The sequence below is a fragment of the Qipengyuania aestuarii genome (genome assembly GCF_019711535.1).
Classification (GTDB): domain Bacteria; phylum Pseudomonadota; class Alphaproteobacteria; order Sphingomonadales; family Sphingomonadaceae; genus Qipengyuania; species Qipengyuania aestuarii.
In genome coordinates, this window is sequence record NZ_JAIGNP010000002.1 from 345,462 (window position 1) to 403,132 (window position 57,671).

Here is a 57,671-nt window from a genome sequence, read left to right on the forward strand (position 1 = left end):
ATCGTCACCAGTAATCTTGCCCGGATCAAGGGCGACACCATCAATATCCGCTGAACAGAGGGATTATCTTCGTGATCAAGCTCGAGAATATCGAACGCCGTTATATCTCCGACGAAGTCGAGACCACTGCTCTCCTCGACGTCAATCTGGCCGTGGCAAGCGGCGAATTTCTGGCCATAATGGGCCCATCGGGTTGCGGCAAATCGACCCTGCTCAACACATTGGGAACGATAGACCGGCCGACCTCGGGCCAATACTGGTTCGGCGATACGGATCTGGCCGCCATGGGCGAAAAAGATCTGGCGAAATTTCGCGCAGCCGAGCTGGGCTTCGTGTTCCAGAGCTTCAACCTGATCGACGAACTGACGATCCAGGAAAACGTCGCGCTCGGTCTTGCCTATCGCAAGGATGTGGCGGGAAACAAAGCGGAGCGGGTGGCGGCGGCGATGGACACCGTCGGCATCGCCCACCGCGCACGCCATTTTCCGCACCAGCTTTCGGGTGGTCAGCAGCAGCGCGCCGCGATCGCCCGCGCCATCGTCGGCCAGCCCAAGCTGATTCTCGCCGACGAGCCGACCGGCAATCTCGACACCGCCAATGGCGAGCAGGTGATGAACATCCTGACCGCGCTCAACGACGATGGCGCGACCATTGTGATGGTCACCCACTCGCCGAGCCATGCCGATATGGCCAAGCGCCGGATCGACATGCTCGACGGCCGCATCGTCGCCAGCGCCATGCGTGCGATCTGAGGGAGGGGACGCCATGAACCGCTTCGCGCTCCTGTCGCTCTATCGCTCGCTCACCCGGCACAAACTGTACGCCGCGCTCAATATCGGCGGGCTGGCAGTGGGGATCGCCGTGTTCCTCGTGCTGGGCCTCTATGTCCGCTTCGAGACCAGCTACGAGACCTGGCTGCCGCACTATGACGAGGTCTATTTGGTGCAGACGGACAGCCGTGTTCCCGATCAGCCGTTCAGTGGCCGACACCATTGGACGATGGGGGGACTCCTCGAACAGCTGCGCGAGGACTTTCCCGGCATCGTGGGCACCCGCATCGAACCGATGGGCGCATCGATTATCCAGGACGGCGTTGCGGTAAACGAAGATCTGAAACGTGCCGATGACACGTTTTTCGATGTGTTCGACTTGCCCATGGCCGCGGGCGAGGGACGTCGGGCGCTGGCTGATCCGGGCAATGTGCTTATCTCGCAAAGCGTAGCCGAACGCTTCTTCGGCAGCAGTGATACGGCCATCGGACAAACCATGACCGCGACGATTGATCACGAAACACGCTCGGTGCGCGTCGCAGGGGTATTCGTGGATCTGCCGCCAAACAGCGAGCTGGAATTCACTATGCTCACCCGGCTGCCAGACGATGCCGACAGCCCTTGGTGGAGCAATTGGGGGAGCACCTCGCTTCAGACCTTCCTCCGGTTTTCCAATCGGGAAGACGCTCGCCAATTCGAGGCCGCGACCAACGCCTTCGTGAATCGCCGCGCGACCGATAATTACGAGGCACCTGCCAGCGACCAGATCGGCATCAATCTCCTGCCGATTGCCGACTGGCATCTGACGCCCGAGGGCCGTGAGCCGGACAGCCGTCGACAGTCCGTCGCTACTCTGGGGATCGTCGGCCTGCTTACGCTGCTGATAGCGATCGTCAATTACGTGAACCTTGCGACATCCCGTGCCGCCTTGCGCGCCCGCGAAGTCGCCATGCGCAAGGTGTTGGGCGCCGATCGGGCGGCATTGATCAGACAGTTTCTGACGGAAGCCATCGCGACCGTCGCAATAGCGGGTCTCCTCGCGCTCATTATCGTCGAACTGACGCTCCCTTTCATCAACGCTGCTGGTGGGTTGGAACTAAGCATCGCCTACCTGGGAGGCGATGGCGTTGTCGTGCCGTTGATCCTGCTTTCTCTCGTGATCGGACTGATTGCCGGAGCCTACCCTGCGTTTCTGCTCTCTCGCTATCCCGCTGCAAGCGTTCTCGCTTCAGCCAAGGCGCCGGGCGGCGGGCGGGCAGGTACTCGCACCCGGCAAGCGCTGGTTGCAGTGCAATTCGCGCTCGCCATTGCATTCATGATCGGCACGGCCGTCCTTTTCGCCCAAACGCAGCACCTGCGCGATTCCGATCTCGGTTTCGACCGCGAAGGCCTGTTGCTTGTGCGATCGATGTATCTGCTCGATGATGAGGCTCAGCGGCGGGCTGTCCAATCTCGTTTGGAGGCGCTCCCCTCCGTCCGGTTCGCATCAATGAGTGACGGGGTGGTCGGCGGAGGCACTTCCACTAATGTCGATTCATTCGCCGAAGGTGGCAGCCCACCGATCTCCATGCGGCGCATCGCGATCGGGCCAGCTTTCTTTGAAACCTACGGTACGCGCCTTCTCGCCGGCCGCTATCTGGATGCGCAGCATGGTATGGATGATGCCACCAGCTTGGAGTGGGAAGAACCGCAGAATGTCGTCATCAACACTTTGCTGATGCGTTCACTCGGCTATTCCGATCCTGCAGAGGCAATAGGTAAGCAGATAGGTCGTGGCGCGCCTCCCCGGACGATTGTGGGGGTGGTCAACGATATGCGGTTCCTGTCACCGCGTGAGCCCGTCGATCCGACCTACTACACTTACTATGAGGAGCCGAAATACGGCGTCATGACCTTGCGTTTCACGGGCGACCCCCGGGTCACGACCGAACGCGCACGCGAAGCGTGGACCAGCGTGGCGGGGGAGATACCGTTCGAGGCTGAGACCGGCACCGAAAGCTTGCAGGAATTCTACGAGGATGACGAACGCGCTACTCGCCTGTTCGCCATCGGCGCGGGGCTGGCCGTCCTGATCGGCATGGTCGGCCTGTGGGGGCTTGCCTCCTTCAACACCGCGCGGCGGGTTAAGGAAATCGGCATCCGCAAGTCTCTTGGTGCGTCGGCCACCGATATCGTCAAATTGCTGGTCGGCCAGTTCATGCGGCCTGTCCTCATCGCGAACATCATCGCGTGGCCGCTGGCATATTGGGCGATGCGGACATGGCTGGCGGGTTTCGACGACCGGATCGAGCTTTCGCCGGTTCATTTCATAGGAGCCAGCCTTATCGCCATCGCGATTGCCGTTCTGACTGTGCTGGGACAGTCGCTGCGCGCCAGCCGCACGGCACCGTCCTGGGCCTTGCGCCATGACTAGGCGCCTGCTGACCGGATTCACGCTGCTCGCAGGCCTCCTGATGATATTTCCGGCGCAAGCCCGGGCCGATACTCTGCGCGAGGCAATCGCCGAGGCCTATGCCACCAACCCCGTGTTGGCCGAAGCCCGCGCCCGGCAGGATGCGCTGGAAGAACAGCCCGAGCAGGCGCGGGCGCAGGGCCGCCCCACGCTTTCTGCCAATGTCGACGCCGGCTATGACGATCTTGGCCGGGGAAATGCGGGCAGTGCCGATCTGCGCGCCGGTCTGCCGATCTGGACCGGCGGAAGAGTGCAGTCTTCCGTGCGGGCGGCCTCGGCGGATGTCGCGGCGGGCGAGCAGGGCCTGCGAGACCGTGAGGCGGCTGTTCTTGAAACCGTCGTGCTGGCCTATGCCGACCTGCTTTTCTCGCAGGAGGCGGTCGAGGTGGCACGGATCGGGATCGAGCGGCTGGACCGGCAGGTGGACGAGGCGAAATCGCGCTTCGATCTTGGCGAGGCAACGCGCACCGATGTCGCCCAGCTCGAAGCCCAGCGATCGAGCGTCATCGCCAATCTCGCGGATGCCGAAGCGGCGCTTGCAGCCGCGCAGGCCGCCTATCTCGCCATCGTGGGAAGGGAGCCTCGTCAATTGGTGGCCGACGTCCCCGCTCCGGCGCTGTTGCCAGGGACCCTTGCGGAAGCAAAAGCTACGGCCGAACGCGCCAATCCCCGCCTGCTCGAACGGCTTCGCATCGCCGATGCTTCTTTCTCCCGGATCGCGCGAGCCCGCGCGGAACGCTCGCCCGAAGTGGGGCTCGTGGGGGCATATGGTCAGGGACTATACGAAAGCGGCGGCAGGCTGAGGCGCTACGACAATGCTGCCAGTCTGGGATTGGCGGTCAGACTGCCGATCTATTCGGGAGGCCTATATGCATCGCAGGTGCGGGAAGCCGAGGCGATCTTTCGGGCCGACGGCTATGCCGCCGATGCAGAGGCGCGTGAAACGATGCGCACGGTCGAAACGGCATGGGCTGGCCTGACAGCGGCGGCTCGGCGCGAAAATGCCAGCAAGGAGGGGCTGGCCGCCGCGCAATTGGCGCTGGACGGCGTAAGGGCGGAATATGAATTCGGTCTGCGCTCGACGATCGATATTCTGCTGGCAGAACAAAGCTACCGCTCCGCACAGCTCGCGCTCGCCAGGGCGCGAAGCGATGTGCTGATAGCACAGGCAGCGCTTCTCCGCGCTACCGGCAGGCTTGATCGAGGGGCCTATCTAAGGTGACGTTATACATCATGATCATTTGATTTCATGCATTTAAGGGATGAACATTCACACCGGATTACAGCGATGGCTTCGGCAGATCGTTGCGCTAGGGCAGCGCGGCAATTCCTATCAAGGTGCGTTAAGCTGAACTTAAATTCGAGCGCTCTAAATAAGGAATGCTATAGATTTGCCCGACTAAGACTGGCAGGTCGCAGTTTTTAGGGGTCGGCAAATTGTCTCAGAATTCCGTGCGTATTCGTGCTTGTTCCGCTCTCATGGCCGGGGTGGCCTCCTGTGGTCTGGCCGCGTGCGGTGGCGGGGGCTCGGTTCGCAGCACGCCTCCCCCGGTTTCAAGCCCGTCGCCATCGCCAGCGCCAACCCCTACGCCCACCCCAACTCCTGCGCCAACACCCGCTCCGACACCCAGTCCCACGCCGGCACCGCCAGCAGGGTATGTGATTACCCCTGAGGCGCAGCAGCCCCAAAGGTCGGCGCAAGACGACCGGGAGTATCGCCAGAACTACGTCGCTGCCGAGCTCATCAACGGTCTTTACGCATTGGAAAGCGGCTGGGACGGCTCCGGCGTCGTCGTCGGCGTCGTCGATGACGGTGTGAATGAGATTGGTGAACTTGCTGGCCAGATCGATCATGATCTGAGCAAGGATTTCGGGTTGGAGATCAATGGCTCCAGCCGGCAGCCGCTTCGTCCCGGCGGCCAAACCGGAGATGCCAATTCGACGCACGGCACGCCGGTTGCAGCGATCATCGCGGGCAAGAACGATGGACGGGGTACCCAGGGTCTCGCGCCGGGGGTAAAGATCGCATCGCTACGGATCGACTCGGTTTCTGATGGCGAGGAAACGATGCTTCTCGGCTCCGACGTGTATGAATGGGCAGCGGACAAGAAAATCCCGATCCTCAATATGTCGCTGTCCTCCAATGATGAGGGCGGCAAGCCTTACCAGATCGAGCGCATTCTCCGTTACGGAGCATCGGGCGGGTTGATAGTCCGCTCAGCCGGGAACAGCGGCAAGGATAATGTTAGCAATTTCCGCGATCTCACCGATGAGACGGCCAATGTGCAGATTTTCGTCGTCGCGATCGATGCGGATGAGCGAAACTACACAATCTCGTCCTATTCCGACCGCTGCGGCGTCGCGATGGATCGCTGTGTCGCGGCGGTCGGTGAGAACGTGACGATGAATGCCGACGGCCAGACCGTATATTTCGCGGGCACCAGCTCCGCAGCACCGCAGGTCAGCGCTCTTGCGGCTATGGTTCTGTCGAAGTGGCCACAACTCAGCGGGCAGGATGCCGGCAATATTATTCTTAATACCGCCCGCGATATGGGCGAAACCGGCACGGACGCGATCTATGGGCGAGGGTTGATTGACGTTCGCGCTGCTCTCGAGCCGATCAATCCAGCGCTGTCCAATGGCCGAAGCTCGACCGCCGTATCGAGCTCCATCGCAGTCGTGGGCGGCGTTCTCGATGCCTGGGGGCCTGCGTCGCTAGGAGCGGCTTATGCAGACATAACGGTTCTCGATGCGTACGGCCGGAACTATTCGGGCGATCTATCGGGGTTGGTCGTTAGCCCGAAGCAAGGGGAAGAGCGCTGGCTTCACCGCAGAATGGACGCACAGGCCAACTCCGGTGTTTCCGGTTTCACTAGCCAGAAAATGAGCGCGAGCGTCGGTTATACCGCGCTTCCCACACGGTATCTCGACGAGGACGGCCAGGAGCTTCTGCAAAATCGTCTGACTGCTGCGCAACTGGCTTATCGTATCGACACCGCGACCACCGTCACAGCTGGATATAATTCCACCGATAATGTGATGGACGACTTTATGGGCCTTGCCCCGTCATCCGACGCAATGTTTGCCTACTCTCCGCTGGCACAGACGAGCATCGGCGTGCGGCACGTGGTGGGCGAGACGCTTCTCAGCCTCAATGCCGTCGGCGGGAAGCGCGATGGGATGAGCGTCGTCGGCACAAGCGCGGCCTTGTCCAGTAAGCAATCAAGCCTGAAATTTGGGTACCTTGGCGAAAAGGGGACCGTTTTCGGCACCCCGGTCGGCGCGGGAGCGATGCGGTTCGGTGATGGTGCCGACACTTTGTTCTTCGAAGCTGCGCAAGGGTTCGCTATCGGGGGCTGGACGCTAGAAGGCTATGCAAGCCTCGGTGCGACGAAGCTGAAATTATCAGACGATATGTTGCTCACCAAAGCGGGAACGATCGCCAGCGGCCGCTATGGCTTCACCACTTCTCGCAGCGCATGGGGCGGGCGGCTGAGCATGGGTGTCGCACAGCGGCTGGTTGGCCTTAGGGCAAATGGCGTGGTGACGGTCGGCTCCGATTACGATCTGGCCAGCCGCAGTCTTCGCTTTGAGCAGCGCCCGATAGACATGCGTGGCAAGTTGAGGCCCGAAATAACCCTCGGGTATGAGAAGTCGGGTGAACGCAGTGCGCTTCGTGTCGGAGCAGCTAGCGATTTGGCTGGCAATAGTGTCCGTGCGTTGGCCACCTACAGACTGAAACTCAATTAGCAGTGTTGCAGAGCTTACCCTGGAAGCTGAGGTTAATCTGACGCAAACTCTGTCATTCAGCTGTCGCTTTGCTATCGCATGGCGACGCGACACGCACCGATGGAGAATTTCGTGACCGCAGAATTGCACCGCCGCCAGTTCCTGTCCGCTACAGCCAGCGCTTTCGCGGCGCTGTCTCTCAGCGGATGCATGACGCGCGGAGTAATGCCCGGTGGCTTCGCAGGTTATGGTCCGCTTGTCCCGGATCCCGATGGTCTGCTCGACCTGCCTAAGGGTTTCACATACAGGCTCATCTCCAGCCTCGGCGATCAGATGAGCGATGGCGGGACAGTGCCCGACAAGGCTGACGGCATGGGTTGCCTTCCCTTGCCCTCTGGAGAAATCGCTCTGGTACGCAATCACGAACTCGTGCCCAGTGACGAATCGGGCGGGCTTATTGAGAAGGGTTACGACAAGATCGCGGGCAAAACGGTCCTGCCGGGCGGGACAACTACTGTCGTTCTCGATGCGGAGACGTTGGAAAAGAAAAGGGAATTTCGTTCTCTTGGCGGGACGATCCGCAATTGTTCGGGTGGCATTACCCCCTGGGGGAGCTGGCTCACGTGCGAAGAATTCGTAACGGAGACGAAGCATCTGGGCGCCGAAAAGCTCGGCGCGGACCACGGCTGGGTGTTCGAAGTTCCCGCGGCAGCAAACGGGTTGGTCGATCCCGTGCCGCTCAAAGCCATGGGCCGCTTCAATCACGAAGCCGCATGCGTCGATCCGGCCACCGGTATCGTTTATCTGACCGAAGATCGCGACGATTCGGTTCTCTATCGCTTCGTGCCCACGGTGCCCGGAAAGCTGCAGCAAGGTGGCCAGCTTCAGGCCATGCGGATCGTGGGCATTGCCGATACACGCAATTGGAAGGCCTCCGCCATGCCCGTGGGTCGTCGCTATAAGATCGAGTGGCTGCCACTCGATGCAATCGATGCGCCGCAGGATGATCTGCGCAAACGCGCCGCTGCGATGGGGGCGGCCATCATCGCGCGCGGCGAGGGCATCCACATGGGGTCTGATGAACTCTATGTTTGCTCGACGAGCGGTGGCGCCGCAGAACTGGGCCAGATCTTCAAGCTCATTCCGGGGCGCAGCCGCCGTGCTGATGAAGTGGAACTCTTCTTCGAAAGCGAGAACAAGGAGCAGTTCAATTTCGGCGACAATCTTACCGTAGGCCCCAATGGACATCTGATCGTCTGCGAAGATCAGTATACCGATGTCGTCGACAACCGGTTGATTGGATTGACTCCGGTCGGCGATCCCTATGTGTTTGGCCGTTTGCGGCTTCAGACAGAGCTGGCGGGTGGGTGTTTCTCACCCGACGGGAAATGGTTTTTCGTCAATGCTTATGCACCGACGCGAACCGTGGCCATCACCGGACCTTGGGCGGGCTGATTGTGATCGTAAAAAACGATTACTGAATTCCCCAGTCTCGCCGAAACCTGCGGGCGAGTTCTCCGTTGGGTGCGTGAAAACACTCTCGGAGGAAATTCATGCCCGAACTTGGTAACAACGCAAAAGCAGGTCTCGTCACAGCGCTCAACGGGGCGCTGGCAGATACTGTTGCACTCTATTTCAAAACAAAGAACTTTCACTGGCATGTGGCCGGACCGAGGTTTCGTGATCTGCATTTGTTGTTCGATGAGCAGGCCGCCCAGTTGATTGGCACGGTCGACGACATCGGAGAGCGTGTGCGCAAGAATGACGAATACACGCTTACGTCGATCGGTACTGTCGCTTCGGAAACCAAGATCAAGGACCAGGACGACGTAACAATCACTGCCGATGCGATGGTGGCCGAATTGCGCGACGACAACCGCAAGCTTCATGGTCGACTTGAGAACGTGAAGGAAGAGGCGGAGGCCGTCGGTGACAATGCGACCAGCGGAATTGTCGATGACTGGATCGATCAGTGCGAGGAACGCATCTGGTTCCTCAACCAGTCCAGCAAGTAACTGTGTCGACGCATAGCAATTCACCCGCCTCGCGGCTTTGCCGCAGGCGGGTTTTCTGTATTCGGTAGGGCCATGACACATATCAAGATTATCGAAAATGCGGACGACGTCCAAATTGCAGCATGGCTGGAGAAGAAGTTGAGTGCTGCACTGTCGGCTACCACAGGCCCGGTGGTGATCACGGTGCCCGGTGGTTCCACCCCTTTCCCGATTATCGAACAATTGTTGAAGGCAAGTCTGGACTGGTCCCGTCTGGTAGTCTGGCCCGGTGACGATCGCGTCGTACCCGAGGATCACGATGCTTCGAATACGGGCAAGCTTCGCGCGCTTTTCGAGCCTGCTGGGGCGGAAGTTGTCACGCTGACCATCATGGAACAGGTGCCACATTTCGACCTGGCCTGGCTGGGCATGGGGGAGGACGGACATATTGCTTCGCTTTTCCCGAACACCGACCCGAAGCTGGACGAAGAGCGACAAATCGCCAGGCTGACGCCGGACCCCTTGCCGCCAGAAGCTCCGTTCGATCGCATTACCCTGACATTGCCGTCCGTGCTCGATAGCGACGAACTTTTGTTGGTGATCCGTGGTGACGCTAAGCGGAAGGTCTTCGCAGATGCCGTAGAGCAGAAACACGATTTGCCGGTTGCGAGGCTGCTTTCGGGCGCTAAACAACCGGTTACATGCTTCAGCTAATTCCTGCTCCGCTTCACCGGCTCGCTCTTCGCGTCGCTTATCGCCTGCGCAATAAAATCCGCCGGACGACGGGCGTGGCGCGGGATGGCGTGATGATCATCGGAAAAGATTTCGATGGTCAGATAATGCTGGTCCGGCATAGCTATGGCCCCAAGGAATGGTTTTTCCCTGGCGGCGGTATCGCCAATGGAGAAGCGCCAGAGGTTGCGGCCCGCCGCGAATTGCGCGAAGAAACCGGGTGCGAAGTCGATGGTCTGAGACTGATCGGCACTGTGGACGAGACGATTTCAGGTGGAGCGCATAAGGGATACCTTTTCGAAGGGGTGGTGCATGACATGCCCGAACCCGATGGCCGGGAAATCATAGAGGCACGCTTTTTTCCGACCCATTCCTTGCCGCAGCCGCTGAGCCGTATCACGCAGCAGCGGCTCGAGATGTGGCAGGCCCGCAAGTCCTAGAGCAGCGATAACTGGGCGTCAGGCCGCCTCGGTTCCTCCGCTTCACTACGCTCCAGCTTAGACAGCGTCAGGCCCATCAGCCGGATCGGCATGGGAAGTGGTAGCACTTCTTCCAGCAAGGATTTGGCGCAGCGTTCGAACTGGGCGCGTTCCGTGATGGGTTGATCCAGCGTTTTCGCCCTGCTGAATATCTGGAAGTCGGTGTATTTCATCTTCAGCGTCACAGTCCGCCCTGTCGCTTCGGCTCTTTCGATATAGCCCCAGACGATGTCGATGATATCGTCCAGCGTCTCACGCAATTCGCTGCCCGAAGACAAGTCACGGCTGAACGTACGCTCACCGCCCACCGATTTTCGAATGCGGCTGGAGCGGACAGGGCGCAAATCGATGCCCCGCGCTGCGCGGTAAAGGTAGTCGGCAAAGCTGCCGAAATTTGCGCGCAACCATTCGATGTCCTTGGCGGCAAGATCGGCGCCTGATGAGATACCCAGACGGGTCATCTTCTCTTCCGCCTTCGGGCCCACTCCGTGAAAGCGCCGAACGGGGAGCGACTGGACGAAATCCGCGCCTTGCCCAGGGCGGATCACGCACATTCCGTCTGGTTTGTTCTGGTCGCTCGCAAGCTTGGCGAGGAACTTATTGTAGCTCACCCCTGCACTTGCAGTCAGTCTGGTCTTCGCCTTGATTTCCTGGCGAATGAGTTCAGCGATACGCGTGGCGCTGCCAATCCCGAGCTTGTCTTCCGTTACATCCAGATAGGCTTCATCCAGGCTCAGCGGCTCGACGAGATCGGTATGGTGCCGGAAAATCGCTCTGATCTGCTGGCTTACCTCGCGATAGATATCGAAGCGGGATTTGCAAAAGATGAGGTCGGGGCAAAGGCGCTTGGCGGTAACGCTGGGCATGGCGCTATTGACGCCGAACTTTCGCGCCTCGTAGCTGGCCGCTGCCACAACGCCGCGCCCGCTCGATCCGCCAACGGCCACCGGTTTGCCGCGCAATTCAGGGTTGTCGCGCTGCTCCACGCTGGCAAAAAACGCGTCCATATCGACGTGAATGATCTTCCTCAGGCCATCAGCCTCGGTATCATTTGAGTCGTCGATCTCGGTCATGCGTCATCAGATAGACTGCCGGGTTGCAAATCGGAACCTTGTGGTCCACGCGCCATTTTGTGCAAATGCGAAACGATCACCTAGCCAGCGGCGAACGGCCGCTTCCCGATAGCGCCCGCCGTCCAGCCGTGGGCGAGCGCGAGCTGATCTGGATGATGGCGCTGCTGATGGCATGCAACGCCTTCGGAATCGACGCCATTCTGCCGGCGCTCGATGCACTGGCGGGCGATCTGGGGGCGACCGGAAACAGTCGCCAGTTCGTTGTTGGCGCCTACTTGTTGGCGGCTGGGTTCGGTACTTTGGTACCCGGTGCTTTCGCCGACCGCTATGGCAGGCGGCCCGTATTGTTCGTGGCACTGGCCTGTTACATAGTCTTCTCGATCGGATGCGCCCTGGCGACCAGCTTCGACATGCTCGTCATATTGCGCGCGGCGCAAGGTTTCTTCGCCGCCGGTATCATCGCGCTTCCTCCCGCTATCATTCGCGACCGGGTTGGCGGCGACAAGATGGCGCGCATGATGAGCCTGATCTTCGTCATCTTCCTGCTTGTCCCTGCCGTTGCTCCTTCGATTGGTCAGGCCGTCCTGCAGCTTATGGGTGACTGGCGCTGGATTTTTGGAGCGATGGCGCTGGCAGGAAGCATCATGACGCTGTGGGTCTATTTCCGCCTGCCGGAGACGCTTCATCAGGAAGACAAGCAGGAAATCCACCTGCCCACGATCCTGCGGAATATGACCAGCGCCGTGACGCTCCGCGAGACAATCGGCTACACGCTTGGAAGTGCGCTGGTTTTCGGCGGATTGTTCGGTTTCATCAATTCCAGCCAACAGCTAATCGGCGAGGCATTCGGGGCAGGCGATCGCTTCCCGATGATCTTTGCGATCTGTGCAGGCTGCATGGCCATCGCCAATTGGTCGAACAGCCGCATCGTCGAACGCTTCGGAGCCCGCAAGGTGAGCCATGCCGGTCTTTTCGCTTTCATCGCAGTTGCGATCGCCCAGCTTTACTTCGCCAGTCAGCCGGACGAAACGCTGTGGACCTTCGTGCCGCTTATGGCGGCGAACATGAGCCTGCTCGGCTTCATAGGCGCCAATTTCGGCAGCATCGCACTGCAGCCATTCCATAAGATCGCTGGCGCCGCGTCGAGCGCTCAGGGCTTCCTTCGCCTGACGAGCGGCGCCGCGCTCGGTTCCTTCATCGGTTATGTCTACGATGGCACCGCGAGACCGCTCGCCCTGGCGCTGCTCTGCACGGCCGTGCTGAGCTTAGCCTTCGTCCTCTTCAGCGAGCGTGGCGCGTTGTTCGGCGAGAAAGTGGAAGACTGAACGCGCAGCCAAACGTCACTGTCAGGCTGCGCGAAATTTAATCTGCGTCCGGTTCGACCACGGCGAGGACCGCGTCGACCTGAACCTGATCGCCTTCGCTTGCGGAAAGCTCGGTTACGGTCCCGCCGAACGGCGCGGTGAGCGCGTGTTCCATCTTCATCGCTTCGAGCACCATGAGACGCTGGCCCGCAGTGACAGTTTCGCCTTCGGCGACATCGACTGTGATGACCTTGCCGGGCATCGGTGCGATGATGGCGCCGTCGCCCGCTAAAGCTGCGCCCGAACCTCGCGATTCACGTTCGAAAACAAAGCTCTGGCCGTCGGCGAACACCACCGCTCTTGCGGGGTCGACAAATCCAGTCGTTTCGCTGTCGGCCACTGTGCGCCCCGCGACGACCTTCCTCGTCTCCCCCTTGTGATGGAGCGTCGTGGCCAGCACGCCCGGTCCATTGAGGCGCAGGCCGATGGGCAAGTCCTCGTGGTCCTCGCTTTCGCTCAGCGCAATGAAGTCCGCCGCACTTTGCCAAATTGAATCACCCGCCGTGTCGGAGGAAACCAGACTGTCCATCTTCTCTGCAATAAAAGCAGTGTCGAGATTGGCCTGTTCGAAATCGTCGTCGCGCAAGCAATTTGCAATGAACGCGGCGTTGGTTTTCACGGGCCAGATTTCGACTCTTTCAGCGATCTCCGCCAGCTGATCGATGGTTTCGCCGCGCGTCTCCCCCCACACAACAAGTTTGGCGACCATGGGATCATAGAACGGTGAAATCGTGTCGCCTTCTTCGACACCTGTTTCTATGCGGCCTTCGATCCCGAGGTGGAAGTGCTCCAGAGGGCCTGTCGAGGGGAGAAAGCCGTTTGAAGGATCTTCTGCATAAAGGCGCGCCTCGATCGAGTGGCCGTCGATGAAGAGATCTTCCTGCTTTGCAGGGATTGGTTCTCCGCTTGCAACACGCAGCTGCCATTCGACCAGATCGACGCCGGTAATTTCCTCGGTCACCGGATGTTCGACCTGTAGGCGTGTGTTCATTTCCATGAAGAAGATGCGGTCGGCGCGCAGGCCCTCACTGGCATCGGCGATGAATTCGATCGTGCCTGCGCCTTCGTAATCGACTGCCTTGGCAGCGCGTACGGCCGCGGCGCAAAGCTCTTCGCGCGTCGCTTCGTCCATGCCGGGGGCGGGGGCTTCCTCGATCACCTTCTGGTGCCGGCGCTGGAGCGAGCAATCGCGTTCGAACAGATGGACCACATTGCCGTGGGCATCCCCGAAGACCTGCACCTCGATATGCCGAGGCGAGGTGATCCACTTTTCGAGCAACACTTCGTCGTTGGAGAAGCTGGCTTTGGCTTCTCGCCGACAGCTTGCCAATGCGGCCTCGAAATCGCTGGGCGCATCGACCTTGCGCATGCCCTTGCCGCCGCCGCCCGCTACGGCTTTGATCAGTACCGGATAGCCAATAGCGTCTGCTTCCTTGCTGAGGCGCTCCACGGACTGGTCTTCACCCTCATAGCCGGGAGTGACAGGAACGCCTGCCTCGCGCATCAGTCTCTTGGCAGCATCCTTAAGCCCCATCGCATCGATGCTGCTGGGTTTGGGGCCGACCCAGATCAGATCGGCATCGATCACAGCCTGGGCGAAAGCGGCATTTTCGGACAGAAACCCATAGCCGGGGTGGATCGCCTCCGCCCCTGTCTGCTTGGCCGCTGCAATGATCTTTTCTCCGACCAGATAGCTTTCCGCTGCGGGAGACGGGCCGATATGCACCGCTTCATCAGCGCTGCGCACGTGCAGCGCCTTTGCATCGGCATCGGAATAGACGGCCACCGTTGCGATGCCCATCTCACGGGCGGTACGAATGATGCGGCAGGCGATCTCGCCACGATTGGCGATAAGCAGTTTCGTGATCATACGAATGCGCTAGCGGCAGCCGCTCGATCCATCAAGCGGTGGGGGCAGCTACCAGCCTGCGAGCGGCCGATAATCGTGCCGCGACCACGTGATGGGTTCGTCGGGCCCGGGAGGGTTGTTGCGGAGCGCTTCGAAGAAAGCCGTGGTAACGTGCCACGCCTTTTCCAGCCCGCTGACGCGAGTACGGCTATCCCAGGCCTTTTGCCCGCGGTCGAGAACCTTGCGGCCGATCGCACCGTAGATATTGGCCGCTGCGAGAACCGCCCAGCGCGAACGAAAGGGAAGATTTTTTGCGCCAAGACGCGCTGCATCTTCATGTTTCTGCATCAGCGCGATCATGCGCGGCATGATACTGGCGAGAATGAAGCGATTTTCGGGTTTCGCATGCTCTCCCGGGGCAAGACCTGCCTCGGCCAACCAGTCCGCGGGAATATAGACACGCCCGGCAGCGGCGTCTTCCACGACATCACGGCTGATATTGGCGATCTGGAAGGCAAGGCCAAGGTCGTTGGCCCTGTCCAGCGTCTCTCCGTCGTCCGAGCGGACGCCCATGATATGGGCCATCATGATCCCGACAGCACCGGCGACATGATAACAATAACGCATCATGTCCCGTTCGTTGGTCGGGGCGAAGCCGGTCGCGTCCATAGCGAAGCCGGTGATGACATCATTGGCCATGTCGTAGTCGAGATGGCATTCCTTGGCCACGAGTCCGAACGCGTCGAAGGCGAAGTCGGCCGTTGGCTGTTCTTCGAGTGCGCGGCGAGTGAGCACGCGAATTGCCTGAATTCTATCCTCGGCGTCCTTGGGCGTTCCCTGATCGCCCAGAGGACCGCCCTTTTCCTGATTGTCCGCAATGTCATCGCACCGGCGACACCAGGCATACAGCAGCCAGCTGCGCTCGCGTGTAGTCTTGTCGAACAGTTTTGAGGCTGCGGAAAAACTGTGTGAGCCGACTTCGATGGACTCCAGCGCCTTTTCAACCAAAGCATACCGGTCCCGCCCGCCACCAGCCCTGGTGTAGGTGGGGCGAAGGTTCTGCGTCGTAAGGGGGCGGGGCTTGTTCAGAGGTCGGCTGCCTTCATCTTGAAGATCGGAGTATGCGGCTCATAAGTTTCCATCTTGTCGAGCAACGCACTTAACGTCTCTTCTGCCAGAATTATCCCCTGATGGGCAGGGCGCACGAAACCGACCTCTGCCATGTGGCGGTTGAAGGCAATGAGATGATCGTAGAAGCCGAAGGAGTTGAGCAGTCCGACCGGTTTGGTGTGATAGCCCAATTGCGCCCAGCTTACCGCTTCCCACAGTTCATCCATGGTGCCCACGCCGCCGGGAATCGTGATGAAGCCGTCCGACAGGTCGGTGAACTTCTGTTTGCGTTCGTGCATTCCGCCGACCGTGTGCAATTCGGTGCAGTCGTGATTGGCGACTTCGCTACTGGCCAGTGCCTCGGGAATGATGCCGATCACTTCGCCGTCTGCATCAAGCGCACCGGAAGCGACGGCGCCCATTAGGCCCAGTCGGCCTCCACCGTAAACGACACCGATGCCGCGCTTTGCAAGGCCGGCGCCCACTTCCCGGGCAAGTTCGATATACCGCGGATCATTCGGCGATGCCGAACCGCAATAAACTGCCAAACGCTTCATGCCTGAACCAAATCCTCGACCATCAAGCCGGCGGTCGCCTTGGCGCTACCAACTACGCCGGGTATCCCGGCTCCTGGATGCGTCCCTGCCCCGACGAGATAGAAATTGTCCAGCACGTCATCGCGGTTGTGCCCGCGGAAAAATGCGCTCTGGGTCAATAGCGGCTCAAGACTGAAGGCGCTGCCTTTATGCGCATTGAGATCGGTTGCGAAATTGCTCGGCGCGTAATGGAACTTGGTCTTTATCCGTCCATGCAAATCAGGGATCAGTCGGCGCTCGATCTCGTCGAGAATGCGTTTTTCGAGAACGGGACCCATTTCGTCCCAGTCGATCGACAACTTCCCCATATGAGCGACGGGAACCAGCGCATAGAATGTGCTCATTCCTTCAGGTGCCACGCTTGGATCGGTCACGCTGGGATGGTGAAGGTAGATTGAGAAATCCTCCGGCAAGACGCCGTGATCGTAGATGTCCTCAAGCAAACCTTTGTAACGGGGGCCGAACAGGATCATGTGATGCGGGATCCCGGGCCAGGTTCCCTCGATCCCGAAGTGTACGACGAACAGGCTTGGCGAAAATTTCTTGCGCGAGAGCGTTTTCGAATAACTCGCGCCCCGCTTGGTGCCTGCCAGCAGGTCCTTGTAACTGTGAATGATGTCCGCGTTGCTGGCTACCGCGTCGAAGCGTTGCTTGAAGCCGGACTGAGTTTCCACTTCGCTGGCCTTGTTACCCAGCGTGTGGACCTGGGTCACAGGATCACCCACGCGGATCGTGCCGCCGATGCGCTCGAAATGGGCGACCATTGCCGCGATCAGCCTGTTTGTGCCGCCTTTGGCCCACCACACGCCGCCGTCTTTCTCCAGCTTGTGGATGAGCGCGTAGATACTGCTGGTCTTCATCGGATTGCCGCCGACCAGCAGCGTGTGGAAGCTCAGCGCCTCCCGCAGCTTCTCGTTCTCGACATAGCTTGAAACCATCGAATAGACGCTGCGCCAGGCCTGTTTCTTGGCGAGGGCAGGGGCAGCCTTCATCATCGACTTGAAGTCGAGGAAGGGCACATGGCCCAGCTTGACGTAGCCTTCCTCGTAAACACCCTCGGCATATTCAAGGAAACGCTGGTACCCGGCGACATCCGCGGGATTGAGCTCTGCGATTTCGCTGAAGAGCTGTTCTTCGTCGTTAGAATAATCGAAATTGGTGCCGTCGGGCCAATTGAGCCGGTAGAATGGCATAACCGGCATGATCTCGATATCCTGAGCCATATCGTGGCCGGTCAATGCCCACAGCTCCCTCAGGCAGTCGGGATCCGTGATAACCGTGGGTCCCGCATCGAAGGTAAAACCATCGCGGTCCCAATAGTAGGCGCGCCCACCGGGTTTGTCCCGACCTTCGATGACAGTCGTGGCGATCCCGGCAGACTGCAGCCGGATAGCAAGAGCAAGACCGCCAAAGCCCGATCCGATCACGCAGGCGTTCTTGCCGGTCGATGCTGGGAGCGTCGGCGAGTTGGGAAGATCTGAGGCGACCGGCGGATACGGCGTTTCGGCGTTCATGGTCACTTTCCTTGGACGAGCGGAGCGCCCTTGCCAAGCAGAGCCTTCATGGCGCGGGCGATGGGCACAGGCGGTTTTCCGGTGAGGATACGCATCTTGTCGAGCGGGGTTGAGCGGGCGGCGTAAAAGCGTTCGATTAAAGATTCCGGTAGTCGGTAGAAGCGCTCGAATACCCGATATCGTTCCTCCGGCTCCGCCGCTTCGAACAGCATTTTCCCAAGCAGCCGGTAATAGGCGGTACGCTGCCAGTGCGATTTTGCCCGCTCGTCGACCAGTTGGGGCAGACGTGCGAGATTTTCGCGGGCTGCTTCGGCGATCGCCAGAGCGTTCTCGACGGCGATGGGCAGGGTGTAACTTGTCAGGGGGTGGACGAAGCCGCCTTTCGCTCCCGCCAAGGCCACCCCCGGTTGGGCCAATGATCCACGATAGGCTGAAAAATCCCCGCCGGTGACGACAGGTAGCACACCCGTCTCCTCATGCAGGACCTGGAATCGCCAGCGTTGTTCCTCGGCATAATCAGCGATGCGCTGGCGCAGAAGCGGCGCGTCGAGCTGCGGACTGTCTGCATAATACGTGTCTTCGACGAAGATTTCGTCGTCGCTCAGCGGCAATAAGTAAACGAAGCGATAGGCGCCCGGTTGATCGACGGCCGCATCCATGATCACCGGACGATCCACCCCGTGCGGGCGATCCGTCTTCAGGTTCTGGCCGAGGAAAACCTGCCATCCGCCGGTAAGATGCTCGCTCGGCTGAGCGTCCCGGCAGTCGAGAACCATTGCAGCCGCAACGCGCTTGCCGTCCGAGAGGGTTACTCCCTCGCTGTCCAGCCCCATCACCTTTGCGCACGTGCGGATTGCCGATTGTGGCAGTTCACGCCGCAGTGCGAGGTCGAAATCGCGGCTGCCGAGCGAACGATAATCGCTTTGCAGGCATCGGCTGTAAGCGGGAAAACGGACCTCGTTGCCCCCGCTCCACTGCATCTTGCGAAACCTCTGCATCAGCTTGGTGCCGCGCGCGTCCAAATCTCCCTCGAACCAGCTCCAGCGGTGATTGCCTCCGAAGCTCTCACCTGCTTCGAACAGACCTACCGTGAGCTGCGGTGCATAATCTCGCACGGCCAAGGCAATCAATCCGCCGGCAAGGCCGCCCCCGACGATGGCAAGATCGATATTTTCAGAATTCATCGGGAAATGGATTAGAAGCGCCATGCATTGGCGGCAACGTCCTTTTCTACTAACGCGGGCATACCAGATAACGCATTCCTGTGTCTGCCAGGAATAAATTGAGGGAATATTGAATGATTCGTTTCGTGCCTGCGATCGCCGCCGCTGCTATCTGCGCGCTGGCCGCGCCTGCTGCCGCCCAGCAGACTGACACTGCCGCACCGCTTCCGACCGGAGAGGAAGGCACGGTATTCGACGGCGATTTTCTCAGCGTCGGCGTCGGTGTCGGTTACAACCCCAGCTACTCAGGCAGCGACGACTACAATGTGAACGTCCTGCCGATCGTCCAGGGTTCTGTATGGGGCATCGATATCAATCCGCGCCCCGCCGGCCTGGCGCTCGATCTCATCCCCGACGCGGCGGAAGGTGTTTCCTTTTCCGCCGGCCCGATGGTCCGCCTGCGCAACGACCGTGTCGACGCCGATGACATCAACGACGATGTCGTTGCAGCTTACGGCGAGCTCGATCGCGCTGTCGAGGTCGGCGCTTCGGTCGGGGTGAAGTTCCCGCAATTGCTCAACCCCTTCGACAGCCTCAGCCTTTCGCTCGACGCCACTTGGGATGTTGCGGGCGCTCATGATGGCCGCACGATCAGTCCGTCGGTGACCTATTTTACGCCGGTCAGCCGCGCGACCGCAGCTTCGCTATCGTTCAGCACCAGCTTCGTGGACGATGATTTCGCTGATTATTATTATTCGGTTCCCTCGACCAACGCTGCTCTTCCCGCCGAGGACGTGCTCCCCGGGTTCAATGCCGAGGGCGGAATGCAAAGCTATGGCCTCAACCTGCTGGTCGCTCACGATTTGAGTGGTGACCTTACCGATGGCGGCCTCTCACTGGTCGGCATTGGCGGGTGGACGAAACTTGTGGGAGACGCGGCCGATACGCCGTTCACCAGCATCCGCGGTGATGATGACCAGTATCTCGTCGCGCTTGGCGTCGGCTACACCTTCTGAAGACGGGGGCTGGCGGGTGACCGGTCGCGCTTCGCTGACGGGGAACCCGCTTGCCGCCCATCGGGGCGCCTGGCTCGCCACCTTGGCGCTGTTCCTGGCGACGCTGGCTATCCTGCTGGCCATGGACCGCCCGCTCATCTGCACCTGCGGTGACATCAAGCTATGGCATGGTGTGGTGCAGTCTTCGGGCAACAGCCAGCACATAACGGACTGGTACAGCCCGAGCCATTTTATCCATGGCTTGATCATGTATTTCCTGGCCTGGTTGCTTTGGTTGCGCTGGAGCGTGTTCGGAGGTCGGCTGGCGAAATGGGCCCTGCCAATCGCGGTCGGCATCGAAGCAATCTGGGAAGTGGTGGAAAATACGCCGATGATCATCGATCGGTACCGCGAAGTAACGGTCAGCTTCGGCTATGTCGGGGACAGTATCGTCAATTCCATGGCGGACATCGGCTGGATGATGGCTGGTTTCCTCATCGCTTTCCGTCTGCCGTGGAAGGTCAGCGTCGCACTGGCAGTGCTGTTGGAACTGCTGACCCTGTGGATCATCCGCGACAATCTTACGCTCAATGTGGTGATGCTGTTCTGGCCGATCGAGGCAATTCGCGAATGGCAATCATTGGGCTGAGATAACGCCGGCAATGTGAAAAGGGCGACCTAATGGCCGCCCTCTCCTCCTCAGTCTTCTGCCTTGCCAGCCCCGGTCGTTCCAGCCGGGAGTTCGGGCCTGCTATCGGGAAGCGGAGCATCCCGGTCGCCCGTTTTCAGGTAAGTGTCGAACCAGCGCATCATCCGCAGATTGTAGTCGTAGCGCGAGGCAGCCTTGGAGTTGCCGTGGCCTTCGCCCGGATAAAGCACGAGCCGAACCGGCACTTCAGGCTTGCGCACCTTTATGGACCGATAGAGTTCATAGCTCTGGCTGGGCGAAACGCGCGTATCCTCTTCGCCGTGCATGATGAGCAGCGGCGTATTGGCCTTGTCTACGTGATAGATCGGGCTGACTTCGAGCATGCCCTGCCAGTCGTCCCACGGCCATTTGCCTGAATGCACGTTGTACATCTCGTAGGGAATATCGGTGGTACCGAACTTCGAAATCTGGTTCGAGATCCCGACGAACATCACACCGGCAGCAAATTCATCGGACAGGGCTGTCGACGACCAAGCAGTGGCATAGCCGCCGTATGATCCGCCGGTCACGCCGGTGCGATCCGGATCGGCAATACCTTCGCTGACGAGGGCGCGCTTGGCATCGACGAGATCGGTGAATTCAGGGTCGGTATAATTGCCCGTGTGCTGCTTTGAGAACGCTGTCCCATAGCCGGTGGAACCGCGATAGTTGGGGAGGAACACCGCATAACCCTGGCCCGCGGCAACCTGCCCGGGAGAGGAATAGCCCGTGACCCAGCCATTGCTGTCATGCGCTTCCGGTCCGCCGTGAACGTTTAGGATCAACGGGGCGCCGCCGCGTGGGGCTCCCCCGACCGGTTCGATCAGGACGCCTTCGACTTCCTGACCGTCTCGCGCGTTATAGCGGAACGTGCGCTGCGTGCCGAAGTCGATTTCGGAGAGCCAGGGATTGTGCCGCGTCCAGCGATTGAAGCTCCCATTGTTCCACACGAACAGTTCTGTCGGATGGCTGGGGCTGCTTGCTTCCACCGCCAGGGTGTTGCCACCGGCCTCGACACTCGAGAGGATTAATGCGCCGCCGTCATGCTCTTCGGCAACGGTACCATCGGGATTGTAGATACGCAGAGCGCTCTGCGCTCCCTTGTGGATGACTGCCGCGAGGCGGCCGTCGGCGAGCCATTCCGCATCGACCGCTGCTTCCGGCGCACCGGCGTTGAGTGCGCGATAGGTGCCGGTCGCGACATCGACCAGGTGCAGCGTCGTGTCGGCGGGATCGTTCATGTCGACGCCTGCGATCATCGAAAGCTGGCGGCCATTGGGCGACACTTCGATATCGCCAAGTTTGCCAGGCGTTTCGATCACGCGCAGCACCTTGCCGGTCTCCAGGTCGAGGACATGCGCCCGCTTGGAGGTGTAGGCATCATCGATCTGCGGCGTGGGCGCGCTGTCGACAACTGCGGTCTTGCCGCCGGGCGCGATACGAAAACCGCTGACGTAGCCCGGGATCGTGACCGCCACCGGATCGCCATCGACTTCCTGGCCTAAGCTGGCAGAGAACAGCCGGTTGAGGCGCGCCTCCTCTTCGTACACGATAGCATTGAACCCTGCTTCGGCCTGCTTTTCACGATCCTCGTTTTCCTTCGCCGATGCCAGCATCCAGATACGCGAACCGTCGGGCGCCCAGGCGTAGGAGCGAACGTTCGCATCTTCGACCGCGGCCAGCTTGCGCTGTGCACCGCCATCGACGGGTATGCCCCAGACGGCCCGGTCTTCTCCTTCGTCGGCCCAGACGAAGCTGACCATGCGGCTGTCCGGGGAGAAGGCGATTCCCGAAACGCTGATGTCGTCGGGCAGGAAATCCCGTGCGGTCATCGGCGCATATGCCATTTTGAGCTGCTGCTTGAAGCTGCCGTTATCCTCGCCATCGGTGATGTCGGGCAGGCTGGCGGTCGTGTAGGCGATGCGGCTGCCGTCGGTCGAAACGGCGATAGTGCCGACGCTTTCGAGCTTGGCGACATCTTCCGGCGTCATCGGGCGCGCTTGCGCGGTAGCACCGATCGAAGCGCTCGCAAGCAGTGATGCGGCGACGGCCATAGGGCGAAGTTTCATGTGCGATCCTCTCCTGTTGAATTGCGGGAGCTTTCATAACGAGCCATGCACAAAGGGCAAACCGGGGGGGGCTTGTCGGTGGCGGGCGGAGACGGCATCACCGAAGGCGACAGGAGGAGAGAATTCATGCGCGCTATCACTTTGGGCCTCGTCGGCAGTCTGCTCGCCAGCGCGAGCGCCTTGTCTGCCGAAACTACAATCATCCACGCAGACCGGGTGATCACCGATCCGTCGACCGCACCGATGGGGCGATCGACGGTGACGGTCACCGACGGGCGCATCGTGAGTGTTGAGGAAGGCTGGGCGGAAGCCCCGGAAGGCGCCGAGATGGTCCATCTGGAAGGCAAGACGCTGGTGCCAGGCCTCATCGATCTGCATGTTCATCTGACCGGTGATCCGGGAGGGGACTTCTGGCGCGAAGCGGTGGAGCCGGATGAATGGGGCGTCGTGGTCGGCGTCAAGAATGCGGAAAAGACCCTGAAGGCCGGGTTCACCACCGTCCGCGAAGCCGGCAGCGCGCAGCACACTGCCTTCTCGCTACGTCGCGGCACCGAGGAAGGTCTGATCCAGGGGCCGCGCATCATTGCCGCAGGTCCGCCGCTGGCTATCGTCGGTGGTCATGGGGATGTTTCTGGCTTCAAACCGGAAATCAACGCCATCCTGTCCAGCGGTTACAGTTGCACCGGGCCGGTCGAATGTGCCGAGAAGGTGCGGCGCGCCAGCCAGAACGGCGCGGATATCATCAAGATCACTGCCACGGGCGGGGTTCTCAGCCAGCAGGGTAGGGGATTGGAAGCGCATTTCTCCGACGCGGAGATGAAAAGCATCGCGGATACGGCCCACTCGCTGGGGCTCGATGTCATGGCCCATGCCCATGGGGCGCGGGGGATCGAAGCGGCTGCCAAGGCGGGCATCGATACGATCGAGCACGCAACCTATCTGGACGAAGCCGCCGCGAAGGCGATGAAGGATAACGGAACGGTTTTGATTCCGACGCTCATGGCTTTCCAGGGCGTGACGGAACGGCTCGGGCAAGGTGTCTATACGCCCACGGTCGAAACGAAGATCCGCGACGTGGCCGAAATAGCCAGGGTGTTCATGGGCAAGGCTTACCGCTGGGGCGTGCCGATCGCCTTTGGTACCGATGCCGGCGTGTTCGAGCATGGGCGCAACGCCGGTGAATTCGCGCTGATGGTCGGGCAGGGCATGACCAATCGCGATGCGCTCGCCACCGCAACCACGAATGCCGCCAAGGTGCTCCACATGGAGCACGAGATCGGCCGCATCGCCCCCGGTTATTCCGCCGACATGATTGCGGTGGAGGGTAATCCGCTGGAAGATGTGACCGCGCTGGAGGATGTCGACTGGGTGATGGTGCGCGGCCGTATTGCCGACTAGGCCGGTCGTTGGTCGAAGGGCATAATGCCGCGGTCGGCAGGCGATTTCACTTCGCGGAAGCTTGGGCGTAGAGTGGGCAGATAAACCAGAGGGGGTAATCTGCACATGAAATTCACCCGCATAGCGTTCATCGGCGCATCTGCTCTGTCGCTTGCCGCCTGCGCGACAACCGGACAGCTGGCCAATTCCGAAGCGGTTGCCGACCCTGCCGCGCCGGCGTCCGCTCAGGATGCGGCCCATGACGCGCTCTTCGCCCTGTTCGACGATGCCGATGAACGGAGCCTCGCGCTCAATCCGATGAGTGCGCTGTTCCGCGGGGACATGCGGTATGCCGACCGGCTCGGCGATTACCTGACGGATGAATATAACGATGCGAGCCGGGCGGATGCCGAGCTGAACTTGCGCAGGCTTGGCCAGATCGATCGCAGTGCCCTGACGCCGACCGACCAGCTTGCCTATGACGTTTTTGCATACGACCAGCGCCAAGCGATCAAGGGCTTGGCGCCCGAACTGCTCGCGGTCACCGAAGTGCGCCCGGTGAATCACTTCTCCGGCTTCCACACTTTCTATCCTGGTTTTGCCAGCGGCCAGAGCGCGGCGCCGTTCGAGACGGTCGAGGATTACGAAAACAACCTCAAGCGGCACGAGAATTATGTCGAATTGAGCGACCGCGCGATCGCCCGTTTCCGCGAAGGTCTGGCAAGCGGAGTGCTGGAGACACAGCTGACGATCGGCAATGTCATCAGCCAGCTCGATACGCAGCTGGCCATGGATATCGAAGAATCGCCCTTCTGGATGCCGGTGACGAATTTCCCGGACGATTTCTCCGAGGCCGACAAATCGCGCCTGACCACGGAATATCGCGCGTCCATCGAGGATATCTACGCCGCGCATGAGCGCATGCGCGATTTCCTGCGTGACGAATATTATGCCGAGGCGCGTACCAGCGTCGGTCTCTCCCAGATGAAAGGCGGACCGGCTCTCTACCGGCAGCTGATCGAGGACACGACCACGCTGCCGCTGACCGCCGATTATCTCCACAATCTGGGCCTGGCCGAAGTCGCGCGGATCAAGACCGGACTGGAAGAAATCAAGGCCGAGGTCGGGTTCGACGGCACGCTCAACGAATTCTTCGATTATGTCCGCACCGATGCGCAGTTCAAACCTGAAAGCCGGGCAGCGCTGACGCAGAATTACTACGACATCGGCAAGCAGGTAGACGCGAAGATCGGCGACTATTTCTCGCTCGTTCCGGAGACCCCGCTGCTGATCAAACCTTACGAGGAATATCGCGAGCAGTTCAGCGCTGGCGGGTCCTACGAGAGCGGGGCACCGGACGGATCGCGCCCGGGGACCTTCTATTTCAATGCCTATGATCTGCCGAGCCGCCTGACGACCGGCAATGTCACGCTTTACCTCCACGAGGGCGCCCCGGGGCATCACTTCCAGATCAGCCTCGCGCAGGAAAACGAGGACCTTCCGGCTTTCATGCGGTTCGGCGGCAAGACCTCCTATGTCGAAGGATGGGCGCTTTACGCCGAAACCCTCGGCTACGAGATGGGCTTCTACGACGATCCTTGGAACCGCTATGGCACGCTCCAAGACGAGCAGCTTCGTGCCATGCGGCTGGTCGTCGATACCGGGCTTCATGCCAAGGGCTGGACGCGCCAGCAGGCAATCGACTTCATGCTGGCGAACAGCGGAATGACCGAAACCGAAGTGGTCGCCGAAGTCGAACGTTATATCGCCATTCCGAGCCAGGCGCTGGCCTACAAGGTGGGCGCGCTCAAGATCCAGGAACTGCGCGAGCGGGCGGAGCAGCAGCTGGGGGATCGCTTCGACATCCGCGACTTCCATGCCCAGGTGCTGGACACCGGCGCGCTGCCGCTTCCGGTCCTGGAAGCCAAGATCGACCGCTGGATTGCCGGCGGGGGCGGATAGTTTCGCTGGCATCGACCGAAAAAAGTAGCTTGTACTGATATACGCTGCTTCCCGGGAAACCGCGGCTCACGATGGTTAATGTTGCAGGCGCGCCACAGCTATCGCGTCTTCTCCATGGCGCGCCCGGGAACCGGATTCTGGCGTAAGTGGTTCTACCCAGCGGACGAAGGGAAAAGATTTCATGGAGGAATTGCCCATGTCGAGCTTGTCCTACCGCAGCAGCCGCCCCGACGGGTGGGTGAAGCCCAAGACTTATAGCGATGCCAGCCTTCGCTATAAGCACCACGGGAAGATCATCCCGATGGAAGAACCGGGTTTCCTCGCACGTCTGTTCGGTGCTCGCTGACAAGAATGGTTTAGTCACGATGAAAGACAGGGGCCGGGAGTAGCGATACTCCCGGCCCCTTCTTTATGCCGCCGGCGAGGCGGAGGAGATCAGTACTCCTCCGGTTCCTCGGGCGTCTTGGCGGTGAAGGTCTTGCCCGCAGTCTTGTCCCCGCGCGAAAGCGCGAAGACGACACCGGACAGGAGCACCAGTGCAAGGAGGTTGGGGACGACCATCACGGCATTGGCGATATCGCCCATGCGCCAGATAAGGTCGCTTTCCCGGCTCGCCCCGACGAAGATGGCCACGCACCACAGCACGCGCCACGCCATATGGAGGATCCTCTCGCCGCCACGGGTCGAGCCCGGGATGCGGTCGTAGATGAAGGTGAGCGCCCGTTCCCCGTAGTAGCTCCAGGTCAGAAGCGTCGTAAACACGAACAGGAGCAGCGCGATGCTGGCGATCAGCGTGCCCAGCGGGATCGCGCCGATTTCGAAGGGGAAGGCCGCGGCAAAGGCGCCACTGGTCATGGCGAAGCCATCGAGATCGGCTTGCCAGGCATGCAGCACCGGCGCGCCGTTATGCGTGAAATTGCCTTCCACCGTCAGGATGACCAGCGCCGTCATGGTGCAGATCACGATCGTGTCGATGAAGGTCCCCAGCATCGCCATGCGGCCCTGGAACTGCGGATCGTCGGTCTGCGCCACCGCGTGCGCGATCGGGGTCGAACCCTGACCGGCCTCGTTGGAGAACAGGCCGCGGGCCACACCCGCGCGGATCGCCAGGATCACGGCCGCGCCCACGAAACCGCCGCTGGCCGACTGCGCGTTGAATGCGCCGCCGAAGATCCGGCTGAAGGTTTCCGGGATGTCCTGGATGTTGAGGAGGATCGCGATGATCGCCATCACGATGTAGGTCGCCGCCATGAAGGGGACGACCTTTTCCGCGACGTTGCCGATCGACTTGATCCCGCCGATGATCACGATGAACACCAGGATCGCCACGATCAGCCCACCGAGCCATTCCTCGATGCCGAACAATTCGTTGAGCCCATCGGCCACGGCATTGGCCTGGATGCCATTGCCGGTGACCAGCGCGCTGATCAGCGTGCCGATGCAGAAGAAGATCGCTAGCCAGGTCCACTTGGGGCCGAGGCCAAGCATGATGTAGCTCATCGGGCCGCCGCGATACGTGCCGTCGCTGGTGGTTTCGCGATAGCGGATCGCCAGCGATCCTTCGGCAAAGGCCAGCGCCATGCCGAACAGCGCGGTAATCCACATCCAGAAGATGGCGCCCGGACCGCCCAGGGCGATGGCCGTTGCGACGCCGGCAAGGTTACCGGTTCCCACCTGGCCCGAAAGGGCGGTGGAAAGCGCCGCAAAAGGGGAGATTTCACCTGCGCCGCCGCTCTTGCGGCCAGCGAACAGGTTCTTGACTGCTGCGGGCAGGTTCGTGACCGGATAGAGCCGGAGGCCGATCATGAACCACAGACCTGCGCCCAGCAGGATGATTGCCAGCGGGGGGAAGGGCAGAATGGCCTCGCCATTCCACGTTCCACCCCAGATGAAGTCCGCCACATTGGTGACGGGGCCAAGCAGACGTTCGTCGAACGTAGCCGGTTGGCTTGTTGCCATTGAATTTCCCCTCATGCGTCCCGTAATCGAGAAGCGCGCAGGCTAGCCATGCGGGGGGCGCTTGAAAAGGCGCAATTGCGCTGCTTCCCACGGCTTGCGTTTTTATTGCGCTCCGCCTAGACGGCTTTGCGTCTTCCGACATCGATGAAGGAAAAGCCCCTCCCGACCTTGTATCGGGGCGGCGAAACCCCCATCCCGGAAGCGACACAAATTCTAGCTTCGAGAGCGCATTCATCATGGCCGAAAAAGCCGACAACACAGCCAAGGTCGCAAAAGCGAACAAGACCTCGCCCGCCGAGTTCATTCGGCAGGTACAGACCGAAGGCCGCAAGGTCGTGTGGCCGACATGGCCCGACACGGTCCGCATCGCGATTTTCGTGTTCATCATGATGACGATCCTCTCGCTCTTCTTCCTCGGCGTCGATTCGCTGTTCGGCGCCCTGGTGCGCTGGCTGCTGACGCTGGCCTGATCTGACAGGGGTAACGAGACACATGGCACGCTGGTACATCATCCACGCCTATTCCGGCTTCGAGAACAAGGTTCGCGATTCGATTATCGCGGAAGCCGAACGCCTCGGCCTGTCCGAAGGCGTCGAAGAAGTGCAGGTTCCGACCGAAACCGTGACCGAAGTGAAGCGCGGCAAGAAGGTGCAGGTCGAACGCAAGTTCATGCCCGGCTACGTGCTGGCAAAGCTCAACATGACCGACGACGTCTATCACCTCGTGAAGAACACGCCGAAGGTCACCGGCTTCCTCGGCAATAACAACAAGCCGCAGGCCATTTCTGAGCGTGAAGCCGCCCGCTATTTCGGCGGTGTCGAAGAGGCGAAGTCCGCTCCGAAGAAGCAGGTCAGCGTCGATTACGAAATCGGCGATCAGGTCAAGGTGCTCGACGGGCCCTTCGCCAGCTTCAACGGTGTTGTCGAGGAACTCGATTTCGACAAGCAGAAGGTCAAGGTTTCGGTTTCGATCTTCGGCCGCGCCACTCCGGTGGAACTGGAATTCGAACAGGTCGAACTGGTCAAGTAAGACCCTACGAAACGATTTTCGATAGGGCGCTCTTCCGCTGGGAAGGGCGCCCTTTTCGTGTCAGGTCGCGGGCATGATGCCCAGCTTGGTGGCGTATGACAGGCTCATCATGATCGTGTCCACCGCGACATGGGCGATGATGCAGGCCCACAGATTGCCCTTGTTGTGAAAGCGCAGCCAGCCCAGACCGATGCCGACCACGCCTGTTATGATCACGCCGCCCAGCCCCTGATAGGCGTGGGGGAGGCCAAACAGAATCGCCTGGATAAGGATGATCGGCCAGACCCTGCCGCGCAGGCCGCCAAGGCGGGAAAGCCGGTCCATGAGATAGCCGCGCCACAGCAATTCCTCGCCGAAACCGGCCGAAAAGAAGGCAACCAGCGCGATCCACAGCGCGAATTGGAACGGGCTTTCGGTGACCCAGCCCAGCACCTGCCCGACGTCGGGCGTGGTCAGGCCGATCGCTTCCACCAGCATCGCGCCGAGCGTGAACCATCCGATGATCGCGACCGTCGCGGCCACCGCCCAACCCAGGGTGGTGCTCCAGCTCGTTGGCGCTTTCAGATTCCACGCCTGTTCCACCGCGGCATCGCGGCGCAGCCAGTACCAGGCCATCAGCAGGGCCCCGGCCATGCCGCCCGCCGTGGACAATGCAGCTCCGGTGGAGGTAATCGAAAACTGGCCGTCAGCCGTCGTGAAGCCCCAGATCAATGCCGGCGGGATCTGGGCGATGAAATAGACCAGCAGTATCGTGATGAACTGCCAGATGAACCGGCCCCAGCCCAGCTCGCGTGCGTCGGTTCGTATCATGCGCAGTCTTTCTCTCGGTCAATCGGCCGGGAAGATTGGTCCGGCGCCGATCCCGTAACAGCTTGCTGCCGGGTGATCACGCGGCCTTGGTGCGTTTTCCGCCTTTGCCCGCAGCTTTCTTCGTCACCGCGGCGCTGTCGCGCCGCATGGCGGCAAGCTCTTCCTCGATTGCCGAGCCGCGGCGCAATTCCTCGATCTCGCGCTCGATCGAAGCGTTGGCGCATGTCTGTGCGTCTTCCTCCACGGCGAAAGTCGTTCGTTTTTCGAGCGCGTCGATCCGGTCCAATCGGCGCTCCGTGCGGCTGCCATGATGGCTGGCGGCACCTGCCGCAGTGGTCTCAGCGGCCACCTGATCGGCCCGCTTCTGCCTCACCTCTTCGCGCTTTGTTTCGAGCTTGCCGATCGCCGCTTCGATTTCGGCGATATCTTCCGCGAGGCTGGCGATATCGCGGCCGGTCCGTTCTTCCTTCTCCCGGCAGTCTTCCCGCGCCATCAGGGCCTGCCGCGCAAGGTCCTCGCGGCCGTGATCCATCGCGACCTTGGCTTTCTCCGACCATGCCGCAGCTTGGTTTTCGGTCTGCGACAATTCGGTTTCCAGCCGTTCTTTCTGCCGCCGCGCCTTGGTGATCTCGCCGTGAAGATCGACAATGGCATCCTCGATTTCCCTTTGCAGGCGGGAAAGCATTTTCACCGGATTGGTCGCCGCGTCGAGAGCGCTCGTGACGTTGCTGGAAATCAAGTCGCGAACCTGCACAGTAATTCGAAACATGCTATGCCTTCCCCTGCAATTGTATTCCCGGTTAGTCCTGAACAGGTAAATTTCCGCTTATCTTGGCAAGTCGCGCGCAAGGCCGTCGGCGGATGCAGGTGGGGATTTCCTACACGGCTCTGATGGGGCAGGGTTGGCCGATGAATCGCCTCTGCTCCACCACCGGTTTCGCCGCGCGCCAGGCGGCGATCGGGAAGGCGGAAAATTTGCCTCAGGGGTGTGCTCCATGTGCTCCATCCTGTAGGATTACCGCAGGGCAATCCTACTTTCGGCCGTGCTTGCATTTACGGTCAGAATCGCTATGTGCGCGCCTTCCCAAACGACAGTTACGGGAACCCCACGCGGGAGGACTGCGATCCGTCAGGATGCAGACCGCTCGACCGCTCAACATGAGGCATCCTCGTCAGATGGTGCCGACAGTGTGAAAGGAGGCCAGTGATGGCCAAGAAGATCGAAGGCTACATCAAGCTGCAGGTGCCCGCGGGCACTGCAAACCCCTCGCCGCCCATCGGCCCTGCGCTGGGTCAGCGCGGCGTGAACATCATGGAATTCTGCAAGGCGTTCAACGCTGCCACGCAGGACCTCGAAAAGGGCGCTCCCATCCCGACGGTCATCACCGTCTATGCGGACCGTTCGTTCACCTTCGTCACGAAGACCCCGCCGGCATCGTTCTATCTGAAGAAAGCTGCCAAGCTGAAGTCGGGTTCGAAGGAGCCGGGCAAGGTTTCGGCCGGAACCATCAAGCAGAGCGCGATCAAGGAAATCGCCGAAGCCAAGATGGTCGACCTCAATGCGAACGATATCGATCAGGCCATGAAGATCATCGAAGGCTCCGCGCGTTCGATGGGCCTCGAAGTGGTGGAGGGCTAAGCACATGGCAAAGCAGACGAAGAACCAGCAGGTCCGCGCAAAGCTCGACAGCGAGAAGCTTTACACGGTCGAAGAAGCTCTCGCCACGCTGCGCGAGCACAAGTCGAAGTTCGACGAGACCGTCGAAGTCGCGATGAACCTCGGCGTCGACCCGCGCCACGCCGACCAGATGGTCCGCGGCATGGTTTCGCTTCCCAGCGGCACCGGCAAGGACGTGAAGGTCGCCGTGTTCGCCAAGGGCGACAATGCCGAGAAGGCCCTGGCCGCCGGCGCCGACAAGGTCGGTGCGGAAGACCTCATGGAAGACATGCAGAACGGCAATCTCGATTATGACCGCGTCATCGCGACGCCGGACATGATGGGTGTCGTCGGCCGTCTCGGTAAGGTTCTGGGTCCCAAGGGCCTGATGCCGAACCCGAAGCTGGGCACCGTGACTCCGAACGTGGAACAGGCCGTGAAGGACGCCAAGGGCGGCCAGGTCGAATTCCGCGTTGAAAAGCAGGGCATCATCCACTCCGGCATCGGCAAGCTGTCGTTCAAGGACGAAGACCTGAAGACCAACTTCAAGGCTCTGACCGATGCGATCGTCAAGGCGAAACCGTCGGGTGCCAAGGGCAAGTATGTCCGCAAGGTCACGCTGACCAGCTCGATGGGTCCCGGCCTCAAGGTTGACCTCGGCGAAGTCGAAGGCGCGTAAGCTTCACGCTTGATACCCGATAGGAGACAGCGCAAATAAAAAGCGCTTTCCTACACAGAACAGATTTGAAAGGGCCGGGGGAAACTCCGGCCCTTTCTCATTGCGGCGCGGGCGAAGCATTCAATTGCCTGGAATAGAACCAGCCGATCCCGATCAGGCTGGCGCCCAGTGCCACGAAGCTCGCAATGCGCAGCAATCCTTCCAGCCCCGCAGTGTCGATGATGAAGACCTTCAGCACCGTTCCGGTCATCAGCACCAGCGAACCGACCCGCCACAATCGCTCGTCCCGCGCGCTCCCGATCAAGAGAAAGGCGATCGCGAGCAGGATACCGATGAGAGAACGCAGCAAATCCTCGGTCTGAGACATGGGCAGCATATCGAAGTAGGTTCCGGCGAACACCTGCCGCAGCAAGGTCACGCCGCCGAGTGCGGCAAGCGCCATGATCGCGCTGTCGGTAAAGCGCCGCCACTCGGGCCACCACAGCCGCGCGGACCACAAGGCCCCGATGCCAGTCGCATAGGCCGCGAGGGCAAGGTTGGCCAAGGGGACTGGCCCGACAGCCTGATGCTCCCAGAGAGGATTATGCAGGATGACGGTGAACCAGAGGAAATGGAGAAACGATGCGGAAACAAAGGCTGTCGCGATCAGGCGATCCTTCAGCCCCAGCCAGATGCCCCAGCCGATGGCCAATAGCGCGCTCTGCCACAGTGTCCGCTCCGCAAGACCCTTCGCGGCAAAGTCGGGCAGCGAATTCAGCGCGAATAGCTGCTTGAACACGACGTGGGCGACAATGAGCGCGAATGGCAGAGCGATCAAGAAGAGCGGGATCGGCCGTTCGCGATAGCTTGGGATGCTGATTTGAGTAAAAGCCAGCGCGAGCGCAAGCGGGAGGATAAATCCGAACACGCTCCGCAGATTCGGCAGACAGGTCAGCAGCATCGGATCGCCGGCCAGAGCCCGCGTTCCTTCGTATATCCACTCGCCGGTAGGTGTGATGGCCCATAGCGCCATGCAGACGATCAGCGCCAGCGCAGCGGAAGACCGCTCTGGCAAGGCGTAACGGATGGCCACAGCCAGCGTCCCCGCCACCCAGACCAGGACAATCGGCGCGAGGATCTGGGCCAAGGCGGCGAAGAGCAGCAGTCCTGTGATGAACTCGGCTGCCATTCTCGTGCGCACGGAGCTGCGCATTGAGGCAATCGCGGCAAAGGGCAGCCCAGCGGCGAACCAGCGCAGGAAAGACAGGACCGAAGCTTCGCTCCGCCCATCGAACAGCGTGTCGACCTCGCTCAGCCGCTGATCGGCAACGGGTAGCAGGATGAGTGGCCCGAATGCTGCTATCCAGAGGAGTGCGGAAAGCGATCGGCTATCGGCGGCGCGTTCGCGCAGGATGTAGGCCAGACCAAGCGCAATGGCGCTGGCGGCGAACGGCAGGGTGGCATCGGGTAGCAGACAGGCTGCGGCAAGAAAGGCCAGCAGTCCTGCGCTGGCTAGGTTGGCTGCCAGCTCCCCATTGGCCCGGCGTGTCCACAGAGTTAAGGCCGCAATGGTGGGAAGGGCCAGCAGCAAGAACAGGCCGATCCCTTCCCAGATGCGCAGCGCATCGCGGTCGAAAGTATCGAAGGTCCACAGTGCAATCAGGCCGATCACCAGCGGCACGGCGGCGGTGCTGAGCGCTTCAAGCACTGCCTCGCTGCCGCGACGCAGAAGCATGAGCGGGACCGCGGCGAAAATGATCGCAAGCGCGGCAGCGACCACTGCGAAGAAGAAGGGATCGGGTGCTGGCCATAGCTGGAGCAGAACCACTCCGATTGCCGCTGCCATCGCACTGCCAGCACGCATGGCGGGCTTGCTCCAGCCGAACCACGCCAGCGTGGCGCCAAGCAGAAGATAGAGGCCCCAGGCGAGCGGTTGGTAGCCTCCCGCGTCCACCAACACTGCGAGCTGCAATCCGGCCGCGCCAGCCGCAGCAAAACGAATAGGCTGCTCGAATTGTTCGATATCGAGCAGAGCGGGTATCAGCGTCCCGAGAACAACGAAATATAGGCCCAGAGCGAGGATATCGGAAAAAGAATAGTCGCCGCCGATCAGGAGCAGCGCGCCCCAACCCAGCCCGCCCATCAACGCGCCGAGACCCAGCCACGAGCGTTTCTGGCGGTTGGCAGTCTGCGTGAGGCCGCCGGTCACCAGCACGAGATACAGCGCCAGCATCGGCAGGTTCGCATCATCGCCGCCGACCAAGGCAGGCGCAGTAAATCCGCCGACGAGGCCGAGCACCGCGCTTGGCAGGCCAAAGCGATAGGAGAGGAAAATGGCTAGCGCCGTCACACCGGCGAGCCCCAGGAAGGCCAGCGTCTGGCCGATCAAAGCGTACTGCGTGCCGGCGAGATAGAACGCGGCGTAGAGTGTCGCCAGTCCTGCGCCCGCCAGCGCCTGGCGAACGCGTTCGTCCTTTACGCGGTCTTCGAACCGGAAAGTCACTTCGGCAGCGACCAGCAATCCGATGCCAAAAAGGAAAGACAGGGCAACGCGCACTTGCGGCGTAAGCAGTCCGGATTCGATCGAATAGCGGACGAGAAACACGCCTGCCAAAGCCAATGTGATGCCGCCAGCCCAGATGGGGAGGCGGCGTCCGAAAATGTCCTCGAGATCGAGGCTGAAGTTTCTTTGTGGTGCTTGGCTATCGTCGGCTTGCTCGGTGCTCTTTTCCCGCTCGGGAGGTTGCACTTGCGACACGAGCACCGGCTCGTCGCTTCGGCTCAGGGTTACGGCAGGGACTAGGTCCGGCTTCTGCTCTACAAGCGGTTCTGGCTCGGCATCTTCATCTGCTTTGGTTGCAGATCCGGTTGCCGAAGCCAGCGCAAGCAGCTGCCAGGCATGTTCGTGATAGCGATCATTCAGTTCTTCGATCCGCCGTTCGGCAGCCGCGACGCGCTTGAAAAGCACCACGCAGGCGACGAACAATCCGACGGCGACAAGTTCAAGCATTGCAGTTCAGGCTAGTCCGAGCACGACAGTGCGCAAGTCCGACTTAAATTCCGCCGTGGGTAAATGCGAAACCCGCTGCTTCAAGTCCGCGGCACAAGTCGGCCGCGCATTCATCGAGGTCGGCCTGGTTGGTCGATCGGATAACGAAGTTCGCGCCGACCTTTCCTTCCTTGAAGAAGGGGTAGCTTCCGATCTGGCAGTTTTCATGCGCTTTCTCGACATCGCGGAGGAGGCCGGATACCTCGCTTTCCGGGATGAAGCCCCCCACCGTCGCAGAGAGCAGCGGGGCGCCGCCTTCCAGCGTTCCGGTCAGCGCATCGAGCATGCCGGCGGTGATGTGCGGCACGCCTGCCATCATGTGGACGTTCCCGATGCGAATGCCAGGCGCGCCCGACATCTTGTTCGGGATCAGCTCCGCGCCTTCTGGGGTACGGGCCATGCGCATCCGGCCTTCGTTCACGCCGCCCTTGTCCTGATAGTATTGTTCAAGGATTGCGCGCGCTTCGGGATGCACGACGACTGGCACCCCCAATGCTTCCGACACAGCATCGACAGTGATATCATCGTGCGTCGGGCCGATACCTCCGGTCGTGAACAGGTAATCGTAGCTTTCCCGCAGCGCGTTGACCGCTTCGACGATACGCTCGATCACATCCGGGACTACACGCACCTCTGACAGTCTGATGCCTTGTACCTGAAGCCAGCTGGCGACCTGGGCGATGTTCTTATCGTGAGTGCGGCCAGAGAGAATTTCGTCGCCGATGACGACGAGGCCGGCGGTATAGATGCGATCGGTCATGACCTGAGGCTTAAAGCGCTAATCGCGGGAAAGCTACCGGGCAGCTTGCAGAGGTTTGTCATTCTGCGCGGCAGTATTGGCTTTGCTCTGCATCACAAGGATCCCGTCGTCGACCGGCTCCGTCTTCATCCGCTTGCGATCGACCACATATTCCTGGTTCAGTCGCCACGGATATTCGACTGCGTTCTTCGGCATGAGGTGCCTGCTTCGCTGGATATAACCCGAAGAAAAATCGAAGATATTGTCCTCTTCCAGAGTATGGTTCTCGGGCAGGTATGGCACTGCGATATCGGCGCCTTTCTCGGCCATCTCGCTCAGAACACGGCAGATGAAGTCGGCATTTATGTCGGCGCGCAGCGTCCAGCTCGCATTGAGATACCCGAAAACCACGGCCAGGTTGGGCAGGTTCGAGAACATACACCCTTTGTAATAGAACCTGTCAGCCAGATCGATCGCGGTGCCGCCGATCGACAGGCCGATCTTGCCGGCGACCGCCAGCTTGAGCCCTGTCGCGGTAACGACGATGTCTGCGGGAAGGAAGCGGTCGTCGGTAAGCCGCACTCCGCCTTTTTCGAATGCCTTGATGTGGCCGGTGACAATTTCTGCCTTGCCGCGCTTTATCGCGCTGAACAGATCGTCGTCCGGGATGAGGCAAAGCCTTTGATCCCAAGGATCATAGGGCGGTGAAAAGGCGGCCAGATCGTAGTCTTCGCCCATCGTTTTGCGGATGCGCTTGTGCAGCAGGGCGGCCATCTTCTTCGGTTTCCGCCGAGCCATCTTGAAGCTGAAATCCTGAAGTTTGATATTCTTCCAGCGCGTGATCGCATAAGCGACCTTCTCTGGCAGGACCTTCCTCAGGAAATTCGCCACACGGTCTTTTGCCGGTCGCGAGAACATCCAAGTCGGCGTTCGCTGCAGCATGGTAACCTTCGCCGCTGTGTACGCCATGGATGGAACGATCGTAACCGCTGTCGCACCCGAACCGATGACGACGACCTGTTTGCCGTCATAGTCCAGATTCTTCGGCCAGAATTGCGGATGCAGCACCTGTCCGTCGAAATCGCCGAGCTCGAAACCCGGATCATAAGCCTGATCGTAATCGTAATAGCCCGACCCGAGATAGAGCCAGTTCGCGGTTAGCATCTTGCGCTCACCGTCGGGCATTTCGAGCGTCACGTGCCAGCGCGCATCCGCCTCGCGAAAGTCTGCGTAGATGACCTTGTGATTGAACCGGATGTGCCGGCGAATGTCTCGCTCGTCGACTATGCGATGCAGATAGTCGAGAATGGCGGGGCCGTCCGCGATCGTCTTCTCATGGGTCCAGGGTTCGAATTCGAACCCAAGCGTATGCATGTCGCTATCCGATCGCACACCGGGATATCGGAACAGGTCCCAGGTGCCGCCTAGATCCTCGCGGCGCTCGACAATCGCGAAACTGTGCTCCGGAGTTTTTTCCTTCATATGCGCGGCCATTCCGATGCCCGACAGGCCCGCACCCACGATCAGCACGTCGAAATCCGTCGCCCGGCTGCTTGTTGGTCTTTCTCCCATGGAGCAAGGCTATCCCAAGCTGGCGGCAAGGGAAAGGAGGAGCTGCGCAATAAAACGGGGAAGTAGGGCATTCCTGCGGCGCCAAAGTCTCGCCTTGACGCAGCGCCTAGGCTAGGGCGGAGGAGAGTGAGGAGATGCCATGAAAAAAGAGGAAAACGGGCGCCCGCACCGAGTAACGTCGATCGACGTCGCTGAACGCGCCGGGGTCAGCCAGTCTACGGTCAGCAGAGCCCTTTCGGGGTCAGAGACGATTACGGAAGCGACGCGGCGCCGGGTCGAACAGGCGGCTGCCGAACTCGGTTACCACATAAACATGCGCGCGGCAGGGCTGCGCAAGGGAGAAACCGGTACGATAGCGATCGTGGTGATCGGGCGCGATGGTCAGGGACCTGCTGCGATGAACCCGTTTTACTACAGTCTTTTGGGCAGTACGTGTGCGGCGGCCGCCGAGCGGGGATATGAAGCGCTCGTGTCATTCCAGGCGCGGGAAGATGAGCTGTTCGGGCACTATGTGGGGCGCCGCCAGGCTGATGGCGTGGTGGTGATCGGCACGGCGAGTAATGGACCGGCATGGGACTATTTTCGCAACGTGGCCGCCCAAAGCCAGGCAATTGCGTTTTGGGGTTCCCCATTTGACGATGCGGTCTGGGTTCGGTCGGACAATCTCGAAGGCGGACGTCTGGCCGTCGGAAAACTGATTGCGGGCGGCGCGAAAGAGGTGGTCTTCGTGGGAGATCCCAATTCATCGCAGCGCCAGTTTCGAGAACGCTACGAAGGGTATCGAAATGCAATGTCGGAAGCAGGCCTGAAGCCGCGCGAAGCCTTGGTTTCGGAAGGTGCGGATCGGGTTACCCAAGGGCGCAATTCCGTGATCGCGCTGGAGGAGAGCGGGGCGAAGTTCGATGGCCTGTTCTTCGCATGTGACGCGATGGCCCTTGGCGCCCTGGAGGAACTCGCCGCGCGTTCCGTTGCCGTTCCGGAGCAAGTCGGCGTCGTCGGTTTCGACGGGCTGGGATCTGGCGCTTTCAGCAATCCGCCACTCACGACTGTCGAACCTGATTTCGCCGAAGCGGGACGATTGCTGGTGGAGACTGCGCTCGCTGGAGAAGGCGAACGCGCAGAGCGCCGGGTACCAGTCCGCCTGGTCGAGCGCGCAAGCGCCAGATAATGTTTCTCGTCGATTAGCGGTTTACCAAACGGACATGGCGCTGTCTAAAACTCGCCGTCCAATCTCTTAGGGGAGAGATATCATAATGAAGACCAGCATTGCTTCCGCTCTTGCGCTCGTTCTGTGCGCGGGCACCGTCCATGCACAAAATCAGGAGCCCGATCCAAGTCCGAACCCGGTTGAAGAGCAGGAGGTCGATGCATCGCAGGACGAACTGCCACCCGAGGGCAGCGGCGATCAGGTTGAGGCAGCACCGGCCACCGTTCCGATTGCCGGGGAAAGCCAGAAGGACGAGACCTGGGACGTAACGGCTCCCCGCGGCGCGGTTCTGCGCGAGATTGCGATCAATACCGACGAGGGCACCTGGATGGATGTCGATGTCTCGCCGGACGGACGCACGCTCGCTTTTTCGCTGCTCGGCGATATCTACACCATGCCGATCTCCGGCGGCACACCGACGCGCATCGCGGAAGGGCTGGCGTGGGAAGTGCAGCCACGATTTTCGCCTGACGGAAACCGCATCGCGTTCATTTCCGACCGTGCCGGGGGCGACAATCTCTGGATCATGGACGCCGACGGTTCGAACAAGCTGCAGGTGACGAAAGAAGACTTTCGCCTCATTAATCAACCCAGCTGGTCTCCCGACGGGCAATACATCGTAGCCAAGAAGCATTTCACCACACAGCGCAGTCTCGGCACGGGTGAAATCTGGCTTTATCACGTTTCCGGCGGGGGAGGCGTGCAGCTGGTCAAACGCGCTAGCGAAGTGCTGCAGAAGGAATTGGGCGAACCGATCTATGCGCCCGACGGGAATGCGATCTACTACACCCGCAACGTCTCTCCGGGCCCGATTTTCGAGTATGCCCAGGACTCCAACGCCGGTATTTTCAATGTCGAACGCTACGATATCGATACCGGTGAGGTGACTACGGCCGTGGGTGGATACGGCGGCGCTGTCCGGCCAACACCTTCGCCTGACGGCAAGAGGCTCGCTTTCGTGCGCCGCGACAAAGACAAGACACAATTGTGGGTGAAGGACCTTCAGACGGGCGAAGAGCGCATGATCTATGGCGCGCTCGATCTCGACATGCAGGAGACCTGGGCCGTTTACGGCGTCTATCCCATGATGGACTGGATGCCGGACAGTTCTGCGCTGGTTGTTTGGGCCGGTGGCAAACTGCAGCGCGTATCAGCGGATGGCTCGGGAGCGCGCGAAATCCCGTTTCGCATCAACGATACCCGCAAGGTCGCGTCTGCGCCCCATCCCGTCATCGACGTTGCACCGGAAAGCTTCACTGCGAAAATTCCCCGTTTTGCCAGCGTGTCGCCAGATGGCCGCACCGTGGTGTTCGAAAGCCTCGGCAAATTATACGTAAAGCCGGTCGGCAGCGAGGCCCTGCCTGAACGTCTGATTTCGGGTGGCGGTGACAGTCTCGAGCTGTGGCCCACCTGGTCGCGTGACGGGCGGAGGATCGCCTTTGTCCGCTGGACCGATGATGGGCTGGGCAGGATCGTGACGGTCGACGGGCGCGGGCGCGGTGAGCGCATCGTTACCCAGCAGCAGGGCCATTACGCACTCCCCCAATTCTCGCCAGATGGGAATACGATCGTTTTCGAGAAGCGCGGCGGTGGTTATCTGACCTCGCCCAATTATTCTGAGAACGAAGGCGTCTATTCCGTCCCGGTTTCGGGCGGAACACCGCGCCTGATCGCCCGTGACACCTCTACCCCGCAGTTCGGGGCAGACAATGATCGGGTCTTCATGCTGGCACGAGCCGACGGCAATCTGCAGCTTATTTCTGCGGATCTGGATGGCGAGGCGCGGCGGGTCCACGCTCAGGGCGAACTGGCGAACGACTTCAAAGTGAGCCCTCGCGGCGACTATGTCGCTTTCCGCCAGAATTATGAAGTTTTCGCCATGCCGCTGCTTCCCGGCGGCCAGACGGTGACCGTGAGCGAAAAGACCAGTTCCCTGCCCGTTACCAGGGTCAGTAAGGGCGGCGCGGATTACATCGGTTGGACCGATAATGGTTCCACACTGCACTGGTCGATGGGGCCGGTGCTTTATCGCGCCAGCACTGCTGCATTGACACCGACGTCGCCAAGCGAAAGCGCGCCGGAATTCACGCCCCCGGACAGCGGCACCTCGCTTGCCCGGACTATCCGTGCCGACAAGGCGAGTGGAACCGTGGCGATTACGGGCGCGCGTATCCACACGATGGCCGGCGATGGGTCAGGTACGATCGACAACGGGACCATCGTGATCGAGGGGGATCGGATTGCTGCGATCGGTCCCGCAGCGAATGTGGCGGTGCCTTCCGGCGCGACGATCATCGACGCTGCTGGGCAGACGGTAATTCCCGGATTGGTCGACGCCCACGCCCACGGTGCCCAAGGGGTGGGCGACCTCGTTCCGCAGCAAAACTGGTCGCTTGTCCAGAACCTCGCGCTGGGCACCACGACGCTGCACGATCCGTCTTCATCGGCGAGCATGATCTTCTCGGCATCAGAGCGCCAGCGGGCAGGAAATTTGCTTGCTCCCCGCATATTCTCGACCGGCGAAATTATCTACGGCGCCAAGTCGCCGGGGGTATATGCCCGCGTGGACAGTTACGAAGATGCTCTTGCCCACGTTCGCCGTATCAAGGCGCAGGGCGGCATTAGCGTGAAGAACTACAACCAGCCCAGACGCGAGCAGCGCCAGCAGGTTGTGGCTGCTGCACGCGCGGAAAACATGCTGGTCGTAGCGGAAGGCGGCTCGCTCTTCGGTATGGACATGAACCTCGTCGCGGACGGCAATTCCACGCTCGAGCACAATATCCCGGTCGACATCATGTATGATGACGTGCTGCAGATGTTCGGCAATTCGGATACGAATTACACGCCGACACTGGTCGTGACCTATGGCGGCCTCGCGGCCGATCCCTACTGGCGCCAGGCGACCGACGTGTTCGATAATCCGTTACTCGTTCATACCCCGCCCAAGATGCTGCTGGCCGAGACCGGACGCCGCATCAAAGCGCCGGAATGGGCCTTCGTTGACGACAATTCGGCACGCGAGGCAAAGAAGCTAGCCGACCGGGGGGTCAAAGTCAGCATCGGTGCTCACGGGCAGCAGGCGGGCATCGCTGCGCACTGGGAACTCTGGAGCTTCGTTCGCGGCGGCATGACCGCAGTGGAGGCACTTCGCGCTGGTACGATCGAGCCGGCAAAGTCGCTCGGTATGGATCGCGATGTCGGAAGCCTTGAGGTGGGCAAGTTAGCCGATCTCGTGATCCTCACTGCCGATCCTGCCGAGAACATCCGCAATTCGGACGATATTGCGCAAGTGATGCTCGGTGGCCGTCTCTATGATGCAAGGACGATGAACGAAACCGTCACCGGCGATGCTCGGCGCAAGCCCTATTGGTGGGAATAAAAGAAAGGGCAGCTCCGGCCGAGACCGGGGCTGCCCTTGCTACGATGTCGGACGAAAGTCAGGCTGAGCGTATCTGAAAAAGAAACTCATCCACCTTGTCGCGCAGTGTTGTCGCCTGGCTTTCGAGGTCGCTCGAAGAAGCTAGGACCTGACTGGCGGCAGCGCCGGCGGAGATGCTTGTGTCGCGCATGCTCTCGAGATGAGTTGCTACCTGGTCTGTCCCGTGAGCCGCGCGATCGATGCTGCGGGCAAGATCCTGACCGGCCACCGATTGCTGATCGACTGCGCTCGCAATCGATATCGCGGTGGTCTCCAGCTGTTTAATCTGATTGCCGATCGAACGAAGCGCGTTCACGCTGGCGCCCGTGGAGGACTGCATAGCCTGAATCTGCTCCGACACCTCTTCAGTCGCCCGGCTTGTCTGTGCGGCAAGTTCCTTAACTTCGCTTGCGACAACCGCGAAGCCACGCCCTGCTTCTCCGCCGCGAGCAGCTTCGATGCTGGCGTTCAACGCGAGGAGGTTCGTGCGCTGGGCAATCGACTGGATCAGCTCCACGATTTGCCCTACCTGATCGGCGGCCGAGGCTAGAGCCGAAATGGTCTCGTCTGCACCTTCTGCATCATCGGACGCTTTTCGCGCGAGTTCGGCAGAATTCGCCGCCTGCCGACTGATTTCGCTAATCGACATGGCGAATTCGTCAGACGCGGCGGCGGCAGCCGTAACGCCGCCAGATGCCTGCTCCATTGCATTGGAGACCTGACCAGCCTGTCCGGCAGCCTGTTCTGCTGCGCTCGCCATGGTGCCCGCCGTCGCATTAAGCTGGCTGGAAGCCGCGGCAACCCCGCCGACCACTTCACCGATGCTCTGCTCGAACCGGTCGGCGAGCAGCATAAGCTCATGCTTTCGACGCTCCGTAGCAGAACGCCGGCCGGCAAAAAGTTCGTCGAGCTTGATGCCGGACTTTGCGAAAATGCTGAGAGAACGGGACAAGTTTCCGATCTCGTCGGGGCGCGTTGTGTCGCCGACGTCAATGTCCCGTGCACCGTTTGCCAGCCTACCCATTTCTGCCGCGACATGAGTAAACGGGGCAATGACGTCTCGCAGGATCATTTGCATACTGATGAAGCTTGCAATCAACGTCACCGCAAGAACGATGATGATGGCGGTGGCCATCGCCCCTGCCAAATCTGGGTTGTAAATGCCGATGAGACCGGCCGCAGCCAGAAGGGTCATTCCGACGACAGTTATGCCGGTCGATAATTTCGATTTTGTCGTTAGGGAAAGGCCCAGGAACCAACCGCGCAGGCCAGGGACATCGGTTGCTTCGCCCAGCTCAATGCCGTCGACTGCAGCGATTTCCCCCCTCATTTCCTCGGCGAAAATATCGCTTTGCATTTCCATCACGGTTCTCCCCCCATGCAGCATATCGAATTGGACTTTTTTGTTGCCAAGTCAGCTAGCTCTGACGTGCTGCAAAAATACATCGACCTGTTCGCGTAAAACTGAAGCTTGGGATTCTAGGGAAGAAGCTGAACCGAGCACTTGGCTAGCCGCCGCTCCCGTGGCCTGGCTCGCTTGACGAACCTGCGAGATACTACCCGAAACTTCATCCGTGGAGCGCGCCGCCAGATCGATGCTTCGAGCAAGATCCTGACCCGCAACCGATTGCTGATCGACTGCACTCGCAATGGAGATCGCGGTTGTCTCGAGCTGCTTTACCTGTTCGCCGATCGAGCGAAGGGCGTTCACGCTTGCACCGGTGGAATCCTGCATTGAGCGGATCTGCTCAGCAACTTCTTCCGTCGCACGGCTTGTTTGCGCAGCGAGTTCTTTTACCTCGCTGGCAACAACGGCAAAGCCGCGGCCAGCTTCCCCGCCTCGGGCAGCTTCGATGCTGGCATTGAGAGCGAGGAGATTGGTGCGTTTCGCAATGGATTGGATAAGTTCGACGATTTGGCCCACCTGATCCGCCGAAGATGACAGCGCCGAAATGGTGCCGTCCGCCTGTTCGGCGTCATCGGAGGCTTTGCGCGCCAGTTCTGCCGAGTGGGAAGCTTGCCGACTGATTTCACCAATCGACATTGCGAATTCATCCGATGCCGCAGCAGCTGCGGTAACCCCGCCGGACGCACTTTCCATCGAGTTGACGACCGCTTCGCTCTGCTGCGAGGCCTGTTCGGCGGCGCTGGCCATGGCTGCAGCAGTAGTGTTGAGTTGAGACGAGGCGGCCGCCACTCCGTTGACCACTTCACCGACGGTGGCCTCAAACTGTTTGGCAAGACGCTGCAGCGCGTGGCCGCGTTCTGCCTGCAGGGCCTGTTTTTCAGCTGCCATTTTTTCAAACCGGAACGCGCTTCTCAAAAAGACATGGAGCGAGCGCGCTAGGCCACCCAGTTCATCCCGCCGCTCAAGACCCGGTATTTCGATAGTCTTATCGCCGGTAGCCAGTCGCTCCGAAGCATCTGTCAGCTGGCCGACAGTTCCCGAGATATCGCGAGCGATGAACCGAGTGGTCGCAATTATGAGGACGACACCGAAGGCGGTCACTGCCAGAAATACGAAGAGAAGCCAGGCGATGGTCTTGTTGCCATCTGCTTCACTTAGCTCCGCAAAATTGAAGAGCTCTGTCTTAAGCTTGCGAGCATCTGCAGCGAAGGTCTGGCTTCTAGCGAAAGAAGCTTGGGCGAGGGCGGCGCGGCTTTCATACTGAGTCTCCGCCGCTTGCCTGTTCAAGTCCGCAAGCAAGCCATCAAGGCCTGTTCGCAGCTGTGCGATATGATCGCTGGCCTCCGGAGCCACTTCGCTGGCACTGATTTCGATAGAATTGAGATCGCGGCGAACCTCTTTGAGATTGTCTTCCGCGCTTGCCAGGGCTTGGCTATCCCCCGAATTAACGAACCTGTAGGTATCGAGAAGCGCAGCGTTGGTATCCGCCTGCAGTTCGGTCGATAGGATCAGCATCTCGGAAATCTTCATCCGCTCTTCGCGAAGATCGTATGCTATCAATCCCCCGATAAGCGTGGCTATGAGGCACATGGCAACCGCGAAAATGTTTGCCATGGATACCAAGGTAAGTTTGCTGCCGAGTGTCAGATCGGCAAACTTTCCCCGCAATCCATCGCTGCCGGCTCCGATATCCGCAAGAATGGCGCGATCCTCTGCGATTTCGTCCGAATAATATTTGCTATGATCGATTTCAGAAGTTGTGAAATCGCCCGTCATTGCGTTCATGCTGCCTTGACCCCTTGGTCGCCTTCAAACCCGGACATCGCATCTTCGATCTTTGTCCCGAGATATTGTTTGATTTCTTGCGCAGGCATCGCTCGGAAATAGAGCCACCCCTGTATCTGGTCGCATCCCGCTGCCCGTACCATGTCTGCTTGTTCGCGCGTTTCGACGCCTTCAGCAGTCACCGACATGTTCATTGCCTGTGCCATGGTGATGCTCGACAGCATCATTGCGCGACTGGATTCATCCTCGCTCGCCTGCATGATCAAGCTGCGATCTATTTTGAGTTTCTCGAAACGGAATTGTCTGAGGAAACCGATCGATGCATATCCGGTGCCGAAGTCGTCTAGCGCAACGCGCACTCCGAAACCGCGGATGAGGTTCAAGCTGCGCTCTGCCACTATGGGGTCTAGAACAAGGCAGGTTTCCGTAATCTCAAGTTCGAGACGCTCCGGATCAAAACCTGTTTCTTCCAATATATGGCCAAGCTGAATTGGGAATTCCGGATTGCGAAGCTGGGCGGCGGAAATATTCACCGACAGTGTCACGTCGTGCCATTCGAGCGCATCGCAGCAGGCTTGACGCAATACCCATAAGCCAATTGGGTTAATAAGCCCGGATTCCTCGGCTACCGGAATGAACGTCGCCGGCCCCACGGTCTGGCCGTCCGGTCTTTCCCAGCGCATCAAGCTTTCGACAGCTACGATCTCGCGCGTTTCCGCGTCGACCAAAGGTTGATAATGCATGCGAAACTGGTTCGTGGTCAGCGCTTGACGCAATTCTTCGTCAAGGCGTTTGATCTGCTCGCGGCTGCGATCGAAAGCCTCATTGAACCAGGTGCAACGCATCTTCCCGCCGCGTTTCGATGCGTACATTGCAACGTCGGCGCGCCGGAGCATTTCGGACGAGGTGAGTTCCTGTCCCGGAGCATTTCGCGACAGTCCAATGCTGGCCCCGAGGCTGAGACGCCTTTCTTCGATCTTTATCGATTTCGCCAGGCGCTCGATGATCCGACGACAGTGACTTTCGAGCAGCGTTCCCGCCAAGTCCCCCGTCTTCAGAATAGCGAACTCATCGCCTCCCAAGCGATAGATGATTGCGTCTTTATCGCAGATTTCACCGATGATCTTGCTCACAGCGCGAAGCATCGCATCGCCAAGCTCATGGCCGTAGTGGTCGTTGATGGTCTTGAAGCCATCGAGGTCTACAATGCCAAGGGCTACCTCGTGCTGATCAGACATGAGAGAGGTGATATCGCGGTGGAGAGCGCGGCGGTTGGGAAGCGAAGTCAGAGAGTCGCTGCTTGATAGCCGTTCTATGCGCCGAACGTGCCGCAATCCCAATATCGCGAATCCTCCGATACTTGAGATGAGGGCGATGAAGCCTCCACCAAGCACTGCGCGCAGAGAGGCGATGCCGAAATAGGGGCCAAGGAGCACCATGATGGCAGTTACACTCGCAATTCCCGCCAGCGAGGCGAGGGGCGCGAATATCATTATTCGCGTGCTCTTCTCTGCCATGTCGGTATTTGACCGCACGCGAATTCCCCTGGAAAACTCTACTCTTATGGTTACTGGATAGCGCGGATTAGCTAATTAACCGTAAACTTGAAATTTACCTTGGATCGCCCGCAAATAGAGCGTTTCCGATCCTTTGCGGCCTACCTAGTTGCGCCTGATAGAACGACGCCGATCGAGGTTTCGGCTGCACTTCGGGTGTAGATAGCAGAGCCACAGCTGGCCGGTTCGAATTTGTCGGTTTGTCCGACTACGGTTTCTCCCGCGCCAAGCATAAGGAAGCCATCGGGGGCGATTCCGCTGGCAAGCCGGTCGAACGCTGTGCGCCTGGTGGCCGGATCGAAATAGAGCAAGCAATTGCGACACAAGACCAAGTCAAATCGACCAGGCGCCGGGGGAAAGTCGAGGATATTCCTTTGCTCGAACCGGGTCATGTTCATGACCCGATCGGCAACTTTCCAGCCTTTTGCAGTTTCCGAGAAGAAATTGAGCATCTGTGCGACGGAGATCCCGCGCTGGATTTCGAATTGCGAGTAAATCCCTGAGCGCGCCTGTTCGACGGCTTTGCCCGACACGTCAGTGCCGAGAATTTCGATGGTCCAATCGGCCCAACGCCCCGGTTGCTCGCAAAAGAGCATTGCGAGGCTCAGTACTTCTTGGCCGGTGCTGCAGCCGGCTGACCAGATGGTCAGTCTTTTTGAATCGGCGCGCTTCTTTGCCAGCTCTGGGAGAACCGTGTTTCCCAGTGTCGTAAAATAGGCATGATCGCGGAAAAAGTACGTCTCATTGTTAAGCAAGGCTTCAACCACCCGCGTGGCGAGTTGGTGCTCGCCGGGCCGCTCAAGTAGACAAGCAAGCTGGTCGACGTTTTCGATTCCGAACTCCCGGAACAAACCAGAAAGAGCCGTGGAAATGCGCCAGCGACGGCTTTCGGAAAGGGTTTGGCCCGTTCGCGAGTTGAGCAAATCGGCGATGATTACGTGGGAAGCGTCTTCTAACGCCATGCGTCTGCTCCAGCGTCAGAGAGAATTTTTTCGGCGAGCTCCGCCGGGGGAAGAATGGCAGAGGCTAGACCGTTTTCGGTGACTGCCCGCGGCATTCCCCATACGGCGCAGCTTTCGGCGTTCTGGGCATACATCGTGCCCCCCGCATTGATTATCGCGTCCGCGCCATCTGTGCCGTCACGCCCCATCCCCGACAGCAAAATACCCGCGACCTTGCCCTCGCATGCTTCCGCGGACGTTTCGAACATTGGATCGACTGACGGTGTGCATCCGCTTTTTACTGGGTTGAAAGCGAGGCCGGTAAGTAGCTGCGAGCCCTTGCGACGCACCACCATGTGGCCGTGACCCGGTGCGATGACGATCATACCGCGGCGTATCTCTACGTCTTCGCCCGCAAGCAGCGCGCGTCTTCCGGAAGCCGCTTCCATTTGTTTGGCGAAAACGGGAATGAAGCTCTCCGGCAGGTGCTGCGTAATCAGTATCGGCAGATCGAAATTAGCGGGAACCTGCCGCAAAAAAAGGTTCAGGGCGTGAATGCCGCCAGTGGAAGCACCGATCGCGAGCAGCTGGGGCTTTTTACCCACGCGCCGCTCTGTCCATTTCGAGGCCGCGCGAAGCGGTTGTTCATAGGGGGCGAGCCCTTTTAACGCACGGATCTTGCCGAGAAGCTGGCCGCGATAATCATCGTTGAAACCGCCCGGTCGTGGCTTGAGCATGGTGTCGGCGGCACCCATGCGGAGTGCCTGAACGGTATGCTCGGCGCCTGCTGCGGTTAGCGAAGAGATCACCAAGACCTTGGTGCGCGGAGATGCCTTCAAAAGCTTCGGCAGGGCTTCGATTCCGCCCATGCCCGGCATTTCCAGGTCAAGAAGAATGACGTCAACCTGATGGCGCCGAAGCTCCTCCAGGCCTCGCTCAGCAGTGCTGGCGCTAGCAACGATCGTCATATCGCTTTCCCGCTCGATCATGCGCGAAAAAACGGTGCGCACAGTCAGCGAGTCGTCGATCAGCATGACCCTGACGGATCCGCCCACGGGCATTCCACCAGGCATCCGCTTAGTGTCGGATCGAAGCGTGGTCTCCACGGCCAGTCTTCTTCCGGATCAAACCATGCCGACGAGTTGAAGCTTGATCTGCAAAGTTTCGTGGTCGAATGGCTTCATCACGTATTCGTCAGCTCCGGCGCTGATCGCTTCGCGAATGTGCGCGACATCGTTCTCCGTGGTGCAGAATACGACCTTAGGTTTGTCACCGCCTTCATGCTTGCGCAGCTGATGGATGAACTCAATCCCGGTCATGACAGGCATGTTCCAGTCGAGCAGAACCACATCAGGCATGCTTTCAAGGCATTTGTTCAGGCCTTCCTGGCCATTCTCAGCTTCATCTACGGAAAAGCCGAGTGTTTCCAGAATATGGCGCGAGACCTTCCTGATCACGCGGGAGTCGTCGACGATAAGACAGGTTTTCATTCTTGTGATTCCCTAGTTTGCCTAATCTTGATAATGTTAGGCGGTAACCAATCGCTTAAGCTGCTTGTTGTAGAGGTCCGGATACCAGCTGGTGGATTTCGACCAGCAGGGTGGGGCCGCCATCGGTTTCGACCATGCCGGTGGATGCCCGCTGCCAGTTCTCTCCGAAGCCTCCAGGCACGGCGACCGGGTCGCTCGTAGCTTCGCCGACGTCATGGGCGTTATCGACGAGAAGGGCATAAAGGTGCCCATCGACTTCAACGACGGCAGCCCGGCGGTCTTCGGACTGGGAAGGCGTTCCGAGCCCTAGCGCCAGCGAGCAATCGATCACGGTCAGCGCCTGGCTTCGCAGTGCGGTAAGGCCTAGAATGAAATCCGGAGTGCCAGGGATCGGGGTAATAGCTTCGATCTCGATCACCGATTGCACATGGCTTGCGCTGATCGCAGCGCGCCGTCCTGCAATCGTGCACATGAGAAGCAATTCGTTCATGCTGCCCTTCCTGTCCGAATGCGCTTGAGGGCGGCGAGAAGCCCGTCCCGATCATAGCGATAAATACTGTCGTCTCCGGCATCGTCCGGATCGGGCCGCAGGCGGATTATCTGGCGTGCGCTGCAAAGCGGGCTTTCCGCTTCTTCAGCCAGCGCAATCGCTAGATCCGCCTCCACCTCTTCATCTTCGGCTGCGATCCGATAGCCAGCAGCAGCAACGAGCGGCTCGAGGATGGTTTTCGCCCATTCGCTGTGAGTCGGAATACGGCAAGTGAGAGCCTGCTCGACTTTTCGGGTCGCGCGATATTTCGAGAAGACAGCGTGGCCATCCAGAAGCGGGATGGGTTTGCCCCCGATCAGCGTCACGCCTTCGATCGCGGTGTCGGCTTCGCTCGGCACCACGTCCTCGGTGACATCAGCTGCATCAAGGACCTCCCTTACGGCATAAACGAGTTCGTTCTCCGCATCCGACAAGCGGAGTAGACGGATCCTGCCGTCCGGGAGAGGACCGACGTCGTGTCCGGCCAGAGTGAAAATTTCGCCGTCGATGACCGCTTGGGCGCGTTCGCCCTCGATATCGATTGCTTCGCTCGAAATCGTTTCGATTCGCCGAACGAGTTCGAGGCGTACTGCCCGATGACGACCGTCGAGACCCGCAAACAACATGACCGGAACTGCCTTGGTTACGCGTTCCTGGCTTTCACGTTCAATTGCCGTTGCCTTGGTGCGTACGCCGCCCACCATGCCGCGCATTTGCGCGATAGACGGAAGGTCCATCAGCATCATCGGGCGGCCATCATCCAGTAAGGTGGTGCCAGCGTACAGGCGTGTATTCATGATGGCCGGCGCGATCGGTTTTACCACTACGTCCTCGTGATCGAAGACACGGTCTACGGCCAAGGCGAAAACGTCCTCGCTGGCCAGTCGCACCATGACGAGCGTTTGATCCTCCCAGCGAAGATTGGATTTGTCCTGGCAGCCAAGAACCTCCGCAAGCGATAAGCAGGGGACCCGTTTCTCACGGAAAGTGACGAGATGCCGATCGCCGGCCTGTGCGAATTCGACGTGTGACGAACTGCCGAAGACGATCTCTTCCACGTAACTACGCGGAAGAGCGTAGCGCTGGTCGCCAGATCCGACCGTTAGCGCGGCGATGATCGAAAGAGTGAGCGGTAGCTGCAAGTGGAAGCTGGTGCCTTCGCCAACCTTGCTGGCTACCTCAATCGATCCTCCGACGCGTTCTATATTCGCGCGGACGACGTCCATGCCGACGCCGCGACCCGAAACCGAACTGACCGCTTCGGCTGTCGAGAGGCCTGGCTCGAAAATGAGATTCTGCTTCTGGTTGTCCGACATCTTGTCGATTTCGGACTTGGAATACAGTCCATTCGCAATTGCCTTGTCGCAAAGCTTATCAAGATTGATGCCCCCGCCATCGTCGGTGATCACAAGGCTGATTTGATTGCCCGATTGCCGAGCAGCGAACTTCAGAAGCCCGATCTCGCGCTTGTTGTTCTTAAGGCGAGCGGCCGGTGTTTCGATGCCATGATCGATCGCATTGCGAATGATATGAGTGAGCGGGTCGCGCACCATTTCGATCATCTCGCGGTCGAGTTCGACCTCCCCGCCCTCGAAATCGACCATGACCTGCTTGCCCAGTTCGTTCGACAAGTCGCGCACCAGGCGGGGGAGGGAGGAAAACAGATGCTCCAGCCGCTGCATGCGCATCCGCGTGATCGACGTGCGGACGTCCGCAAGTATGGCAGACAGACGCTCGAACGGTCCATCGATCGTGGGCTGTTCTCCAGCTTCGCGTAGTCGGCGCGCAAGGTCGTTCCGAGCCAACACCATGTCCGACACGCCTTTCATCACCTCATCAAGGAGATCGACTGGTAGACGTATCGAGCGCTGTACGCCTTGGCGCGGCGCTTTATGCGAGACCTTTTCATCCTCCGGAACGCTGGCGACTTCAGCTTCCTCGACGACTTCAAGGTCGCTCTGGACTTCGAGCTCCGAACGCTGATCAAGCGCAGCGATGAGGTCGTCGTCACCGTCTTCGCCAAGCTCTTCGCCAGCTTCGATCGAATCGGTCATTTCCGAAATCCGATCAATGATGGCGAGCACGGCCGTTACCAGCGCGCTATCGGGTTCACGGCGTCCGGCGCGGCATTCCGCAAGCGCGTCTTCTGCCGCATGGCTAAGTTTTTCCAGTCTGGGAAAGTCGAAAAATCCGCAGTTTCCCTTCACTGTGTGAACAAATCGGAATATCGTGTCGATGCGGGCTTTGTCTGACGGGTCGGCTTCCCAGGCGACCAATTCGCTGCCGCTCTGCTCCAGCATTTCACGGGTTTCGGCCACGAAATCGGCCAGCAGTTCATCCATTGGTCTCGGACCCCCAGTTCTCGATGAGGTCCGCTATGCACGATGATGGTTAACGTTTCGTATGAGCGCTCGCGCTTGTTTCAGACTTATCGCGAAGCACCTGCCAAACGACCAGCGAAGCCAATGCCCCGCCAACGATATTGGCAATGAGTTCGGCGGCGTAAACCGCGTCGGAATTCCAACTTGCACGGAGAAGCCACGCGAAGGGAAGCATCACCAGAAACACGCGTGCCGCGCTTTGCGCTAGCGCAAAGGAGGCGCGATCTACTGCATTGAGCGCGCCATTGCCCACGATGAGCAATCCGTATCCAGCGTATCCCCATACCGAAATAGCGAGGTATCGGGAGAATTCGTCAATGACCTCGGGATCTTCGGTGAAAAAGTCCGCGAACCAGTCGCCGAAGGCAAACAGGACTACCGCGATCGACAGTCCGTAGCCAACGCAAAATAGGCCGGCCCAATACATCGCGCGACGTGCGCGGTCGGCACGATTGGCTCCCCAGTTTTGGCCGATAATGGCCCCGATTGAGCCCGACAGGCCGAGCAATGGTACCACGGCGAAGCTCTGTAACCGGCCGGCTGCGCCGAAGCCCGCAACTGCTGCTTCGCCTTGGCTGGCGAGCAGGGCTGTGAGAACGGAAAGGCCGATGGGATTGATGGCGTTCGAAAAAGCGGCCGGGCCAGCGATACGCAGGATTGCGCTGCTGGATTCGCCGATGTTGCAGCCGCGGATTTTCGCTGGCGCAATAGCCAGTTGGGTATGCTTGATGAAAAACAGGGCTACCACGCATGCCAGACCATACCCGATGATGGAGGCATAAGCGGCACCGGCCACCCCGAAGCCTCCAAAGTCGAAGACACCCGTGATAAGCACCGGGTCGAGCAACCAATTGGCAACGGAATAGGTGATCGAGATAGCCGATACGCGGCGTGCCTCACCTTGGCCCCGCAATACTCCGCTAAGGCTCATCTGCAGCAGCAAAACCGGCATTCCAAGCGCATATGGCTGCATATAGGCTTTAATGAGCGGCAAGATTGCATCGCTGGCCTGCATCAACCCAAACAGGGGATCTAACAGCAAATAGAGAGCGGAGCCGAGAAAGATTGCCGCTAGGAGGGCAAACACTACGCCGAAATTCGCGCGCCGCTCTGCCCTCTCGACGTCGCCTTCGCCTAATGCTCGCGAAATAACGGAATTGATGCCGACCATCACACCGACACCGAGGCTGGTCAGCGCCATGGTGATGGGAAAAATAAAGCTGACAGCGGCAAGTTCTGCGGCGCCCAACTGTCCGATGAAATAGGCGTCGATCAGACCGACCGACATGATCGCGGCAACACCGATTACCATGGGAAGGGTTTGCGTGACGAGATGGCCGCGTATGCTGCCGCGGGTAAGTTTGGCCGTCTCGCTCATATCGTGCGCGCGCTAGCGGGGCAGGGCGCGCTTGGGAAGCGCCGATTTGCAAGCGGTTGCTTGTGCGAAGCACCTCCGTCGTGCGATAGACATGGCAAAGAAAAATCTGAGGAGAGCGAGCCGTGGCGACACAGATGAAGCCGAAATTCGAATGCAGCGAGGAAGAGTGGAAAGTCCGCCAGGACCTCGCCGCGTGTTACCGTATCTTCGAACACCTCGGCTGGGGCGAGAGCATCTACAACCACATCTCGGTGGCAGTACCGGGCGAAAAGGGTGCTTTCCTCATCAATCCCTTCGGCCTGCTATATGACGAGGTCACCGCCTCTAATCTCGTGAAGATCGATGCCGATGGTAATAATGTCGGCCAGTCGCAATACATGGTCAACAAGGCAGGCTTCACCCAGCACGCGCATTTCCACAAGCATCTGGGCGAGCGCGCCAATGCGATCTGCCATGTCCACACCACAGCGACCATGGCGGTGTGCAGTCACAAGGAAGGGTTGTTGCCGATCAATTTCTATGCCTGCAATTTCCAGGGTCAGATCGGTTACCATGACTTCGAAGGCGTTACCGTGAGGTCAGAGGAAGGTGATCGGCTGGTCGAAAATCTCGGCCGGCATTCTATCCTGATGCTGCGCAACCATGGTCCGGTTGTAATGGATAGGACCATCCCGGGCATGTTCGTCAAGATGTGGGCTCTGCAGCGCGCTTGCGAGATACAGGTGGCGACGCTGAGCCAAGGCGAACCAAATATCGTGAAGCAGGAAGTGGTCGACACGCACCAGCGCGATCTGTCCGTCATGCAAACGCAGGGCGGGGCAGGCGTTTTCGATTTCGAAGCCTGGAAACGCCGCGTTTCGAAAATCGACGATAGCTGGAAAAGCTGAAGCCACTCGACATTCTGCCTAAGTTGAAGGAATAGCGCCGCCATGTCGCGCATGACCGTCAACGACAGGCCCATCGAATTCCTGATGGATCCCGAAACACCCCTGCTGTGGGCGTTACGCGATGCCGCCAATCTGACCGGCACCAAATATGGCTGCGGCAACGGTGATTGCGGTGCCTGCGTCGTACATATTGATGGCGAACCCTTGCGCAGTTGCCTCGTCACAATTGCAGAGGCGGAAGGGCGCTTTGTAAAGACGATCGAAGGCCTGTCGGGCGACCGTATGCATCCGGTGCAGCAGGCAATGGTGGCCGAACAAGCGATCCAGTGCGGCTTCTGCACTCCGGGCATCGTGATGGCTGCCGCCGCGCTCATCAATCGCAACCCGGGGGCGAGCGAGAGCGAAATCCGGGATGCCATCCCCAATATCTGTCGCTGCGGCGTCTATCCACGCCTCGTTCGCGCCATCCAGCGCGCAGGGCGGGTAGCCCAGCGGCAAGAGCGCATTAGTGCCGCACCCTCTCCGGGCATAAGCGCAGAGGATGCAGCCGCGGAAGTTCCTGCGCTGAATGCGCCTAGCCCGACCACTCCCCGGGATTGAGGAAGAAAAAAGCGGCGGGCGTTTCCACCCGCCGCTTTAGCACTGCGATCTTTTAGGGACTAAATTTCGAACCGAAGCCCGATCCGCGCGCTGAACGGGTCCGCGGGCTGGATGTTGTTGTCACCATGGGCGCTGGGATAATAACTCTCATCGAAAAGGTTTTCGATGTTCAGCTGGAGGCTCAGCTTGTCGCTCACCGTGTAATAGGCAGCGGCATCGACTCGCCAATAACTCGGCAGAACGACGTCGTTGGAGAAGCTTGCGAACTGGTCCGACTGGTGGATGACGCCAAGACCGAAGCCGATCTGTTGATTAATATCGAACCTGTTCCACGCACTGACGGAATGTTCGGGCAACTGCTGCAGGCGCTGGCCCGCACTACCGAAGGCGCTGTCGGTAAGCAGTTCGCCGTCGAGATAGGTGTAGCCAAGGTTGGCTTTCCAGAAATCGGTGACTTCGCCGATCGCACCAATTTCGAAGCCTTCGGTTCGGCTCTTGCCGGTCAAGAGAGTATCGCCAGTCAACGGGTCCGTAAAACGGGTATTGTTGCGATTCAGGCGGAAGATTGCTGCGCTCACCAGCACATTGTCTAGCGGAGCCCACTTTGCGCCGATTTCGTAATTGGTGAACTTTTCCGGTTCGAACTTCGCGTTGTCCGGCGACAGGACAACGAACTGGTCGCCAGCCTGGGGTAGAAAACTTTCTGCGTAGCTCGCGTAGATCGACAGGTCGGGGGTTGGCTTCACGATAACGCCGGCGCGCGGACTGAACTGTTCGTCCACACGGTCACCTTCGACCATTTCGATGAGGTCGAGCGTCTCGAGGTCGAACCGGTCCCAACGCAGACCGCCTACCAGTTCGACATGCTCGCCGATCTGCAACTGCTCCTGCGCATAGAAGGACAGGGTAGACAGTTGGCTATCGCGTGAACGCGAGACAGGACGCAGCGTGTAAGGAGGTACCGAGATCGTCTGCGCAAGCGGCGTGCGATTGTCCCCGTCCGTAAGCGGGTCGCCATCGTCGAAGCTGACGTTCTGGCGGGCATTCTGCGTATCCTGACTGTTCGCCTCGACGCCGAACAGCAGCGTCGATTCTATAACGCCGGCGCCTGCTTCCCAGATTGCGTTCGCCTGGCCGATCCAATTGCGGCGGTCTGTGGTATCCCGATAGCCGCCGAGCAGCACATCTTCGCCTTCGATGCGGCTCGGCACGATGTTCTGGTAAGCCTTGATGTAATCAGCCAGCTGGACACTGGCATTTGCAGACAGCCCGCCGTTGAAATCATGGTCGATCCGCGCGCGCGCGATGTTGACTTCGGCCTCGGAGAAATTGAAATCGGGGTCGCCGAAAAAGGTGCTGTCATAGCCGGTCAGCGGGCCGGTGCCGGACGCGGGCACACCGCGATCGGTGACGCGCTCGTCATTGTCATAGGTGTAGCTGGCGGTCAGCGTGGTGTCGGGTCCTAGCGCAGCGGTGAGCGTGGGCGAAATGCCGATGAAGCGGCCTTCGTAGAAATCGCGGTCGTTGTCGAATTCCTCATATGTTGCATTCAGGCGCAGCGCGAGCGCATCGGACAAAGGCTGGTTCACATCGGCAAGCAGTGCGAAGGCGCCAAAGCTGTCGACCGAGGCCTCGCCGCTGAAGGCAGATTGGAACTCTGCACGCTTGGCAACACGATTGATCGCGCCGCCACCGGCTCCGCGGCCAAAAATCAGAGCATTGGCCCCCTTAAGTACCTCGACGCGCTCGATATTGTATAGGGAGCGATAGTATTGTGCATCGTCGCGGAGCCCATCGATATAGAAATCGGCAGTTGTTTCCTGGCCGCGGATGAAAACCTCGTCGCGGTGGCCTTCGCCGCTTTCCATGCTGATACCCGGAACATAGCGCAGCGCATCATTCAACTGGTGAACGGCCTGATCTTCCAGCTGGTCCTCGGTGATGAAGCTGACCGATTGGGGAACGTCGATTAATGGCGTCGGCGTCTTGGTAGCGGTCGAACCATCCTTGATCTCGTAGGTTTGCGAGCTTTCGCCCGTCACGATGATATCGCTGGGAAGGTAAGCCCGGTCAGGCTGCGCATCCGCTGTGGCAGCAAAGGCGGGGCCTGCAATCGCGACGCTGGCGAGAAGTGAGGCGAGGGTTGCAACGCGGTTCATTGGTAACTTTCGGCTGAAGAAAACGAAGATGACTCGGCGGCAGCCTGCTATTGCGAGCCATTTTCATTAGCAACCCCTATATTAGCTCTCGGCACAAATTTGTTTGGAATGGGTTTTCGTAGACACATCTCTCCACTAGCGCGGCCTTGAAGGAGATATTCAGATGAAAGCCACGATCTGGCACAACCCGAAATGCGGCACTTCGCGAAAGACTCTGGCGATCCTTGAGAGCCTGTCGAAAGTCGAGGTAGAAGTGATCGAATATCTCAAGAGCCCACCCACTGCCGAAAAATTGGCGCAGCTTTACAAAGATGCGGGGATCTCTCCGAATGAGGGGCTCCGCTTGCGCGGAACGGACGCCGAGGAACGGGGCTTGACCCAGGCGACTGGGACGGAGGTGCTGGCCGCTATGGCTGCGGACCCCAACCTGATTGAGCGCCCCATTGTCGAGACCGAGAAGGGCGTGCGTCTCTGCCGCCCGCAAGATATCGTTCTCGAGATCCTTTAGGGTTTCAGGCGGTGAGGGCCTTGTCCCTCTCCAAC

General features: G+C 59.9%; 48 protein-coding genes (2 of these 48 cut by a window edge). 24 read left to right on the forward strand and 24 right to left on the reverse strand.

Annotation, left to right across the window (positions count from 1 at the left end; genetic code table 11):
* The 9 genes from K3175_RS06895 to K3175_RS06935 form a co-directional block, all read left to right on the forward strand.
* Positions 1–54, forward strand: partial view of an efflux RND transporter periplasmic adaptor subunit gene (locus K3175_RS06895; protein ID WP_247710769.1) — the 3' end only. 1,242 nt of this gene lie to the left of the window's left edge; 54 of the gene's 1,296 nt are visible here — the last part of the coding sequence; its start codon lies beyond the left edge, outside the window; its stop codon occupies positions 52–54.
* A gap of 17 nt (positions 55–71) precedes the next feature.
* Positions 72–752 carry an ABC transporter ATP-binding protein gene (locus K3175_RS06900; protein WP_221542640.1) on the forward strand — a complete coding sequence of 227 codons (681 nt, stop codon included), beginning with the start codon at positions 72–74 and terminating at the stop codon, positions 750–752.
* 13 nt (positions 753–765) lie between these two features.
* Positions 766–3,183 carry an FtsX-like permease family protein gene (locus tag K3175_RS06905; protein WP_221542641.1) on the forward strand — a complete coding sequence of 806 codons (2,418 nt, stop codon included), beginning with the start codon at positions 766–768 and terminating at the stop codon, positions 3,181–3,183.
* The gene (locus tag K3175_RS06910) at positions 3,176–4,444 is read left to right on the forward strand and encodes a TolC family outer membrane protein (RefSeq protein WP_221542642.1); all 1,269 of its coding nucleotides are present in this window, start codon (positions 3,176–3,178) and stop codon (positions 4,442–4,444) included. Before K3175_RS06905 ends, K3175_RS06910 begins: the two co-directional genes overlap by 8 nt.
* Positions 4,445–4,881: 437 nt before the next feature.
* Positions 4,882–6,972 carry a S8 family serine peptidase gene (locus K3175_RS06915; protein WP_345719335.1) on the forward strand — a complete coding sequence of 697 codons (2,091 nt, stop codon included), beginning with the start codon at positions 4,882–4,884 and terminating at the stop codon, positions 6,970–6,972.
* A gap of 78 nt (positions 6,973–7,050) precedes the next feature.
* Positions 7,051–8,406 (forward strand): alkaline phosphatase PhoX, encoded by a 1,356-nt coding sequence (locus tag K3175_RS06920; RefSeq protein WP_247710770.1) that lies wholly within the window; start codon positions 7,051–7,053, stop codon positions 8,404–8,406.
* Positions 8,407–8,504: 98 nt separating this feature from the next.
* A complete protein-coding gene (locus K3175_RS06925; RefSeq protein ID WP_221542643.1) occupies positions 8,505–8,966 on the forward strand; it encodes a Dps family protein in 462 nt (153 codons plus the stop codon).
* 72 nt (positions 8,967–9,038) lie between these two features.
* Positions 9,039–9,659 carry a 6-phosphogluconolactonase gene (locus tag K3175_RS06930; RefSeq protein ID WP_221542644.1) on the forward strand — a complete coding sequence of 207 codons (621 nt, stop codon included), beginning with the start codon at positions 9,039–9,041 and terminating at the stop codon, positions 9,657–9,659.
* Complete coding sequence (locus K3175_RS06935) at positions 9,647–10,117, forward strand: NUDIX domain-containing protein (RefSeq protein ID WP_221542645.1); 471 nt, start codon at positions 9,647–9,649, stop codon at positions 10,115–10,117. Before K3175_RS06930 ends, K3175_RS06935 begins: the two co-directional genes overlap by 13 nt.
* On the opposite strand, the gene dinB is transcribed toward K3175_RS06935, so the two are convergent.
* Complete coding sequence (gene dinB, locus K3175_RS06940; protein WP_221542646.1) at positions 10,114–11,229, reverse strand: DNA polymerase IV; 1,116 nt, start codon at positions 11,227–11,229, stop codon at positions 10,114–10,116. The genes K3175_RS06935 and dinB overlap by 4 nt on opposite strands.
* Before the next feature lie 65 nt (positions 11,230–11,294).
* On the opposite strand from dinB, the gene K3175_RS06945 reads away from it, so the two are divergent.
* Complete coding sequence (locus K3175_RS06945) at positions 11,295–12,554, forward strand: multidrug effflux MFS transporter (protein WP_221542647.1); 1,260 nt, start codon at positions 11,295–11,297, stop codon at positions 12,552–12,554.
* Between the two features lie 37 nt (positions 12,555–12,591).
* On the opposite strand, the gene K3175_RS06950 is transcribed toward K3175_RS06945, so the two are convergent.
* From K3175_RS06950 to crtY, 5 genes are all read right to left on the reverse strand, one after another.
* Positions 12,592–14,463 (reverse strand): acetyl/propionyl/methylcrotonyl-CoA carboxylase subunit alpha, encoded by a 1,872-nt coding sequence (locus tag K3175_RS06950; RefSeq protein ID WP_221542648.1) that lies wholly within the window; start codon positions 14,461–14,463, stop codon positions 12,592–12,594.
* Positions 14,464–14,511: 48 nt separating this feature from the next.
* Positions 14,512–15,450, reverse strand: a complete 939-nt coding sequence (locus K3175_RS06955) for a phytoene/squalene synthase family protein (protein ID WP_247710771.1) — start codon at positions 15,448–15,450, stop codon at positions 14,512–14,514.
* A 77-nt stretch (positions 15,451–15,527) separates the two neighbouring features.
* Positions 15,528–16,109, reverse strand: coding sequence for an LOG family protein (locus K3175_RS06960; RefSeq protein WP_221542649.1), 582 nt, complete (start codon positions 16,107–16,109; stop codon positions 15,528–15,530).
* Complete coding sequence (locus tag K3175_RS06965; RefSeq protein ID WP_247710772.1) at positions 16,106–17,662, reverse strand: phytoene desaturase; 1,557 nt, start codon at positions 17,660–17,662, stop codon at positions 16,106–16,108. The genes K3175_RS06960 and K3175_RS06965 overlap by 4 nt, the downstream gene beginning before the upstream one ends.
* A gap of 2 nt (positions 17,663–17,664) precedes the next feature.
* A complete protein-coding gene (gene crtY, locus K3175_RS06970) occupies positions 17,665–18,870 on the reverse strand; it encodes a lycopene beta-cyclase CrtY (protein WP_247710773.1) in 1,206 nt (401 codons plus the stop codon).
* 89 nt (positions 18,871–18,959) lie between these two features.
* Here crtY and K3175_RS06975 point away from each other — a divergent pair, with 89 nt between their 5' ends.
* Together K3175_RS06975 and K3175_RS06980 are read left to right on the forward strand one after the other, a co-directional pair.
* Positions 18,960–19,841, forward strand: coding sequence for a MipA/OmpV family protein (locus tag K3175_RS06975; RefSeq protein WP_221542650.1), 882 nt, complete (start codon positions 18,960–18,962; stop codon positions 19,839–19,841).
* Between the two features lie 16 nt (positions 19,842–19,857).
* Complete coding sequence (locus K3175_RS06980; RefSeq protein ID WP_345719336.1) at positions 19,858–20,469, forward strand: DUF2585 family protein; 612 nt, start codon at positions 19,858–19,860, stop codon at positions 20,467–20,469.
* A 50-nt stretch (positions 20,470–20,519) separates the two neighbouring features.
* Here K3175_RS06980 and K3175_RS06985 read toward each other — a convergent pair whose 3' ends face one another.
* Positions 20,520–22,577, reverse strand: coding sequence for a S9 family peptidase (locus K3175_RS06985; RefSeq protein WP_221542651.1), 2,058 nt, complete (start codon positions 22,575–22,577; stop codon positions 20,520–20,522).
* Positions 22,578–22,703: 126 nt separating this feature from the next.
* On the opposite strand from K3175_RS06985, the gene K3175_RS06990 reads away from it, so the two are divergent.
* From K3175_RS06990 to K3175_RS07000, 3 genes are all read left to right on the forward strand, one after another.
* Positions 22,704–23,975, forward strand: a complete 1,272-nt coding sequence (locus K3175_RS06990; protein ID WP_221542652.1) for a metal-dependent hydrolase family protein — start codon at positions 22,704–22,706, stop codon at positions 23,973–23,975.
* 105 nt (positions 23,976–24,080) lie between these two features.
* A complete protein-coding gene (locus K3175_RS06995; protein WP_221542653.1) occupies positions 24,081–25,916 on the forward strand; it encodes a DUF885 domain-containing protein in 1,836 nt (611 codons plus the stop codon).
* A 181-nt stretch (positions 25,917–26,097) separates the two neighbouring features.
* A complete protein-coding gene (locus K3175_RS07000) occupies positions 26,098–26,262 on the forward strand; it encodes a hypothetical protein (RefSeq protein ID WP_221543212.1) in 165 nt (54 codons plus the stop codon).
* A gap of 89 nt (positions 26,263–26,351) precedes the next feature.
* Here the strand turns inward: K3175_RS07000 and K3175_RS07005 are convergent, their stop codons facing one another.
* Complete coding sequence (locus K3175_RS07005; protein ID WP_221542654.1) at positions 26,352–27,875, reverse strand: alanine/glycine:cation symporter family protein; 1,524 nt, start codon at positions 27,873–27,875, stop codon at positions 26,352–26,354.
* A 236-nt stretch (positions 27,876–28,111) separates the two neighbouring features.
* Here K3175_RS07005 and secE point away from each other — a divergent pair, with 236 nt between their 5' ends.
* Together secE and nusG are read left to right on the forward strand one after the other, a co-directional pair.
* On the forward strand, positions 28,112–28,345 hold the full coding sequence (gene secE, locus K3175_RS07010; protein WP_221542655.1) for a preprotein translocase subunit SecE: 234 nt from the start codon (positions 28,112–28,114) through the stop codon (positions 28,343–28,345).
* Positions 28,346–28,367: 22 nt separating this feature from the next.
* Positions 28,368–28,904, forward strand: coding sequence for a transcription termination/antitermination protein NusG (nusG, locus tag K3175_RS07015; protein WP_221542656.1), 537 nt, complete (start codon positions 28,368–28,370; stop codon positions 28,902–28,904).
* A 60-nt stretch (positions 28,905–28,964) separates the two neighbouring features.
* Here nusG and K3175_RS07020 read toward each other — a convergent pair whose 3' ends face one another.
* Together K3175_RS07020 and K3175_RS07025 are read right to left on the reverse strand one after the other, a co-directional pair.
* Positions 28,965–29,714, reverse strand: a complete 750-nt coding sequence (locus K3175_RS07020; protein ID WP_221542657.1) for a CPBP family intramembrane glutamic endopeptidase — start codon at positions 29,712–29,714, stop codon at positions 28,965–28,967.
* Between the two features lie 76 nt (positions 29,715–29,790).
* Positions 29,791–30,483, reverse strand: coding sequence for a PspA/IM30 family protein (locus tag K3175_RS07025; protein WP_221542658.1), 693 nt, complete (start codon positions 30,481–30,483; stop codon positions 29,791–29,793).
* Positions 30,484–30,921: 438 nt separating this feature from the next.
* Between K3175_RS07025 and rplK the strand changes: the two genes are divergently transcribed.
* Both rplK and rplA read left to right on the forward strand, forming a co-directional pair.
* Positions 30,922–31,353: a 50S ribosomal protein L11 gene (gene rplK / locus K3175_RS07030; RefSeq protein ID WP_221542659.1), complete on the forward strand. Its 432-nt coding sequence runs from the start codon at positions 30,922–30,924 to the stop codon at positions 31,351–31,353.
* A gap of 4 nt (positions 31,354–31,357) precedes the next feature.
* Positions 31,358–32,050 (forward strand): 50S ribosomal protein L1, encoded by a 693-nt coding sequence (gene rplA / locus K3175_RS07035; protein ID WP_221542660.1) that lies wholly within the window; start codon positions 31,358–31,360, stop codon positions 32,048–32,050.
* Positions 32,051–32,147: 97 nt separating this feature from the next.
* Here the strand turns inward: rplA and K3175_RS07040 are convergent, their stop codons facing one another.
* Genes K3175_RS07040 through K3175_RS07050 form a run of 3 tightly spaced genes read right to left on the reverse strand, consistent with a single transcriptional unit; the run spans position 32,148 to position 37,389 of the window.
* Complete coding sequence (locus K3175_RS07040; RefSeq protein ID WP_221542661.1) at positions 32,148–35,039, reverse strand: DUF2339 domain-containing protein; 2,892 nt, start codon at positions 35,037–35,039, stop codon at positions 32,148–32,150.
* Positions 35,040–35,082: 43 nt separating this feature from the next.
* On the reverse strand, positions 35,083–35,838 hold the full coding sequence (locus K3175_RS07045) for a competence/damage-inducible protein A (RefSeq protein ID WP_221542662.1): 756 nt from the start codon (positions 35,836–35,838) through the stop codon (positions 35,083–35,085).
* Between the two features lie 33 nt (positions 35,839–35,871).
* A complete protein-coding gene (locus K3175_RS07050) occupies positions 35,872–37,389 on the reverse strand; it encodes a flavin-containing monooxygenase (RefSeq protein ID WP_221542663.1) in 1,518 nt (505 codons plus the stop codon).
* Between the two features lie 139 nt (positions 37,390–37,528).
* On the opposite strand from K3175_RS07050, the gene K3175_RS07055 reads away from it, so the two are divergent.
* Positions 37,529–38,557 (forward strand): LacI family DNA-binding transcriptional regulator, encoded by a 1,029-nt coding sequence (locus K3175_RS07055; RefSeq protein ID WP_221542664.1) that lies wholly within the window; start codon positions 37,529–37,531, stop codon positions 38,555–38,557.
* Between the two features lie 85 nt (positions 38,558–38,642).
* A complete protein-coding gene (locus K3175_RS07060) occupies positions 38,643–41,975 on the forward strand; it encodes an amidohydrolase family protein (protein WP_221542665.1) in 3,333 nt (1,110 codons plus the stop codon).
* A gap of 58 nt (positions 41,976–42,033) precedes the next feature.
* On the opposite strand, the gene K3175_RS07065 is transcribed toward K3175_RS07060, so the two are convergent.
* The 9 genes from K3175_RS07065 to K3175_RS07105 all read right to left on the reverse strand — a co-directional run bounded on the left by K3175_RS07065 (position 42,034) and on the right by K3175_RS07105 (position 53,482).
* Complete coding sequence (locus K3175_RS07065; protein WP_221542666.1) at positions 42,034–43,377, reverse strand: methyl-accepting chemotaxis protein; 1,344 nt, start codon at positions 43,375–43,377, stop codon at positions 42,034–42,036.
* 51 nt (positions 43,378–43,428) lie between these two features.
* Complete coding sequence (locus K3175_RS07070; RefSeq protein WP_247710774.1) at positions 43,429–44,952, reverse strand: methyl-accepting chemotaxis protein; 1,524 nt, start codon at positions 44,950–44,952, stop codon at positions 43,429–43,431.
* A gap of 251 nt (positions 44,953–45,203) precedes the next feature.
* The gene (locus tag K3175_RS07075; RefSeq protein ID WP_247710775.1) at positions 45,204–46,724 is read right to left on the reverse strand and encodes a putative bifunctional diguanylate cyclase/phosphodiesterase; all 1,521 of its coding nucleotides are present in this window, start codon (positions 46,722–46,724) and stop codon (positions 45,204–45,206) included.
* Between the two features lie 140 nt (positions 46,725–46,864).
* Positions 46,865–47,725 (reverse strand): CheR family methyltransferase, encoded by an 861-nt coding sequence (locus K3175_RS07080; RefSeq protein ID WP_221542667.1) that lies wholly within the window; start codon positions 47,723–47,725, stop codon positions 46,865–46,867.
* On the reverse strand, positions 47,716–48,738 hold the full coding sequence (gene cheB / locus K3175_RS07085; protein ID WP_221542668.1) for a chemotaxis-specific protein-glutamate methyltransferase CheB: 1,023 nt from the start codon (positions 48,736–48,738) through the stop codon (positions 47,716–47,718). Before cheB ends, K3175_RS07080 begins: the two co-directional genes overlap by 10 nt.
* A gap of 90 nt (positions 48,739–48,828) precedes the next feature.
* On the reverse strand, positions 48,829–49,194 hold the full coding sequence (locus tag K3175_RS07090) for a response regulator (RefSeq protein ID WP_221542669.1): 366 nt from the start codon (positions 49,192–49,194) through the stop codon (positions 48,829–48,831).
* A 55-nt stretch (positions 49,195–49,249) separates the two neighbouring features.
* Positions 49,250–49,684, reverse strand: a complete 435-nt coding sequence (locus tag K3175_RS07095; protein ID WP_221542670.1) for a chemotaxis protein CheW — start codon at positions 49,682–49,684, stop codon at positions 49,250–49,252.
* A complete protein-coding gene (locus tag K3175_RS07100; RefSeq protein WP_221542671.1) occupies positions 49,681–52,065 on the reverse strand; it encodes a chemotaxis protein CheW in 2,385 nt (794 codons plus the stop codon). Before K3175_RS07100 ends, K3175_RS07095 begins: the two co-directional genes overlap by 4 nt.
* Positions 52,066–52,114: 49 nt before the next feature.
* Positions 52,115–53,482: an MATE family efflux transporter gene (locus tag K3175_RS07105; protein WP_221542672.1), complete on the reverse strand. Its 1,368-nt coding sequence runs from the start codon at positions 53,480–53,482 to the stop codon at positions 52,115–52,117.
* A 122-nt stretch (positions 53,483–53,604) separates the two neighbouring features.
* Between K3175_RS07105 and K3175_RS07110 the strand changes: the two genes are divergently transcribed.
* Together K3175_RS07110 and K3175_RS07115 are read left to right on the forward strand one after the other, a co-directional pair.
* The gene (locus K3175_RS07110; RefSeq protein ID WP_221542673.1) at positions 53,605–54,369 is read left to right on the forward strand and encodes a class II aldolase/adducin family protein; all 765 of its coding nucleotides are present in this window, start codon (positions 53,605–53,607) and stop codon (positions 54,367–54,369) included.
* A 42-nt stretch (positions 54,370–54,411) separates the two neighbouring features.
* On the forward strand, positions 54,412–54,969 hold the full coding sequence (locus K3175_RS07115; protein WP_221542674.1) for a (2Fe-2S)-binding protein: 558 nt from the start codon (positions 54,412–54,414) through the stop codon (positions 54,967–54,969).
* 59 nt (positions 54,970–55,028) lie between these two features.
* Here the strand turns inward: K3175_RS07115 and K3175_RS07120 are convergent, their stop codons facing one another.
* Positions 55,029–57,128: a TonB-dependent receptor gene (locus K3175_RS07120; protein WP_221542675.1), complete on the reverse strand. Its 2,100-nt coding sequence runs from the start codon at positions 57,126–57,128 to the stop codon at positions 55,029–55,031.
* 163 nt (positions 57,129–57,291) lie between these two features.
* On the opposite strand from K3175_RS07120, the gene K3175_RS07125 reads away from it, so the two are divergent.
* Complete coding sequence (locus tag K3175_RS07125) at positions 57,292–57,636, forward strand: arsenate reductase family protein (RefSeq protein ID WP_221542676.1); 345 nt, start codon at positions 57,292–57,294, stop codon at positions 57,634–57,636.
* 4 nt (positions 57,637–57,640) lie between these two features.
* On the opposite strand, the gene K3175_RS07130 is transcribed toward K3175_RS07125, so the two are convergent.
* Positions 57,641–57,671, reverse strand: the final stretch of a protein-coding gene (locus K3175_RS07130; protein ID WP_221542677.1) for an MFS transporter. 1,301 nt of this gene lie beyond the right edge of the window; only the last 31 of its 1,332 coding nucleotides appear in the window; its start codon lies off the right edge, out of view — the gene reads right to left on this strand; it ends in the stop codon at positions 57,641–57,643.

What these genes read in the sequence shown, in the direction of transcription:
- K3175_RS06905 (WP_221542641.1), top strand. Translation starts at nt 766, where the DNA reads ATGAACCGCTTCGCGCTCCTGTCGCTCTATCGCTCGCTCACCCGGCAC.
- K3175_RS06910 (WP_221542642.1), top strand. Translation starts at nt 3,176, where the DNA reads ATGACTAGGCGCCTGCTGACCGGATTCACGCTGCTCGCAGGCCTCCTG.
- K3175_RS06920 (WP_247710770.1), top strand. Translation starts at nt 7,051, where the DNA reads ATGGCGACGCGACACGCACCGATGGAGAATTTCGTGACCGCAGAATTG.
- K3175_RS06925 (WP_221542643.1), top strand. Translation starts at nt 8,505, where the DNA reads ATGCCCGAACTTGGTAACAACGCAAAAGCAGGTCTCGTCACAGCGCTC.
- K3175_RS06930 (WP_221542644.1), top strand. Translation starts at nt 9,039, where the DNA reads ATGACACATATCAAGATTATCGAAAATGCGGACGACGTCCAAATTGCA.
- K3175_RS06935 (WP_221542645.1), top strand. Translation starts at nt 9,647, where the DNA reads ATGCTTCAGCTAATTCCTGCTCCGCTTCACCGGCTCGCTCTTCGCGTC.
- dinB (WP_221542646.1), bottom strand. Translation starts at nt 11,229, where the DNA reads ATGACCGAGATCGACGACTCAAATGATACCGAGGCTGATGGCCTGAGG.
- K3175_RS06945 (WP_221542647.1), top strand. Translation starts at nt 11,295, where the DNA reads ATGCGAAACGATCACCTAGCCAGCGGCGAACGGCCGCTTCCCGATAGC.
- K3175_RS06950 (WP_221542648.1), bottom strand. Translation starts at nt 14,463, where the DNA reads ATGATCACGAAACTGCTTATCGCCAATCGTGGCGAGATCGCCTGCCGC.
- K3175_RS06960 (WP_221542649.1), bottom strand. Translation starts at nt 16,109, where the DNA reads ATGAAGCGTTTGGCAGTTTATTGCGGTTCGGCATCGCCGAATGATCCG.
- K3175_RS06965 (WP_247710772.1), bottom strand. Translation starts at nt 17,662, where the DNA reads ATGAACGCCGAAACGCCGTATCCGCCGGTCGCCTCAGATCTTCCCAAC.
- crtY (WP_247710773.1), bottom strand. Translation starts at nt 18,870, where the DNA reads ATGGCGCTTCTAATCCATTTCCCGATGAATTCTGAAAATATCGATCTT.
- K3175_RS06975 (WP_221542650.1), top strand. Translation starts at nt 18,960, where the DNA reads ATGATTCGTTTCGTGCCTGCGATCGCCGCCGCTGCTATCTGCGCGCTG.
- K3175_RS06985 (WP_221542651.1), bottom strand. Translation starts at nt 22,577, where the DNA reads ATGAAACTTCGCCCTATGGCCGTCGCCGCATCACTGCTTGCGAGCGCT.
- K3175_RS06990 (WP_221542652.1), top strand. Translation starts at nt 22,704, where the DNA reads ATGCGCGCTATCACTTTGGGCCTCGTCGGCAGTCTGCTCGCCAGCGCG.
- K3175_RS06995 (WP_221542653.1), top strand. Translation starts at nt 24,081, where the DNA reads ATGAAATTCACCCGCATAGCGTTCATCGGCGCATCTGCTCTGTCGCTT.
- K3175_RS07000 (WP_221543212.1), top strand. Translation starts at nt 26,098, where the DNA reads ATGGAGGAATTGCCCATGTCGAGCTTGTCCTACCGCAGCAGCCGCCCC.
- K3175_RS07005 (WP_221542654.1), bottom strand. Translation starts at nt 27,875, where the DNA reads ATGGCAACAAGCCAACCGGCTACGTTCGACGAACGTCTGCTTGGCCCC.
- secE (WP_221542655.1), top strand. Translation starts at nt 28,112, where the DNA reads ATGGCCGAAAAAGCCGACAACACAGCCAAGGTCGCAAAAGCGAACAAG.
- nusG (WP_221542656.1), top strand. Translation starts at nt 28,368, where the DNA reads ATGGCACGCTGGTACATCATCCACGCCTATTCCGGCTTCGAGAACAAG.
- K3175_RS07020 (WP_221542657.1), bottom strand. Translation starts at nt 29,714, where the DNA reads ATGATACGAACCGACGCACGCGAGCTGGGCTGGGGCCGGTTCATCTGG.
- K3175_RS07025 (WP_221542658.1), bottom strand. Translation starts at nt 30,483, where the DNA reads ATGTTTCGAATTACTGTGCAGGTTCGCGACTTGATTTCCAGCAACGTC.
- rplK (WP_221542659.1), top strand. Translation starts at nt 30,922, where the DNA reads ATGGCCAAGAAGATCGAAGGCTACATCAAGCTGCAGGTGCCCGCGGGC.
- rplA (WP_221542660.1), top strand. Translation starts at nt 31,358, where the DNA reads ATGGCAAAGCAGACGAAGAACCAGCAGGTCCGCGCAAAGCTCGACAGC.
- K3175_RS07040 (WP_221542661.1), bottom strand. Translation starts at nt 35,039, where the DNA reads ATGCTTGAACTTGTCGCCGTCGGATTGTTCGTCGCCTGCGTGGTGCTT.
- K3175_RS07045 (WP_221542662.1), bottom strand. Translation starts at nt 35,838, where the DNA reads ATGACCGATCGCATCTATACCGCCGGCCTCGTCGTCATCGGCGACGAA.
- K3175_RS07050 (WP_221542663.1), bottom strand. Translation starts at nt 37,389, where the DNA reads ATGGGAGAAAGACCAACAAGCAGCCGGGCGACGGATTTCGACGTGCTG.
- K3175_RS07055 (WP_221542664.1), top strand. Translation starts at nt 37,529, where the DNA reads ATGAAAAAAGAGGAAAACGGGCGCCCGCACCGAGTAACGTCGATCGAC.
- K3175_RS07060 (WP_221542665.1), top strand. Translation starts at nt 38,643, where the DNA reads ATGAAGACCAGCATTGCTTCCGCTCTTGCGCTCGTTCTGTGCGCGGGC.
- K3175_RS07065 (WP_221542666.1), bottom strand. Translation starts at nt 43,377, where the DNA reads ATGGAAATGCAAAGCGATATTTTCGCCGAGGAAATGAGGGGGGAAATC.
- K3175_RS07070 (WP_247710774.1), bottom strand. Translation starts at nt 44,952, where the DNA reads ATGAAGATTTCCGAGATGCTGATCCTATCGACCGAACTGCAGGCGGAT.
- K3175_RS07075 (WP_247710775.1), bottom strand. Translation starts at nt 46,724, where the DNA reads ATGGCAGAGAAGAGCACGCGAATAATGATATTCGCGCCCCTCGCCTCG.
- K3175_RS07080 (WP_221542667.1), bottom strand. Translation starts at nt 47,725, where the DNA reads ATGGCGTTAGAAGACGCTTCCCACGTAATCATCGCCGATTTGCTCAAC.
- cheB (WP_221542668.1), bottom strand. Translation starts at nt 48,738, where the DNA reads ATGCTGATCGACGACTCGCTGACTGTGCGCACCGTTTTTTCGCGCATG.
- K3175_RS07090 (WP_221542669.1), bottom strand. Translation starts at nt 49,194, where the DNA reads ATGAAAACCTGTCTTATCGTCGACGACTCCCGCGTGATCAGGAAGGTC.
- K3175_RS07095 (WP_221542670.1), bottom strand. Translation starts at nt 49,684, where the DNA reads ATGAACGAATTGCTTCTCATGTGCACGATTGCAGGACGGCGCGCTGCG.
- K3175_RS07100 (WP_221542671.1), bottom strand. Translation starts at nt 52,065, where the DNA reads ATGGATGAACTGCTGGCCGATTTCGTGGCCGAAACCCGTGAAATGCTG.
- K3175_RS07105 (WP_221542672.1), bottom strand. Translation starts at nt 53,482, where the DNA reads ATGAGCGAGACGGCCAAACTTACCCGCGGCAGCATACGCGGCCATCTC.
- K3175_RS07115 (WP_221542674.1), top strand. Translation starts at nt 54,412, where the DNA reads ATGTCGCGCATGACCGTCAACGACAGGCCCATCGAATTCCTGATGGAT.
- K3175_RS07120 (WP_221542675.1), bottom strand. Translation starts at nt 57,128, where the DNA reads ATGAACCGCGTTGCAACCCTCGCCTCACTTCTCGCCAGCGTCGCGATT.
- K3175_RS07125 (WP_221542676.1), top strand. Translation starts at nt 57,292, where the DNA reads ATGAAAGCCACGATCTGGCACAACCCGAAATGCGGCACTTCGCGAAAG.